The 57,525-nt window shown below is 52.5% G+C and carries 56 protein-coding genes (2 of these 56 running past the window's edge); 27 read left to right on the top strand and 29 right to left on the bottom strand.

All coding sequences use genetic code 11. From position 1 onward, the window contains the following. The 13 genes from AC56AD_RS02300 to AC56AD_RS02360 form a co-directional block, all read right to left on the bottom strand. Positions 1-2,242: the 5' portion of an alpha-amylase family glycosyl hydrolase gene (locus AC56AD_RS02300; RefSeq protein ID WP_012507289.1), read on the bottom strand. It extends 1,319 nt beyond the left edge of the window; 2,242 of the gene's 3,561 nt are visible here — the first part of the coding sequence; it begins with the start codon at positions 2,240-2,242; its stop codon lies off the left edge, out of view. A gap of 57 nt (positions 2,243-2,299) precedes the next feature. Further along, positions 2,300-2,695: a hypothetical protein gene (locus tag AC56AD_RS02305; RefSeq protein WP_012507290.1), complete on the bottom strand. Its 396-nt coding sequence runs from the start codon at positions 2,693-2,695 to the stop codon at positions 2,300-2,302. Beyond that, positions 2,682-3,080 carry a hypothetical protein gene (locus AC56AD_RS02310; protein ID WP_012507291.1) on the bottom strand — a complete coding sequence of 133 codons (399 nt, stop codon included), beginning with the start codon at positions 3,078-3,080 and terminating at the stop codon, positions 2,682-2,684. Before AC56AD_RS02310 ends, AC56AD_RS02305 begins: the two co-directional genes overlap by 14 nt. Before the next feature lie 23 nt (positions 3,081-3,103). After that, the gene (locus AC56AD_RS02315; protein WP_012507292.1) at positions 3,104-3,379 is read right to left on the bottom strand and encodes an ElaB/YgaM/YqjD family protein; all 276 of its coding nucleotides are present in this window, start codon (positions 3,377-3,379) and stop codon (positions 3,104-3,106) included. A 103-nt stretch (positions 3,380-3,482) separates the two neighbouring features. Then, a complete protein-coding gene (locus AC56AD_RS02320; protein WP_012507293.1) occupies positions 3,483-4,220 on the bottom strand; it encodes an SDR family NAD(P)-dependent oxidoreductase in 738 nt (245 codons plus the stop codon). An 82-nt stretch (positions 4,221-4,302) separates the two neighbouring features. Then, on the bottom strand, positions 4,303-5,358 hold the full coding sequence (modC, locus tag AC56AD_RS02325; protein ID WP_012507294.1) for a molybdenum ABC transporter ATP-binding protein: 1,056 nt from the start codon (positions 5,356-5,358) through the stop codon (positions 4,303-4,305). Then, positions 5,355-6,041 (bottom strand): molybdate ABC transporter permease subunit, encoded by a 687-nt coding sequence (gene modB / locus AC56AD_RS02330; protein ID WP_012507295.1) that lies wholly within the window; start codon positions 6,039-6,041, stop codon positions 5,355-5,357. The genes modC and modB overlap by 4 nt, the downstream gene beginning before the upstream one ends. 46 nt (positions 6,042-6,087) lie before the next feature. Beyond that, the gene (gene modA, locus AC56AD_RS02335) at positions 6,088-6,837 is read right to left on the bottom strand and encodes a molybdate ABC transporter substrate-binding protein (RefSeq protein ID WP_012507296.1); all 750 of its coding nucleotides are present in this window, start codon (positions 6,835-6,837) and stop codon (positions 6,088-6,090) included. A 13-nt stretch (positions 6,838-6,850) separates the two neighbouring features. Further along, positions 6,851-7,705 carry a ModD protein gene (gene modD / locus AC56AD_RS02340; RefSeq protein ID WP_012507297.1) on the bottom strand — a complete coding sequence of 285 codons (855 nt, stop codon included), beginning with the start codon at positions 7,703-7,705 and terminating at the stop codon, positions 6,851-6,853. A gap of 376 nt (positions 7,706-8,081) precedes the next feature. Further along, the gene (locus AC56AD_RS02345; RefSeq protein WP_012507298.1) at positions 8,082-8,798 is read right to left on the bottom strand and encodes an ABC transporter ATP-binding protein; all 717 of its coding nucleotides are present in this window, start codon (positions 8,796-8,798) and stop codon (positions 8,082-8,084) included. Beyond that, positions 8,792-10,696, bottom strand: coding sequence for a branched-chain amino acid ABC transporter ATP-binding protein/permease (locus AC56AD_RS02350; RefSeq protein WP_012507299.1), 1,905 nt, complete (start codon positions 10,694-10,696; stop codon positions 8,792-8,794). The genes AC56AD_RS02345 and AC56AD_RS02350 overlap by 7 nt, the downstream gene beginning before the upstream one ends. Before the next feature lie 10 nt (positions 10,697-10,706). Beyond that, complete coding sequence (locus AC56AD_RS02355; protein WP_012507300.1) at positions 10,707-11,591, bottom strand: branched-chain amino acid ABC transporter permease; 885 nt, start codon at positions 11,589-11,591, stop codon at positions 10,707-10,709. Between the two features lie 22 nt (positions 11,592-11,613). Further along, positions 11,614-12,837, bottom strand: coding sequence for an ABC transporter substrate-binding protein (locus AC56AD_RS02360; protein WP_012507301.1), 1,224 nt, complete (start codon positions 12,835-12,837; stop codon positions 11,614-11,616). Between the two features lie 276 nt (positions 12,838-13,113). On the opposite strand from AC56AD_RS02360, the gene AC56AD_RS02365 reads away from it, so the two are divergent. From AC56AD_RS02365 to AC56AD_RS02380, 4 genes are read left to right on the top strand one after another with little or no spacing between them, the layout of a single operon-like run. Beyond that, on the top strand, positions 13,114-13,839 hold the full coding sequence (locus tag AC56AD_RS02365; RefSeq protein ID WP_012507302.1) for an ABC transporter ATP-binding protein: 726 nt from the start codon (positions 13,114-13,116) through the stop codon (positions 13,837-13,839). A gap of 42 nt (positions 13,840-13,881) precedes the next feature. Further along, entirely contained in the window at positions 13,882-15,420 is a 1,539-nt protein-coding gene (locus tag AC56AD_RS02370; RefSeq protein ID WP_012507303.1) for a hypothetical protein, read from the top strand. A 14-nt stretch (positions 15,421-15,434) separates the two neighbouring features. After that, entirely contained in the window at positions 15,435-17,459 is a 2,025-nt protein-coding gene (ligA, locus tag AC56AD_RS02375; RefSeq protein ID WP_012507304.1) for an NAD-dependent DNA ligase LigA, read from the top strand. A 45-nt stretch (positions 17,460-17,504) separates the two neighbouring features. After that, positions 17,505-17,888 carry a VanZ family protein gene (locus AC56AD_RS02380; protein ID WP_481859539.1) on the top strand — a complete coding sequence of 128 codons (384 nt, stop codon included), beginning with the start codon at positions 17,505-17,507 and terminating at the stop codon, positions 17,886-17,888. A 40-nt stretch (positions 17,889-17,928) separates the two neighbouring features. On the opposite strand, the gene ubiE is transcribed toward AC56AD_RS02380, so the two are convergent. Next, positions 17,929-18,678: a bifunctional demethylmenaquinone methyltransferase/2-methoxy-6-polyprenyl-1,4-benzoquinol methylase UbiE gene (ubiE, locus tag AC56AD_RS02385; RefSeq protein WP_012507306.1), complete on the bottom strand. Its 750-nt coding sequence runs from the start codon at positions 18,676-18,678 to the stop codon at positions 17,929-17,931. Continuing rightward, entirely contained in the window at positions 18,662-19,075 is a 414-nt protein-coding gene (gene hisI / locus AC56AD_RS02390) for a phosphoribosyl-AMP cyclohydrolase (protein ID WP_012507307.1), read from the bottom strand. Before hisI ends, ubiE begins: the two co-directional genes overlap by 17 nt. A 171-nt stretch (positions 19,076-19,246) precedes the next feature. Between hisI and AC56AD_RS02395 the strand changes: the two genes are divergently transcribed. From AC56AD_RS02395 to AC56AD_RS02405, 3 genes are all read left to right on the top strand, one after another. Then, positions 19,247-20,329, top strand: a complete 1,083-nt coding sequence (locus AC56AD_RS02395; protein ID WP_012507308.1) for an efflux RND transporter periplasmic adaptor subunit — start codon at positions 19,247-19,249, stop codon at positions 20,327-20,329. 18 nt (positions 20,330-20,347) lie between these two features. Beyond that, the gene (locus tag AC56AD_RS02400; RefSeq protein ID WP_012507309.1) at positions 20,348-21,355 is read left to right on the top strand and encodes a ferrochelatase; all 1,008 of its coding nucleotides are present in this window, start codon (positions 20,348-20,350) and stop codon (positions 21,353-21,355) included. A gap of 76 nt (positions 21,356-21,431) precedes the next feature. After that, positions 21,432-22,295: a LabA-like NYN domain-containing protein gene (locus tag AC56AD_RS02405; RefSeq protein ID WP_012507310.1), complete on the top strand. Its 864-nt coding sequence runs from the start codon at positions 21,432-21,434 to the stop codon at positions 22,293-22,295. Between the two features lie 5 nt (positions 22,296-22,300). Here AC56AD_RS02405 and AC56AD_RS02410 read toward each other — a convergent pair whose 3' ends face one another. The 5 genes from AC56AD_RS02410 to AC56AD_RS02430 form a co-directional block, all read right to left on the bottom strand. Further along, positions 22,301-23,020, bottom strand: a complete 720-nt coding sequence (locus AC56AD_RS02410; protein WP_012507311.1) for an energy-coupling factor ABC transporter ATP-binding protein — start codon at positions 23,018-23,020, stop codon at positions 22,301-22,303. Between the two features lie 11 nt (positions 23,021-23,031). Continuing rightward, positions 23,032-23,799 (bottom strand): energy-coupling factor transporter transmembrane component T, encoded by a 768-nt coding sequence (locus AC56AD_RS02415; RefSeq protein WP_012507312.1) that lies wholly within the window; start codon positions 23,797-23,799, stop codon positions 23,032-23,034. Further along, positions 23,799-24,812: an energy-coupling factor ABC transporter permease gene (locus AC56AD_RS02420; protein WP_012507313.1), complete on the bottom strand. Its 1,014-nt coding sequence runs from the start codon at positions 24,810-24,812 to the stop codon at positions 23,799-23,801. The genes AC56AD_RS02415 and AC56AD_RS02420 overlap by 1 nt, the downstream gene beginning before the upstream one ends. Positions 24,813-24,991: 179 nt before the next feature. Continuing rightward, positions 24,992-26,425, bottom strand: coding sequence for an NADPH-dependent glutamate synthase (gltA, locus tag AC56AD_RS02425; RefSeq protein WP_012507314.1), 1,434 nt, complete (start codon positions 26,423-26,425; stop codon positions 24,992-24,994). Between the two features lie 103 nt (positions 26,426-26,528). Beyond that, complete coding sequence (locus tag AC56AD_RS02430) at positions 26,529-27,374, bottom strand: sulfide/dihydroorotate dehydrogenase-like FAD/NAD-binding protein (protein ID WP_012507315.1); 846 nt, start codon at positions 27,372-27,374, stop codon at positions 26,529-26,531. 151 nt (positions 27,375-27,525) lie between these two features. Between AC56AD_RS02430 and hisH the strand changes: the two genes are divergently transcribed. The 4 genes from hisH (at position 27,526) to AC56AD_RS02450 (ending at position 31,812) form a co-directional block, all read left to right on the top strand. Beyond that, complete coding sequence (gene hisH, locus AC56AD_RS02435) at positions 27,526-28,131, top strand: imidazole glycerol phosphate synthase subunit HisH (protein ID WP_012507316.1); 606 nt, start codon at positions 27,526-27,528, stop codon at positions 28,129-28,131. Between the two features lie 23 nt (positions 28,132-28,154). Further along, positions 28,155-28,925 (top strand): 1-(5-phosphoribosyl)-5-[(5-phosphoribosylamino)methylideneamino]imidazole-4-carboxamide isomerase, encoded by a 771-nt coding sequence (hisA, locus tag AC56AD_RS02440; protein ID WP_012507317.1) that lies wholly within the window; start codon positions 28,155-28,157, stop codon positions 28,923-28,925. Positions 28,926-28,995: 70 nt separating this feature from the next. Beyond that, entirely contained in the window at positions 28,996-29,739 is a 744-nt protein-coding gene (locus tag AC56AD_RS02445; protein ID WP_012507318.1) for a pseudouridine synthase, read from the top strand. 36 nt (positions 29,740-29,775) lie between these two features. Beyond that, positions 29,776-31,812: a ComEA family DNA-binding protein gene (locus AC56AD_RS02450; RefSeq protein ID WP_012507319.1), complete on the top strand. Its 2,037-nt coding sequence runs from the start codon at positions 29,776-29,778 to the stop codon at positions 31,810-31,812. Between the two features lie 20 nt (positions 31,813-31,832). Here the strand turns inward: AC56AD_RS02450 and AC56AD_RS02455 are convergent, their stop codons facing one another. Beyond that, positions 31,833-32,786, bottom strand: a complete 954-nt coding sequence (locus AC56AD_RS02455; RefSeq protein ID WP_012507320.1) for an L-threonylcarbamoyladenylate synthase — start codon at positions 32,784-32,786, stop codon at positions 31,833-31,835. A 23-nt stretch (positions 32,787-32,809) separates the two neighbouring features. After that, the gene (locus AC56AD_RS02460) at positions 32,810-33,445 is read right to left on the bottom strand and encodes a diacylglycerol/polyprenol kinase family protein (RefSeq protein ID WP_012507321.1); all 636 of its coding nucleotides are present in this window, start codon (positions 33,443-33,445) and stop codon (positions 32,810-32,812) included. A 170-nt stretch (positions 33,446-33,615) separates the two neighbouring features. On the opposite strand from AC56AD_RS02460, the gene AC56AD_RS02465 reads away from it, so the two are divergent. The 3 genes from AC56AD_RS02465 (at position 33,616) to AC56AD_RS02475 (ending at position 37,836) form a co-directional block, all read left to right on the top strand. Further along, positions 33,616-35,175, top strand: a complete 1,560-nt coding sequence (locus tag AC56AD_RS02465) for a Ppx/GppA phosphatase family protein (RefSeq protein WP_012507322.1) — start codon at positions 33,616-33,618, stop codon at positions 35,173-35,175. After that, positions 35,162-37,309 carry an aminodeoxychorismate synthase component I gene (gene pabB / locus AC56AD_RS02470; protein WP_223293958.1) on the top strand — a complete coding sequence of 716 codons (2,148 nt, stop codon included), beginning with the start codon at positions 35,162-35,164 and terminating at the stop codon, positions 37,307-37,309. The genes AC56AD_RS02465 and pabB overlap by 14 nt, the downstream gene beginning before the upstream one ends. A gap of 65 nt (positions 37,310-37,374) precedes the next feature. After that, positions 37,375-37,836, top strand: a complete 462-nt coding sequence (locus AC56AD_RS02475; RefSeq protein WP_012507324.1) for a hypothetical protein — start codon at positions 37,375-37,377, stop codon at positions 37,834-37,836. Here AC56AD_RS02475 and nth read toward each other — a convergent pair. Genes nth through AC56AD_RS02495 form a run of 4 tightly spaced genes read right to left on the bottom strand, consistent with a single transcriptional unit; the run spans position 37,833 to position 39,923 of the window. Next, positions 37,833-38,471, bottom strand: a complete 639-nt coding sequence (nth, locus tag AC56AD_RS02480; RefSeq protein WP_012507325.1) for an endonuclease III — start codon at positions 38,469-38,471, stop codon at positions 37,833-37,835. The two genes, AC56AD_RS02475 and nth, sit on opposite strands and share 4 nt — an antisense overlap. A gap of 6 nt (positions 38,472-38,477) precedes the next feature. Beyond that, positions 38,478-38,993: a transcription antitermination factor NusB gene (gene nusB, locus AC56AD_RS02485; RefSeq protein ID WP_012507326.1), complete on the bottom strand. Its 516-nt coding sequence runs from the start codon at positions 38,991-38,993 to the stop codon at positions 38,478-38,480. Positions 38,994-39,003: 10 nt separating this feature from the next. Next, positions 39,004-39,705 (bottom strand): HAD family hydrolase, encoded by a 702-nt coding sequence (locus AC56AD_RS02490; RefSeq protein WP_012507327.1) that lies wholly within the window; start codon positions 39,703-39,705, stop codon positions 39,004-39,006. A 35-nt stretch (positions 39,706-39,740) separates the two neighbouring features. Then, positions 39,741-39,923, bottom strand: a complete 183-nt coding sequence (locus AC56AD_RS02495) for a coiled-coil domain-containing protein (RefSeq protein WP_150085556.1) — start codon at positions 39,921-39,923, stop codon at positions 39,741-39,743. A gap of 565 nt (positions 39,924-40,488) precedes the next feature. On the opposite strand from AC56AD_RS02495, the gene AC56AD_RS02500 reads away from it, so the two are divergent. Next, positions 40,489-40,959, top strand: a complete 471-nt coding sequence (locus AC56AD_RS02500; RefSeq protein ID WP_482229205.1) for a transposase — start codon at positions 40,489-40,491, stop codon at positions 40,957-40,959. A gap of 340 nt (positions 40,960-41,299) precedes the next feature. Here the strand turns inward: AC56AD_RS02500 and folP are convergent, their stop codons facing one another. From folP to AC56AD_RS02515, 3 genes are read right to left on the bottom strand one after another with little or no spacing between them, the layout of a single operon-like run. Beyond that, positions 41,300-42,151, bottom strand: a complete 852-nt coding sequence (folP, locus tag AC56AD_RS02505; protein ID WP_223293960.1) for a dihydropteroate synthase — start codon at positions 42,149-42,151, stop codon at positions 41,300-41,302. A 29-nt stretch (positions 42,152-42,180) separates the two neighbouring features. Further along, positions 42,181-43,173 (bottom strand): site-2 protease family protein, encoded by a 993-nt coding sequence (locus tag AC56AD_RS02510; RefSeq protein WP_012507331.1) that lies wholly within the window; start codon positions 43,171-43,173, stop codon positions 42,181-42,183. Between the two features lie 6 nt (positions 43,174-43,179). Continuing rightward, the gene (locus AC56AD_RS02515) at positions 43,180-43,623 is read right to left on the bottom strand and encodes a heme-binding domain-containing protein (RefSeq protein WP_012507332.1); all 444 of its coding nucleotides are present in this window, start codon (positions 43,621-43,623) and stop codon (positions 43,180-43,182) included. 141 nt (positions 43,624-43,764) lie between these two features. Here AC56AD_RS02515 and AC56AD_RS02520 point away from each other — a divergent pair, with 141 nt between their 5' ends. From AC56AD_RS02520 to AC56AD_RS02575, 12 genes are all read left to right on the top strand, one after another. Continuing rightward, positions 43,765-45,594: a B12-binding domain-containing radical SAM protein gene (locus AC56AD_RS02520; RefSeq protein WP_012507333.1), complete on the top strand. Its 1,830-nt coding sequence runs from the start codon at positions 43,765-43,767 to the stop codon at positions 45,592-45,594. Positions 45,595-45,607: 13 nt separating this feature from the next. Continuing rightward, positions 45,608-47,407: a DNA helicase RecQ gene (gene recQ / locus AC56AD_RS02525; RefSeq protein ID WP_012507334.1), complete on the top strand. Its 1,800-nt coding sequence runs from the start codon at positions 45,608-45,610 to the stop codon at positions 47,405-47,407. Positions 47,408-47,500: 93 nt separating this feature from the next. Continuing rightward, positions 47,501-47,749 (top strand): type II toxin-antitoxin system MqsA family antitoxin, encoded by a 249-nt coding sequence (locus AC56AD_RS02530; protein WP_012507335.1) that lies wholly within the window; start codon positions 47,501-47,503, stop codon positions 47,747-47,749. Positions 47,750-47,916: 167 nt separating this feature from the next. Continuing rightward, a complete protein-coding gene (locus tag AC56AD_RS02535) occupies positions 47,917-48,171 on the top strand; it encodes a UPF0175 family protein (RefSeq protein ID WP_041526638.1) in 255 nt (84 codons plus the stop codon). Positions 48,172-48,226: 55 nt separating this feature from the next. Further along, entirely contained in the window at positions 48,227-48,334 is a 108-nt protein-coding gene (locus tag AC56AD_RS02540) for an HRDC domain-containing protein (protein ID WP_223293961.1), read from the top strand. Between the two features lie 431 nt (positions 48,335-48,765). Then, a complete protein-coding gene (locus AC56AD_RS02545) occupies positions 48,766-49,311 on the top strand; it encodes a polysaccharide biosynthesis/export family protein (protein ID WP_012507337.1) in 546 nt (181 codons plus the stop codon). 18 nt (positions 49,312-49,329) lie between these two features. Next, on the top strand, positions 49,330-51,789 hold the full coding sequence (locus AC56AD_RS02550) for a GumC family protein (RefSeq protein WP_012507338.1): 2,460 nt from the start codon (positions 49,330-49,332) through the stop codon (positions 51,787-51,789). A 30-nt stretch (positions 51,790-51,819) separates the two neighbouring features. Then, the gene (locus tag AC56AD_RS02555; protein ID WP_482812089.1) at positions 51,820-53,763 is read left to right on the top strand and encodes a polysaccharide biosynthesis protein; all 1,944 of its coding nucleotides are present in this window, start codon (positions 51,820-51,822) and stop codon (positions 53,761-53,763) included. 101 nt (positions 53,764-53,864) lie between these two features. Continuing rightward, positions 53,865-54,122 (top strand): nucleotidyltransferase family protein, encoded by a 258-nt coding sequence (locus AC56AD_RS02560; protein ID WP_012507340.1) that lies wholly within the window; start codon positions 53,865-53,867, stop codon positions 54,120-54,122. Beyond that, entirely contained in the window at positions 54,119-54,604 is a 486-nt protein-coding gene (locus AC56AD_RS02565) for a hypothetical protein (RefSeq protein WP_012507341.1), read from the top strand. Before AC56AD_RS02560 ends, AC56AD_RS02565 begins: the two co-directional genes overlap by 4 nt. A gap of 97 nt (positions 54,605-54,701) precedes the next feature. Further along, positions 54,702-56,522, top strand: a complete 1,821-nt coding sequence (locus AC56AD_RS02570; RefSeq protein WP_049759874.1) for an ABC transporter ATP-binding protein — start codon at positions 54,702-54,704, stop codon at positions 56,520-56,522. 41 nt (positions 56,523-56,563) lie between these two features. Beyond that, positions 56,564-57,525: the 5' portion of an NAD-dependent 4,6-dehydratase LegB gene (locus tag AC56AD_RS02575; RefSeq protein ID WP_012507343.1), read on the top strand. 37 nt of this gene lie beyond the right edge of the window; 962 of the gene's 999 nt are visible here — the first part of the coding sequence; it begins with the start codon at positions 56,564-56,566; the stop codon falls past the right edge of the window.

The following is a 57,525-nucleotide window of genomic DNA, read 5'->3' on the forward strand; positions in this document are numbered from 1 at the left end:
AGAGCGGACGCTTCTTCATGATCGGAAAGATCTCGCGATAATGACGCCCGACAAGATTTTCGTCCGGCTGCTCATCATAATAGGCCTTTGCATACTCCATGCCATATTTCTCGGTAAAACCCTCCACCTGTCCATGGCCAAACATAGGCAGTCCAGGCATGGTCAGCATCATCATGCAGACACCGAAATATTTATCCCCCCGGCCAAACTGCGCAATGGCCGTATCTTCATCAGGGTTATTCATGAAGTTGACATAGCGCTTGAGAATTTCAGCGTCAAATTCAAGGGTATTCTTGATCAGGTAGCGATAATTGGCATTATCCTCCTTTTTCAGCATGTGCATAAAAGCGCTGTTATAGACCCGGTGCATGCCAAGCGTGCGGACAAAATAGCCCTCAAGCATCCAGAACGCCTCTGCAAGCAGCAGCGTATCAGGCACTTTCTGGTGAATACGGTCAACCACCTCACGCCAGAACTCCTCAGGGATGGCGGCATCAAATTCCGACATGCTCATGGCATTTGCTGAACGCGATGGAACCCCCGCGCTGTGACCATGAAGCGGAAACCAGAGACGCTGGATATGCCGTTTCGCCAGCACCATTGCAGCATCGAAACGGATAATGGGGAACATCCTCGCAACCTGAAGAATCTGCTGAATCACCCCTTCACGAACCTCCGCACTCAAAAAATTCAACTGTGCAGTATCATTCCAGGGCATAATGGTACCATCATTGCCATGATAGATGTATCGCGTATCACCAGTGAGGTAATCAACCCGCTTGAAGGTCACTGCCGCATCAGAACGGTTCCAGTACCCATCTTCGAGGTAGATACCATAGCGCGAATCACTGCTGAGGTTCGGCCCATTATAGGAGTAGTTATAATAAGGAGCCGTGTGAGAGGAGAGAAACCAGTCCGGATTGTTTCGGACAAGTTCAGAATCCATTCCGGTGTGATTTGGCACCATATCACTTGCGAGGCGGATACCACGCTGTTTGGCTCTCTGAAAAAGGTTGTGATAACCCTCATAACCGCCAATGTCATCGGAAATCGTATAATTTTCAAGAGCATATGCCGACGCCTTGGCCTCAGGATTTCCCTGGAGCTGCTTGATTTTCTGGGAAGCAAAGCTGCGCTGCCAGAGTCCGATAAGCCATAATGCCGTAAAGCCGCGTTCAGCAATAAGGTCAAGCTCAGCATCGGGAATATCCTGCAGTCGGTGAACCGGGCGCCGATAGATCTTGCTGAGCTGATCGAGCCAGACATAGGTGCTTTTGGCAAGCATCACCACTTCAGGCATCCACGACGAATCAATAGAGTAGTTTGCCGGAGCATTGGCATCATCCAGAGAGCTGTATTCCGGGACATGAACCTCTTTCTCAAACACATGGCCATCATTTCGCAGAGCACGCTCCTGGGCAATCTTTTCGAAAAAGAGGTACTTATCCTCATCCTCAATAAAATCGATGGCGCCGCCAAGCAATCCCCAAAGAGGCGACTCATCGAGCAGATCACCCCAATTCAGGCGGATATAGCGAAGCTGTTCAAGAATGGAGGTCGGAGCATGTTTTATGGGGCGGGTGAGCAATTCAGCAAGATCGATATGGTCGGGCCCCACAGGCCCCATTGCCTGCATGGAGCTTCGCATGGTCATAATCACCTTCCGGTACGAACTCTCCCGTGTCAGCTTCTCATCGTTCAAAAGATCGGAAAACTGTTCCAAAGCGGGGTTCTGATTATTCAGCCAGACCAGGAAAGACTCCTCAAGCACATGCTTCCGATTCTCCTGCAGCCGAAGCCACTCCGAAGGCGTTTCCGTTCCGGCATAGACATTCTGCGCAGGAAAAGAGGCGACAAATCGTTTCAGGTACTCCTCCGACTCCTCCTCAGAAAGCATCTCCTTCAGCGTACCCGAGAGACGCTCCAGAAAGTCCGGTTGCCGTAAAGCGATCGCTTTCGTCATAATCGAGTGAAAGAGCGCATGCAGCAGTTTCATGCCGAGGAACTGCGCTGGCAGCACCGGCTTCGCATCGGCGCCCTTCAGCTTTTTCAGAAAATTGTTGATGACGGCAGTCTGTCGTTCCGATGTTATGATACTTTCCTGACCGGAAGATGGTAAAGAGAGGAACTCAGGATCAGTCAGATGAAAAAGTTCCCTGGCATTTCTGTTTACATAAAAGTGCTCTTTGTTCTGCAACGCTGGCGGGTTTTGTTTGATTGGTGAAGTATGGAATTTCTGCAAAAAAACGCTCCGACCCTTGTTGTGCGGTTTCGAATTGGCCGGGGCAAAAGCGTACGATTATTTGAATTTCTTGTCGATATAGCGCTGAAGATAGGTAAATCCCAGATCCTTCGCAGAGCGGAGCACCTCAAGCCCGAAGGTCGAGAGTGCACCCTTCCGTGGCGACGGCGCGTGCTCAACTGAAGGGGAGATAGTCACTGCTGCCGGGGCGGAAGCGGAAGAGGTCATACCGCTTCTCAGCGTTTTTCCAAGCTGTAATCCAGCAACAAAAAGCAGGGCTGTGGCAGGAAACGGATGTTTTCTGACCAGTTCAACCGGCGAAAGCTCAGCCCCGATCTCCTCTTTCAGTTGATGACCCCTTGCCTTGATCTGGGTCTCCTTTTCCGCAATAGTATTCTGCAGCTCTTCAATGCGTGCCTGAATGCCCGTTAACGGTTCATTAGTTGTAGTCATGGAGCGATAAAAGAATTTTCTGAATCAGGTTTCTCAGCAATAATGGCTTGAACCTGGTGAAGAATAAAAAGCAAGAGAGAAAAAGAAGGCTCACGATGAGATAGCCCAGAAAAGGATGACCCAGAAGCTCGCCGATCAGCAGCGCAACAGTTGTGAGCAGGTAGGTCATACCGACAACAAGGATTACAGCAACGACAGCCGCCGATGCAATCACAGAGAGCTTCTCGGTCAACTCAATTTTGAGCAGCTCAAACTTTGCATCAATAATAGCCCTCACGTCCTCATAGGTCGACACTGCCGTATCATCAAGGAGTTTGGCAATGCCGCTGCGTCTGCTTTTCGAAGAGGCAGAACCCTGCTCCTTTCCTGCTTTACGGTTCATCATGTTTTCTGACTGGTCAATAGCTGTTATCTCCTTTTCTTGAATAAAAGTCCGAACAAGGTGCCGGCACCCAGTGAAACGAGTATTGCAGGCATCGGATTTTTTTTGACATAATCCGTCGCCTTGTCAGCCTTTTTCAAAAGCCACTCATACGAATCGCTCTCCCTGAAGGAAGAAAAGGTGTCAGAAATGGTCTCACTGAGCTCCTTGAGCTGCTCCGGAATTTTTGTTTCGTGTTGCGGCTCCTCAACCGGATCGGCGGGTTTGCTGCGATGAATGGTTACCTCTACTTCCTGTTCCATAAGAGTATAAAAACTGGTTATGCGTATTTACGGTACAAAACTTGATTTCAAAACGCTCGCACGGCAATATAATAAAAAACAATGTGCTCTTTGCATGGCACACTTACTGCAGAAGCCGTCCACCCTCCACATTAAGAACCTGACCGGTGATATAGTCACTCTCCAGAAGAAAGGTGATACATTTAACAATATCAAGCGGGTCACCAAGACGCTGAAGCGGTATTTTTCTCACCATCTCCTCCTCGGAATCCATCTCCTTCTGTGGATTGAGTGTGATCGTTCCCGGAGCTATAGAGTTTACCAGAATAGTCGGTGCAAACTCCTTTGCGAAAATCCTGGTCAGGTGCTGTATACCGCACTTCGATACCGTATAGGGTGCAAAGTTTCGCCAGACCAGATCAGCAGAAATATCCGTCATCGTAATGATGCGCGAGACGAAGGGCTGTTTGCACATGATTGCAGCAGCCTCCTGCATGGTAAAAAAAGTTCCCTTCAGATTGGTATCGACCAGACTGTCCCATTGCTCCTCAGTAACATTGGGCAAGGGTGTCCTGAAAAAATTCGATGCGCTGGTAATAAGCAGGTCAAGCCGGTCAAACTGCTCCCTGAACGTCGCAAACGCACGCACAATATCGCCACTCTTCGACACATCACACCGAACCATCTGCGACAGAGGACTGATCCACCTGATTTTTTCAAGAACTTCGGTAGCCCTCGACTCCGAAGCATTCCAGGTAAAAAAAACCGTATATCCCTGTCCGGCCACAGCAAGCGCAATTTCACTGCCAAGCACACCCGAAGCGCCAGTCATGAAGCATACCTTTTTGCCCGAAAGAGTCATTTTTGTTTGCGTTTAATTTCTTCCTGTCCAACCTGAAAGTAAACAGGAACGAGGCATTAAAAGTTGAGAGGCAGTGCCCCGATTATGCGAGCTTTCTGAAAGAGGAGGCCTTGATTGCGGCAAAAAGAGGAGAATCGATCGTAATATCCAGTTCATCTGCGGCTGAACGGACAATTTCAGCAACAAGTTTTTCACCATTGACCGACAACACAATACCAACCCTTCCATCCGACTCAAACATCTCTGTAACCGTGCAATGCAAAAGATTTCGTGCGCTGATCGCTTCAGGATGTTTTTTGAAAAGGATGATCTCACGAGACGAAAGCTCAAAAAGGGATGCTCTGTCGGCCCCTCCACCCGAAATCAGGAGGCTGTTCCGGCCCCAGGAGTAAGCATACAAACCGTTCTGCAGAACCGGATCGGCAAGATGCAGAAGATTGAGATAGCCCTTCGGATTATCAGCCATGCTGTTTCGTGCAAGCTGGTCGGGAGTTGTTGTTTCATCCATTCGGCCATTCCTGATCACAAGAATTCGGTCGGTCATCAATTGCATCTCAAGGATCGAGTGCGAAATAAAGAGGTAAGGGATTCCGAACTCCTCACTCACACTCTTCAGATAGGGAATGATCTGAAATCGCAGCGTATCATCAAGAGCCGAGAGCGGTTCATCCATCAGCAGCAGGCGAGGATTTGCAAGCACCGCCCGGCCAAGAGCGACACGCTGTTTCTCACCGCCGGAAAGATTATGCACACCCCGCTGCATGAGCGGCTGCAGTTTCAATAAAGCAATCAGAGCCTCCGGTTTGATACGGCGGTTTTCAGCGTGGCAACGCCTGTAGCCGTAAAGCAGATTAGCTTTGACCGAGAGATGCGGAAAAAGCATCGCCTGCTGAAAAACAATCGCAATGCGCCGACGTTCAGGGGAGAGATCGATACCCTTCACCGAGCTGAACATGCACTCATCATTCAGATAGATCTCACCCCTGTCCGGCTGAAGAAGCCCTGAAATAAGATGCACAAGCGTCGACTTGCCGCTCCCGGACTGGCCGAAAATACCGATGCGATCCCCCGACACATCCGCCTTGAGCTGCAGGAGGAAGCTGCCCTGTTTTTTCTCAGCATCAATCCGCAGATTCAAAGCGCACTCCTCCGGTCAAGTTTTTTACCAAGCAGTTCATGAACAAGAAGCACAACGACCGAAATAATGATCGAGACCAGGCAGAGCGAGAGAGCCATAGTGACACTTGAGGGCGAACTGGCATAATCGTAGATAGCCAGCGGAATGGTTTGCGTCATACCGGGAATATTGCCGGCAACAATAATGGTAGCGCCAAATTCACCAAGGCTTCGGGCAAACATCAGCGACGAACCCGCCATGATTCCCCGCAGGGAGAGCGGGAGAATAATGGTAACAAGCGTGTCGTACCATGCGGCGCCAAGGCTTCGGGAGGCCTCGATAAGCTGCTGGTCGATAGACTCCATGCCAAGCCGTATTGAGCGAACCAGCAGGGGAAAGCCGACGGTTGCCGAAGCAAGAACGGCAGCTTTCCAGGTAAAAATAATCGGCATGCCCGATGCATCGAGTACTTTTCCGATCCAGCCATTTTTTCCAAGCAGCAGCAGCAGAAAAAAACCGATCACTACCGGAGGAAGCGTGAGCGGGAGGTTGACCAGCACTTCGAGCACCACTTTTCCCCTGAACTTCCTGAAGACCATCAGCCATGCAAGAGCAAAACCGAAAGGCAAAGCAAGCAGAGTCGCCGTAAGCGCCACCTTCAGAGAGAGCCAGATAGCAGAAATATCTTCAGGTGTCAGTGTCATAACATCATAACTATCTTAAGGGTATAGGCCGTTTTCCGGGTTCATCCTATTTAAGGACAAAGCCATATTTGCGCAGAACCGATTGAGCCTCAGCACCCTGCAGGAAGAGATAGAAAGCCTTTGCCTCCCCATTTTTTGCCGCCTTTACGGTCAACGCCATCGGGTAGGTCACTCTTGGATAGAGCTTTTGCGGCACCACAAAAAGCAATCCGGCTTTTTGCGCCAGCAGGGCATCAGTGCGGTAAACAAAGCTGCCATCAACTTCGCCGAGTTCCGCATACATCAGGCACTCCCTCACATCCTTGGCCATAACAAGCTTTCCGGCAAGCTGCATCTCAATGCCGGCATTTTTAAAGGCCGTCATGGCATACTCACCTGCAGGCACACTTTTCGGACTGCCAATGGCAATCTTGTCAAGCTTCAGCAGCTCCTTCATCGAACTCACCTTTTTGGTCGTTCTCCCGGCAAAAACCAGCGAGTTGTAAGCAAACATTTTTGCGTTAGCGCCATCCACAAGATTTTTTTCTTTCAGATAATCCATCCACTGATTGTTTGCGGCAATAAACAGGTCAACCGGAGCGCCGTTTTCAATCTGACCGGCAAGCGTTCCCGATGGGCCAAAATTTTTCAGAAACACCGTTGAAGGGTGCTTTGCCGTGTAACTCGCAGTCAACTCATTGATAACCTCTTTCATGCTTGCAGCAACAGAGAGGTTCAGCTCACCAGCCACGGCCGGGAGAGCAAGAGAGAGGAGCACAAAACAGAGAAGGGCGATGCGTTTCATGGATCGTATCATTATCATGACTGTTTTAAGGTTCTGAGGAGGTGATTGCAACAGCGATATCCGAAGGCTTACCGAAATAGACTGACGAGAGCACAAGCATATCAACCCCGGTTTCAGCATAAGCCGCAGCATTCTCCGCATTGATACCTCCCGCCGCCGAAATGGTGACACCGGGCGCCACCTCACGCAGTTGCTGAACCAGCCGGGAGAGCGCTTCAGGCTGCATCTTGTCAAGCTGTACCACATCAGCGCCCGCTGCAGCAATGGCAAGCGCCTCTTCCAGGTTGAAGGCCTCAACAATAATTTTTTGTTCAGGCGCTTTCAGCTTCAGCTCCGTCACCGTTTGAAGAAAAGGCTCAAGGCCGCCACAGAAGGCAGTATGCTGCCGGAAGATCAGCAGCGACTCCGACAAGCCAAGCCGATGCGGAAGTGCACCGCCGGCCATGATAGCCTTGATAGCAACCTTCTTTGTTCCCGGAAAGGACTTGCGGGTAGTGACGACGGTTATGGATGCATGAACCTCCTTGACCCGTGTAACAATTTTCCGTGTCCGGGTGGCAATGCCCGATGCATATTCCAGTATGTTCAGTGCCACTTTCCATCCTGCGTGCAGGCTCTCGGCAGAACCCGTGGCTGAAAGGAAGGTAACGCCCGCTTCAATCGTTGTCCCGCTCGGAAGCAGAGAGGTCACGGTTGCTCCGCACCGTTCAAGAAGACGGGCCGCCTCCTCCGTACAGCAGAGTGTTGTCAATTCCCGGCTGGTAAAGGTGATCTCCCCCTGCAGAGAGCCAATGCCGAGCAGGAAGGTTGTCAAATCACCATAAGGCATATCTTCCTCGATAAAACGTTCGATATCGGAGTCAGGAAGTTGATAGAGCATGATTGCGTTGTTTTATCGTTATAACATCACCACTATTCCGGTGCTGAAAAAAAAAGAGTTTTGCCGCGTGAAAAACCGGAATTGACTCCCTGCGGGAAACGTGCAGCGCTCTTGCTTTCGTTGTCCCTGTTTCTTCGCGCCCCTGCTTTTTCTTCGCTTATTGACTGAAAAATAATAAAAAATAAGACAAAAGAGGCAAAAAATCTTATTAATTTCGGTTATCGTGATTCCCGGAAGCTCTCTTTGCTACATTGGTGTTGTTTTTTTTGAGCGCCAGCCTGTTGCGCTCAATGCCCGGTCAGAGGAGCGTTATATGGAGTGGAATATAGCGGATTATCTCTTTTTTAAAAACCGGCGGCGGTTTTTTCTCCTGCCCTCAGCCGAGGTATGCCGCCATCACCGCAGGATCTTTTGCCAGCGCTGCACTGGAACCCTCCAGCACAACGCGACCCTGTTCAATGATATAGGCGCGGTCGGAGACGGCCAGGGCGCTCTTGGCAAACTGTTCAGAAAGAAGAATCGTCATACCGGAGGCGCGGAGCGAAGAGATGGCAAGAAAGACCTCCTTGACCAGCATGGGTGCAAGCCCCATCGAAGGCTCATCAAGAATCATAAGACGTGGGCGGGCCATAAGGAGGCGGCCAATGGCAAGCATCTGCTGCTCTCCGCCCGAAAGGCTCCCGGCCTGCTGTGAGCGCCGTTCTCCAAGACGGGGGAACATCTCATAGATCCGCTGCAGATCGCCTGAGGCTGCCCGGCGAAAAGGGCCGAAAGAGGGAAGGCGCGGATAGGCGCCAAGCAGCAGATTTTCCTCAACCGAGAGGGGAGCGAAGAGCCGTCTTCCTTCCGGGCAAAGAGAGAGTCCGCGTCTGGCTACCTGGCTGGCAGGGAGCCCCATAATCTCTTCTCCTCCAAAAAGTACCTTGCCTCCCCTCGGAGTGAGCAGTCCGCACACGGACTTCACCAGTGTGCTCTTGCCCGCGCCATTGGCTCCGACAAGTGCAACACACGATCTCTCGGCAACCTCTATTGAAATCCCCCGAACAGCATCATCGCCGCTGTATCCGGCGCGCAGGTTTTCCACTTTCAGCATGGCAGCAGCTCATTATTCCCTGTTTCAGTGTCATCACTCCCCAGATAGGCCTCAATTACTTTGGGGTCGCGTCGTACCTGATTTGGAGTGCCGAGTGCAATCAGACGCCCGCCATCCATCACAGCAACCCGGTCGCAAAGCTCAGCGACCACATCCTGATGGTGCTCAATAAGCAAAATAGGAACCCCGGCCTCTTTAATCGAGGCGATCAGCAGAACAAGCCTCGCAATGTCCGGTTTCGACATGCCCGCCGCAGGCTCATCAAGCATCAGAAGATGGGGGCGGGTAGCCAGCGCCCGTGCAATTTCAAGAAATCGTAAATCACCATACGCCATTTCGGAACAGCGCACTCTTGCCTTCTCTCCCAGACCGACAGCAAGCAACCAGCCCAGAGCCTCCCGCTCTCCCCCCTCCTTCAGGCAAACAAGCACCGACTCCAGTGCAGTCAGGCCGGAGAAAGACTGCAGGTTCTGAAAGGTTCGGGATGCGCCCGCCGCACATGCCGACATCAGACTGCCGGGAACAGGACTCCTGCCGGCAATGGTAACCGAACCACTATCAGGGGCATAGAGGCCGGAAATCAGATTCACCAACGTTGTTTTCCCCGATCCGTTAGGCCCGATCAGACCGAGCGTCTCACCCTCCCTGATTTCCAGTGAAACACTCTCCACAGCACGCACACCGCCGAATGATTTACAGAGGTCGGTCAGGCGCAGAGCGATCCCCTTCGCTCTTCTTGAAGAGCCGATCCCTCCCGCTGCCGGCGGCAAAGGAAGAGGAGCAAAACGTATCAGCCTCTGGAGTGTAGTCGTCATCGCTCCCGCAATTCCATTCGGAAACCCGACAACAACGGCAAAAAGGAACAACGCAAAAATCCCCTTGCGCCAATCCTCCACATTTTGCACAAAAAATGAGAGGGCGACCGCCAACGCCATGGCAGAGGCAGGAGCGACCTCGCGAAAAACAGGCGCCCGTCTCGACAGCAGCGCACGAAAGGTCGGAACAAAGGTCAGAATGCATCCTGCAGAGACGAGAACGGAAAAAAGCGTGCGGTTCGAGAGCAGATTGGGCAACATGGCCACAACTGCAGCCCCGAGGAAGGCTCCCCACTGGCTTCGCCTGCCCCCGAAAACAACGCCAAGCAGCAGTATAACCATCAGCTCATATCCGAAAGCCCCCGGCTGCAGATAGCCAAAATTCATCGTATGTAACCCTCCGGCCAAACCGGCAAGCGTACTTCCCCACGCGAATGCGAGTACCTTGTGCCTCAGGGCGCCAATACCAAGCGCATCAGTGGCGGTTGGCGAGTCACGTAACGCCTCAATAGCCAGCCCGAAACGCGACTTGAGCAGGCTCTGTGAAGCCTCCCAGGCAACGAACAGGGTCGCCAGACAGAGCCAGTAAAAACCGGTAGAGTCGAGGATCAGCCCGAAAAGCCGGGGCCTGGTAACGGATAAGCCAAGAGCGCCATTGGTAACCGACTCAAACTCATTAAGGACAATAACCGACAGGGTCGCGAAAGAGAGGGTGGAAAGCGCAAACTGCGGTCCTTCAAGCCGCAGGGCTGGCAGCGCCAGAGCAGCGCCGGGAATCAGGGCGGCAGCGATTCCAGCCACCAGCGCCAACGGCAGGGGAGCGCCAGCCTGTACGGCAAGAGCCGCGCCATAAGCGCCGAGCGCAAACAGCGCCGCCTGGGCAAGGTTGACCTGACCCAGATATCCCACCGTTGCGTCAAGACCGATAAGAAGAACGCCATAGACCGCCATCAGCGTAAGCAGGCCAAGAGCATACTGACCATGCCAGAAAGTCGGAAGCGCAGCCAGAGCAATGAACATGGCAGCACGTACGATTCGTTCTGCCGTTTTCTCCCTCACACCCACATCAAGAGCAGCGAACATGATTTCTCCCTCAGACTTTCCTGATTATTTTTTTACCAAAGAGACCCTGGGGACGAATTGCGAGTGCAAGGATCAGCAGCACAAGAGCAGGAGCCTCGCGCCATCCACTTCCGAGCAGAAAACCGGAAATATTTTCCGTAGCCCCGAACACAACTCCCGTAAGCAGAAGCCCGAAACCACTACTGAGACCGGCAACCACTGCTACCGAAAAGGCCTTCAGCGTTAACGCCGCCGCCATAGTTGGCCCGACGGTCGTTACAGGAGCAATGATGGTTCCGGCAAATGCCGCCGCCATTCCGGAGAGCGCCCATGAAAGGGAGATCGCCGATTGCGAGCGAATGCCGCAAAGCTCGGCAGCATCCTGATCAGCGCTGACAGCCTGCACAGCAATACCGATCATGGTGTACCGCTTCGCAAGCTCTATCAACGCCATGATGCCCAAAGCGCCACCGGCGATGGCCAGCTCAGGCCAGGTAACCGATATCCCGAAAAACTCCAGCACCCCGTCAGGCCAGGGTGCCGGAAAGGCTCTGTCATCACGTCCCCAGATATTCTCCGCAGCGGAAACACCAAACAGCCCCACAATGATGGTCAGCAGAATCCACCCCTCATTCTGCTGCTGCAGGGCCAGCCGCACCGCAGAACGCTCAACAAACCACCCGAGAGCAGCGCCCGCCACCATAGCGCCTGCTACGGAAGCCCAGTAGGGAAGAGCGGAATCAGAGAGAGTCAGGCCAACAAAAGCGCCAAGCATCACCAGTTCACCCTGTCCAAAGTTAACCGCCTTGCCCGCCGCATGAGTGAGCTGAAACCCATACGCCACCAATGCATAGGCCATGCCCATCAGCCCGCCGCCGACAGCCATTTGAGCCAGAGCCAGAAGATCCCCATTCATAGTCGCAGGTCAGCGTAGCTCATTACCTCTTTCCCTCCAGCACACTCCGGTCAGCCGGATTAGCCAGCACAACCCTGCTGTTCTGCACCTTGCCCATGACCGTGTTCGAGCGGCGGAAGGCCTCATGTGTCTCCACATTTGCCGGATTCCACTTCGACCATGGCTTTTTCCAGTCAGCGATGCTCCCCCTGACGGTCACCTTGAGATTTTCCAATGCACTCTTGATGCTCGACGGCTTCGTAGAACCCGCCTCATGAATAGCCTCAGCAAGCAGCAGGGCCGCGTCATAACCCTGTGCAGCCGAAACCGGAGAAGGAATCCTTGCGACGCCATAAGCCCTGCGGTAAGCCTGTATAAAAGGTTTCGCCCTTGCTATCGACTCATCCTCAATAAAGGTCTGTGGCATCAAAGCGCCATTGCCAGCAGCCCCGGCCGTATCAATAAAATTGCTCATGGAGAGTGGCCATCCCCCAATCAGAGGAACCCTGAAACCCAGTTTCTGCTTCCCTGAGGCAACGGCGGCAAGCTCAGGCCCGATACCCCAGATAAGGATTGCCTGTGCACCGGCGGCCTTCGCCTTGATGAGCTGCCCGGTCATATCCTTGTCACCGATGCCGAACTTCTCGATAGCCACCACTTTCAGCCTGCCACCCTGCCTGTTGACCTGGCGGATAAGGTCATCACGTCCCGAAACCCCGTAGTTTGTTGCATCGTGCAAAATTGCAACCTTCCGGCACCCCATCTTTACAGCCTGCTCTACAACCATCTGTGACTGAATGCCATCATGTGCGGCAAAGCGGAAAATAGGCAGCTCCCTGTTACCCGCACTGCTCCATTGCGTCATTGAGGCGCTTCCGGCGGCAGGAGTAATGATTTTGACGATTCCCTTCTCAACGTAATACTTGTCACCCATCACAGCAATACCGGTGTTGACCGTCCCGATGACGGCCGAGACATCGCTCATCGACGAAATCTCCTGGGCAATCAGGGCGCCACGATCATTTTTCCCCTCATCGTCGCGTTCAATCAGCTCCACGCGCATCATGGTTCCGCCGACATTGATACCGCCTTTCTGATTGATCTGGGAAAAAGCCAGCTTGGCGCCATCCCTCATAGAGGCGCCCATCGGGGCTGATCCGCCTGAAAAAGGACCTGTGATGGCAATCTTGACGACATTGGCAGCCAGAGCGGCAGAAGAAAAACATGTCGCAACGAGAAACGGGAGAATAGAGCGGAAAGCGTTCATATTCTATTTATTTCTTGAGGTTTATGAGATTATGTTTCGAAAAGGCAACATTCACGAAGCTCGGAAGCGGGGGCTCTTTTTTACTCACCTGGTTATACCGCAATATAAAGCTCTTTTCACGCATATACAATAATCGAACTCCTGATCGCATCAAAAAAATAGCTATCCCTCTTTCTGCCTTTTTTGTTATAATATCCCACAGTGCCACTTTTCAGGGATCTTTTTTTACTCAAGGCACTTACCCGGCGAAATCCAGAACAACGAAGGTGGCAACCGATGGCTGAAACGATTCTCAGGCTTGAAAAAATCCGCAAAGAGCTTGGCCTCTCCAAGGCTATTCGCCAGACTATCATTCCAAACCTTTCGCTGGAAATCATGGCAGGGGAGTTTGTCGCTATAACAGGACCGTCGGGTTCGGGCAAATCCACCCTTCTCTATATCATGGGAGGGCTCGACAAGCCAACCTCCGGCACGGTATGGCTCGACGGGGAGGCAATTACCGAAAAAAATGAAACCGAGATGAACCATATCAGAAATGAAAAAATTGGCTTTATCTATCAGTTTCACTTTTTGCTTCCCGAGTTCAATGCCGTTGAAAATGTCAGTATGCCGATGATGATCAATGGTCGTCGCACCAAAAAAGAGATCAGGGAGCGGGCCATGAAACTGCTCGACATGGTTGACATGCAGAACAAATATACCAACAAGCCAAGCCAGCTCTCCGGTGGCCAGCAGCAGCGGGTTGCCATTGCACGGGCGCTGGCCAACGAACCCAAAGTGCTGCTTGGCGATGAACCGACCGGAAATCTTGACTCCCGCTCGGCCAACAATGTCTATCAACTCTTTGACCGTCTGAACCGTGAGCTGAACCAGACCGTTATCGTCGTTACCCACGATGAAGAGTTTGCAAACCGTGCGGGACGACGAATTCATCTGGTAGACGGACAGATCGAGAGTGACCGGCCACTTCGAACGATGGCAGAACCACTCTCCGGCAGCTAAATTAAACGATCGGCACGAACCTATCTTTATCCATACCAATCCATGACCTTGCTACTCGATAACATCAGGCTGACCCACCCCCATCTCTTCCAGGCATTTTCACTGCTCCCGGATGCAGAGCAGCATCTGCAGCGTATCATGGAACTCGACCGTTACTGGGAGCGGTTAAAGCAACCTCTCCGGCAAGTGATCATGCCGGGCGATACCCTGCCAAAAGATGCCCTTATCAGCGGCGAATATGATCTGATTTATGCAGGAGGAACCCTCAGTCTGCTCCATGCAGCCGTGATGGCGGGGAAGTATGGACGTAAAGTGTTGATTTTTGACCGCCAGACACCGGCAAAATCGACCAGAGACTGGAATATTTCAAGGAACGAGCTGATGAATCTCTCCGCCATCGGGCTCTTTACCGAACGAGAAGTTGACTCGACCATTGGCCGCCGCTACAAAAACGGCTGGGTCGAGTTTTACCAGCCTGATGGCAAGCAGAAGCGGCTTGTTATGGAAAACGTGCTCGATTGCGCCGTTGATGCCGACCGGTTACTCAATCTGGCAAAAGAGAGAATCCTCGGCGCACCGGGCAACGCCCTTCTTGCCGAAACCAGCTTTGTCCGTTGTTATCAATTTGACGACCACATCATTGTGCAGGTAGAAGATCGCCAGGGCAACCCCTTCTTCTACAAGAGCAAGGTACTGGTCGATGTGATGGGCATCCTCTCGCCCATTGCCATGCAGCTCAACGAAGGCATTCCCCAGACCCACGTCTGCCCGACGGTAGGCACCATAGCGAGCGGTTTTGAAAATGCAGTGTTCGATATCGGTGAAATTCTTGCGAGCATCGGGCCTGCCGATACATCGGCTGAAAAAGGGCGGCAATTGATCTGGGAAGGCTTTCCTGCTGAAGGGAGAAACTATATCACCTACCTCTTCTTCTATGACGAGGCCGACTCCCCGAACGACAAATCCCTGCTCAGCCTCTTCGAGAGCTACTTCATCACGCTTCCGGACTACAAAAAGCCCGGCAAGGATTTTCAGATCCATCGTCCCGTCTACGGCATCATTCCAGCCTACTGTCATGACGGGTTTAACCGGAGCCGTGAGATTGCCGATAGCCACATCATTCTCTTCGGCGACGCCGCATCACTCGGCTCTCCGCTCACCTTCTGCGGCTTTGGATCAATGGTTCGCAACCTCCACCACCTCACAGCCGATCTTGACCGGGCGCTCACGGAAAACAACCTCGCCAAAAAGCACCTCGAAAAAATCAGCGCCTATGAACCAAACGTCGCCTCGATGGCCAACCTCATGAAATACATGTGCTTCAACAAGGCCACCGATGAACCCAACTTTGTCAACGACCTGATGAACGAGGTGATGATTGTGCTCGACGACCTGCCCCAGCGCTATCGTCAAGCCATGTTCCGCGACGAAATGAAGATTGAAGAACTTGCAGTGGTGATGCTCCGGCTCGCCTGGCGCTACCCGAAAGTACTGGCAGCAACCTGGGAGAAACTTGGCATTCAGGGCTCCCTCTCCTTTTTCAAAAATCTTGCCGGATGGGCATTTTCAGCACTCAGATAACCTTTTTTTCATCGATGACCGATATCATTCGTGCCGCAGAGGCGATTGCACAGCTTCGCCGGGAGATCGAGCGGCACACCCATCTCTACTATGTTGAGGCAAAGCCGGAGCTCTCCGATTTTGAATTTGACCAGCTTCTCGATCAACTCATCACCCTTGAGCGGCAATTCCCGCAACTGCTTACCCCCGACAGCCCCTCGCAGCGGGTGGGAGGAGCCATTACCAGGGAATTTCCTGCAGTGCAGCATCGTGAGCCGATGCTCAGCCTCTCAAACAGCTACTCCATCACCGAGGTGGAGGAGTTTTACAACCGCGTCCGAAAACTCCTCGCCCTCGAAGGGGTTGTGGAGCAGGAGATGGTTGCCGAGCTGAAATTTGACGGTGTTGCCATCAGCCTCATCTACCAAGACGGCATTCTCGTACGCGGCGCAACACGGGGTGACGGTCGGCAGGGTGATGATATCACGGCTAATCTGAAGACCGTTGCCACCATTCCCCTCCGACTGGAGGAGACTCTTGTCGCAGCTCTTCAGGGGGAGGAGAGAGCGATCGAGGTGCGCGGCGAAGTCTTCATGCGCAAGGAGGATTTTGAACGTCTCAACGAGAGCCGTCCCGATGAAGATCGATTTGCCAACCCCCGCAATGCCACGGCAGGCTCACTCAAACTGCAGGATTCCGGTGAAGTGGCCCGTCGCAGCATGAGTTTTGTTGCCTACTACCTGAAAGGGCTCAAGGATGAATCCACACCCCACATCCATCGTCTCGAACTGCTCGCCCGTCTCGGCTTCTTTACCGGCGACCACTACCGGCTCTGCAATACCCTCGAGGAGATCAACACCTATATTGCCGAATGGGCAGAAAAGCGCTGGCAGCTCCCCTACGAGACCGACGGAGTGGTGCTCAAACTCAACGATGTCCCTTTCCGCGAAAAACTTGGCGCAACCGCAAAAAGCCCACGCTGGGCCATAGCCTACAAATATCCGGCACAACAGGCCAGATCGGTGCTCCAAAACGTGCTCTTCCAGGTAGGACGGCTCGGCACCATCACCCCTGTTGCCGAACTTGAGCCCGTCCTGCTTGCCGGTTCAACCGTCTCCCGCTCCACCCTCCATAACTTCGACGAAATCGAGCGCCTTGGGCTCATGCTCCGCGACCGGGTCATCATCGAAAAATCAGGCGAGGTCATTCCCAAAGTGGTGCGCACCCTCTTCGAAGAGCGCCCCGCCGATGCCATGCCCATTCTGCCGCCTACCCATTGCCCCTCATGCGGCGCCCCGCTCGTCCGACCGGAGAACGAAGTCAGTTACTCCTGCCCGAACGAAGAGGAGTGCCCGGCCCAAATAAAAGGGCGGCTGCTGCACTTTGCATCGCGCAATGCCATGGATATCCAGACCCTCGGCGACGCCCTCGTCGAGCAGCTTGTAGCCAAAGGGCTTGTCAAAGATCCCGGCGACCTCTACTTTCTTCAGGAACCACAGCTCGAAAAGCTTGAACGCATGGGGCCAAAATCGGCACAAAACATCCTGCGCGCTTTGGAGAAAAGTCGGGAAAAAAGCTATGAACGACTCCTCTACGCTCTCGGTATCCGTCACGTCGGACGCGCCACCGCCCGTGAACTCTCGCAAGCCTGCCCCTCCATCGATCTTCTCCGGGAGGCCAGCGAGGAGCAGCTTGCCACCATCCCCGATATCGGCCCGGTTGTCGCCCGCAGCATCATCGACTACTTTGCAAAACCATCATGGCCACACCTCCTTGAAAAACTCCGCACGGCAGCGCTGCAACTCAGTGCATCGGAGCCCAAAGAGCAGGTCAACCGCAATTTCGAGGGAGTCACAGTACTCTTTACCGGCAGCCTTGAACGCTACGACCGCCAGAAAGCCTCGGAACTGGTGCTTGAACGCGGCGGCAGGGTAGTCGGCTCCGTCAGCAAAAAGACCGGCATGGTTGTTGCTGGCCAAGACCCCGGCAGCAAGCTGCAGAAAGCCAACAAGCTCGGAGTCAGGGTTGTGTCGGAAGATGAATTTGAAGCCATGCTGTAAACGGAGACAACAATCAACCAGAAACCTCTAATCAGAGATGCGCCGGTGAACCAGAAAGAGCAAAGGGTGATGATCGCCGTCCGTCTGATACTCCTTGTTACCATCGCAGTTATCAGTTGGCAGGCCACCATCCTGAACGGCATAGAGCCGCCACCCTTCACGAATGGCGACAAGGTACTTCATTTTCTCGCCTTTGGAACGCTTGCCTTTCTGGTGGATTTTGCCTTTCCGCGCAGCCGGTTTGGCGCCGTCAAAATTATTCTGCTCATCCTCTACGGGCTGGCCATCGAGGTTGTCCAGTCCTGGCTGCCCTACCGATCAGCCTCCGCCGCAGACCTGCTGACCGATATTGGCGGTATCTGCACCTATGCGCTCTCCATACCGCTCCTCAAACGCCTGCAACTCTATCGCGGGCACTGGCAACAGTAATTTTTACAACACCAGAAACCCTCACTCCAACCCCGGCCACCTATTTTTTCGCGACATAGAGAATGGAGGTTTCAAAGGTCATCGGGAAAAAATTGGCCTGTTTGAAACCGCTTTTTTTCAGGATGGCGGTGAACGCCTCAGCCTGCGGAAACTTTTCAACCGAGTGGGGCAGATAGTCGTAGGCAAAGGTGGACTTGCTGAACAATCCCGCAATTTTCGGCAGTACTTTTTTGAAATAGACCAGGTAAAGCTTTTTCATAAGCGCATTACGCGGTATCATCGGCTCAATAATGAGCGCATGGCCGCCCGGCTTCAGGACACGATAAAACTCCCGCATCCCCTCATTCAGGTTTTCAAAATTTCTCACACCAAATCCGGCGCTGACCACATCAAAGCTCGCATTGTCGAAAGGAAGCTTCTCCGCATAGCCCTCAATAAAGCTGATCTGGGGATATTTTTTCCTTGCAAGAACCAGCATTTCAGGCGAAAGGTCAAGAGCAGAGACCTTTGCGCCCTCTATTTTCGACATGGAGTTCGCCAGGTCACCCGTGCCGGTAGCCACATCAAGAATCCGTGGAGCGCGATTTGTTCCGAGTACCTCCTTCGCCCTCTTCGTAGCCATTGCCCGCCAATAGTTATCTATTCCAAGACTGAGCAGATGATTCAAAAAATCATAGGTCGGAGCAACCTCATCAAACATTCTTTTGATAGAGGCCCTCGATTTCGTCTGATTCAGAGATTGCGCACTCTCCCTGGCCTGACGCGCCGAAACTTCAGCTTTTTTTGCCATAAACATCTTCCGGGTTAAACATCAGCGTGTCACAGATCTCCATGGAGAGCGCCTCTGTGGCTTTACGGTAAAAACAGGAGTGATAGCCAACATGGCAGGCGCCGCCAGTCTGTGAAACTTTCAGGAGCAGGGTATCGCCATCACAGTCGATCAGGATATCATGAACCACCTGCATGTTGCCCGACGATTCCCCCTTCAGCCAAAGCTTGTTGCGGCTTCGGCTCCAGTAACAGGCTCTCTTCTTGTCCAGAGTCATCTGGAGGCTTTCAAGATTCATCCAGGCCATCATCAGCACCTTGCCCGTCTCCTGATCCTGTACAATCGCCGGCACCAGCCCCCGGTCATCAAATTTAACCGTTTCAAGAAAGCTTTTCCCCATATCTTGATTATCGCCCATTGATGGTGTAGATTAAGTGGTTTTTATACAAGCGCTCCTCCCCCCTGGGAGGGCCTTCAAAAAGAAACAGTTTTTAAAGATTGATAAAATTATGGAAAAACCAAGATCGGAATGGATAAAAAGATCAAAACAGGTAACTTCCCAAAGCTGAATTCATATTAAACCAGGCACATGCAATCCCTACAGAAATTTCTTCCCAAATATACCATAGCTCTTGCTCTCCTTTTTCTTGCCACGGTCATTTTTCTGATGACGAGGGGCAACACCGTCGATATTGAGGTCGATCAGGTGACCAATGCAGAGCTGGTTCAGGCAATCTATGCAACCGGCTTTGTTGAGGCCGAAGCAGTAGCCAACCTCAGCGCTGAAACATCGGGCACGGTACGCTCTGTCGGTGCACTCGAAGGGGAGCATGTAACCGCTGGTCAGAAAATTCTTCAATTCAGCAGCCCCCAGCCAGAGTTCGCCGTTCGTGAAGCAAAGGCTGCCCTGGCCGAACAGCAGGCTCAGACCCACGACAACAAGCTGCGGCGAACCAGAAAGGAGAACCTCTTCCGTGAAGGCGCAATATCGCGTCAGGAGCTGGATGAGGCCGAAAAAATGAGCATCCAGGGCGAAGAGCTGCTCCGGCAGAAAGCCCTTCAGTTGCAGATGCGTGAAGATGACCTGAAAAAACTGACAGTCAGCGCCCCTTTTGCCGGTATTCTCACCCTCCAGAGCGTCAAAGAGGGCGATTATGTCGCAGCCAACAGCCTTGTCGCCCGGGTTGTTGACCCATCGGCCTATGTGGTTACCGTCGAGGTTGACGAACTCGATATTCCCCGTATACGCTTCGGTCAGGCGACGACCGTTGCCTTTGATGCCTGGCCCGACAAGCGCTTCAAGGCCACCGTCTCCCGTATTGTACAGCAAACAGACCGGGTCACAAAGACCTCAAGGATCTATCTGAAGCTCGACCATCCAGCCACCGACATTCAGGCAGGTATGACCGCAACAGCAAACATCATCTACAATATCAGGCCGAATGCCCTTCTGGTCAGAAAAAGCTCGCTCTTTGAAGAAAACGCACAGAGCACTGTCTGGAAAATTGCAAACGGCAAACTCAAAAAACAGCCAGTTCGGACAGGAGCAAGCGACTTGACCTTTGTTGAAATCTTGCAGGGGCTCAAAAAAGGCGACAAGATTGCACTTGCACCCGCAAAAAATTTACGTGAAGGCATGGAGGTCAACACCATTTCCCCCAGGAAAAACTGACCTCATCATGGAGAGCAGATGAGACAACGAGAGAAAATCGCCGTTATTCTTGCGGCGCATGGTGAGGCTGAAACAACCCGATTCATCGAAAACTACCGGGTTGCCTCTCATACGCTTGCGCACGCGGCCCTTGTTATGCCCATTCCAAAGCCGCTACAGAGAGCGATAGCGCTTACCTCATCACTCAAAAAAAAGCTGCGGGCAACAGCCGATACGCAAGCATCGCCACAAAACAGCATCACCCGCGACCAGGCAGCCGCCCTGCAGCGCCAGCTCAATCACTCTCCCGCAGCAGCGCTCTTCGACTTCGAGGTCCATGCCGCTTTTTCGGCTTCGCCCCCTTATGTGGAGCATGTCATGGAACAGACACGCTCCAGTGACGCTCAGGTTATCGTCTCCATGGCGCCCATCGACAGCAGCCTCTCCTGTGGTCTGATCTGCTCCTGTCTGGCCAACTCCCGCAAAGCTGAGGAGCTCGGGAAGGTCAAGGTTCTCAGTCGCTTCTGGAACGATGAGCAGCTCTACTCCATTTATTGCGATCACCTGTTTGAGCAACGTTCCCTGCGCCAGGCTCCCGGTAGCGAAGCGCAAACCCTCCTTCTGCTTTTTCATGGTACGCTGGTTGCCGATACCAAAGGAAATACCCCACAGTTTCGTACCGGTCTTGATGAAACACGCCATTTCGCCCGGCGCCTCCAGCAACTCATTGAAGAGGATCCCCGAAATCCATATAGCCGGATTGAGACGGTCTACCTCAACCATAATGTTGGCGGAGAGTGGACAAAACCCTCCTTTGAAGAGAGCTGCGCGAAGCTTCGGCAAAACGGAGCCGGAAGCGTTGACCTTTTCGCCGGCGGTTATTTTGCTGACGGCAACGAAACCATCCACCGTGCAGCGGAGCTTGCCGCGACGGCATCGGTAAAAAATGTAACATCAATTCCCTGCATTAACAGCACCCCCGCCTTTACCGCCTGGCTGACAGCAAGAGTCATCGAGGCCGCACGGCAGCTCCGGGGTTTGAGATGAACCTGCACGACTGAATGGTTAAGGCCTCACGCGTGTTTATTGTTCGACTGACGTTTCAGTCAATACCTGACAAAAGATGAAGAAAAGAGAGATTATTATGGGCAGAGCGGCTGTTTTTATTGATGGAGCCAACCTTTTTTATACACAGCGCCATCTGGGATGGCAGATAGATTTTTCCCGTCTGATGGCCTTTTTTATCTCCGGTTACGCCACCGTAGAGGCAAATTATTACGTCCCGGCATCAGAACCCGTCTCCGAAGAAAATGCCGCATTTACCAGAGTGCTGATGGCCCACGGCTACCATATCACCTCAAAACCGGTCAAAAAGATCGTCAACAAGGAGACCGGAGTCATCGTCATGAAAGGCAATCTCGATGTAGAACTTGTTGTAGACGCTCTGAGCCGAGCCGATCAGTACGACACCTTTATTCTGTTCAGTGGCGACAGTGATTTTATACCCCTGCTGAGGGCCCTGAAAGAGAAGGGAAAAGAGGTTCTGGTCTACTCCACCCAGGGGCTGAGCGCCAGAGAGCTGCTCGCCGAACCCGGCATAGCCTATCATGACCTTGCACTCCTCAAGGAGCGTATTGAACAGCTCCGGTCGGGAGAGGGTATGCGCACCGATGGCTCAGCGTCGGGTAACGATCAGGAATTTTCGCTTCCCCTCCCCGACATTGGCGTGACCTTTACCGGCAGCGTGCTGAAAATCCAGCCCTACGGGATATTTCTCAGCAATCCCTACCACGTCAAATGCCTTCTTCCCCTGAGCTTTCTCGGCATCAGCAAATATATCAGCGATTTAACAGCAATCGTGCGTATGACCGATCTCTTTGACGTTGTTGTTTTCCACGTCAATACCACCCGCGCCATTGCTGAAATTACCGTCAAGCTTGCCGACAAAAAGATGGTCGAAGAGCTGACATCAAGACTGGAAGGGTAGGGGGGCTATCGCTGAAGGCGGAGCGGCAGTTCCAGATCGTTGGCCTCAAGCAGCTCCCTGTTCCCGAGAATCTCTTCTGTCGGCCCGTCAGCCGTAATGCGCCCCTGCTTCATGATGCAGACTCGCTGGCAGGTATCCTGGATAAAATCAAGGTCGTGTGATACCGTTATTCTTGTTATGCCAAGCCCGTTAACCAGGTTGATCAGTTTTCTGCGGTTTTTCGGGTCAAGATCGGCAGTGGGTTCATCCATCACCATCACCTCCGGTTTCATGACCAGAACCGCAGCAAAGGAGGCAAAGCGCTTTTGACCCTGCGAAAGCTGTGAAGGCGCTCTGTTGCGCAGCTCCCAGAGGTTCAGCTCACGGAGCCTCGCTTCAACCACCATTGCGACCTCGGCCGCATCCATCCCCAGATTCTCCGGCCCGAACGCAACATCATCATAAAGCCGTGCCGTAAAAAGCTGGTCATCCGGATTTTGAAAGAGCAGACCAACCATCCTGTGGATTCGGTCAAGATTCTTTTTGTTCAGGTCTACGCCGCCAATCGAAATGGAGCCCTTCTGGGGCAGAAAGTAGCCATTCAGGTGGTTGACCAGCGTCGATTTTCCAGCGCCATTTGCCCCCACAATACCCACGGAATCACCTTCGCCGACAGCAAGGCTGATATGGTCGATGGCCTTTGTGCCGTCAGGCCAGGAAAAGCAGAGTCCTTCAATAGCGATCATTCGGGGGGGAATTAAAAGATCAGGCGAAGAGCAAGGAAAAGCAGAGCCCAGAGTCCGATCGTTCTCCAGTCACTGCGGCTTATCTTTTCAGCAGGGCGGTTTACCAGTCGTCCCTGAAACCCCCTGGCGCTCATGCTGCGGTAGATCCTTTCTGCACGGGTTATCGTCCTTAACAGCAAGGAGCCAATGAGCGGAGCAGTACGGAAGAGCCCTTTTCCCTTTCTGCCGAACGAGCGGATATCCCTTGCCTTTTGAATCGATTGAGCCTCCTCCTGCAAAACAGAGCGGTAGCGGTCGAGCAACAGCAACTGCGTTACCAGTACATCAGGAAGATGAAGCGCCTCAAGGGCGCGGCAGATTCGGTAAAACGGAATGCTCTGGGTAACCGAAAGCAGGGCAGCCACAGAGATGATGGTTTTTGCAACAATAACCGTCCCGGAAATCATCCCTCCACTGATACGTAATCCCGAAATCAGCAAAACAGGGTTCCGGTCGAGCAACAAGTTCCCGGCAGCCATGAAGAGCACAAAAGGAGAGATCAGCAACAATCGTTTCACAATCAGTTTTACATCTGCCTGTGCCGCGCTCATCAGAAACAGCGGAAAGGCTCCGAAAGCAAGCACTTCCGCCATGTTGAATTTCGGAATCGAAAGCAGAGAGAAGAGAAAGAGAACCGTTACCAGAAGAGCCGATCGGTCACTTCCAAGGAAGGGGAGTGGCCGGGGTGGCGCTCCACGCCCTTCAGGAAGAGAGGCTGCAGATGGTAAGCGGGCGTACATCACCGCTGTTTTTCTCCCTTCTGTTTTCTGCCCAGCAAAAGACCGACGGTTCCGGCAGCAGCAAGAACCGAAAGGCTGCCCACAATACCCGACAAACTGCTACCCGCATCGACCGGTGACTCCGGGTTTGCAAGGAATTCCGGGGCAGATTTGAAGCCATAATCGGGAAGAAAGGCAACCTTCTGCTGAAAAGCTTCAAGCGCCTCATGCACAGCTCCGCCTGCCGGGCTGAACTCTTTGGAGCCCGATACCTTCGCAATCGACCACTCCAGGCCGTCAGGTTGCGAAGAGGCAAACCACGACCCCACCCCTCCGACGAAAAGAGCCAGAATGGCAAAGAGTGCAAAGGTAAAACGGGGATGAACAGCCGCTTTTGCCGGAACAAGCAGTCCCGGTTCTGTTCGGGCAACAAAAGCAAGCACGCCCCAGGTAACCAGACCCTCAACAACCCCGATGGCAAGATGGACTGGCAGCATGAAAAGAACAAAGGTGCCGAAGGGTAACTCGGTTATACCAGAAAAGAGTGTCTCCAGAACAACCGACAATGCACCCATCAGGAGAGCCGCAGTTGCAGCCGTCAAGCTGCCGACAGCAAGTTTCCCCGGAGTTGGAGCATTTCCGGCAATAACCCGATACAGAAAAGGAAAAGCAATAAATGAGGGAAAAAAGGCAAGGTTGAACACATTGCAGCCAAGCGCAAGCAGCCCCCCGTCAGCAAAAAAAAGGCACTGGATAATGAGTACCGAGGCAAGGGTGATAAATGCCCGGTATGGGCCGAGCAGGACAGCAAGGAGAAGCCCGCCGCCCAGGTGACCGCTGGAACCAGTGCCAGGAAGCGTGAAATTGATCATCTGCGCAGCAAAAACAAAAGCGCCGAGCACACCCATGAGCGCTGTTTTACTGTTATCACGCTCTTCGGTGATTTTTTTCGCCGAATAACCGATCAGCGCTCCGCTCACAATCCAGAATCCCCCCCCGACAACCGGCGAAAGAAGCGCATCCGCCATATGCATAATCACATCTCCATTTACGTAAGGGCGGGGTCATCCCGCCCTCTTCTCCTCCCACGCAAATCCGTATCCATCCCGTAGGCGCGGGGTCATCCCGCCCTCTTCTCCTCCCACGCAAATCCGTATCCATCCCGTAGGCGCGGGGTCATCCCGCCCCCATTATCCCATTCCTTCACCAGCCCCTACTCGCCGGCAGCCATCAATTTCTCATGAATTGCCGCAGCAGCAGTTCTTCCTGCACCCATGGCAAGAATAACCGTAGCGCCACCGGTAACAATATCGCCACCGGCATAGACACTCTCTTTCGAGGTTGCCATGGTATTGATATCCACAACAATCGTATCCCGCTTGCTGACCTCAATATCCGGCGTTGTCTGCTGGATGAGCGGATTTGAACCATTACCGATCGAAATAATCGCCATATCAACAGGGAGGATGAACTCTGAGCCCTTGATCGGCACAGGGCGTCGTCGTCCGGAATCGTCCGGTTCGCCCAGCTCCATGCGGAGGCACTTTGCGCCCGTAAGCCACTGCTCCTCATTGCCAACAAACTCCAGAGGGTTCATGAGCATAAGGAATTCAATCCCCTCCTCCTTTGCATGATGCACCTCCTCAAGCCGTGCAGGCATCTCAGCCTCAGAACGGCGGTAAACGATATAAGCGTGCTCCGCGCCGAGCCTTTTTGCCGTGCGAACCGCATCCATCGCCGTGTTGCCCCCACCGAAGACCGCGACATTTTTCCCCGTGCAGTTAAACACCGGAGTATCATTGTCAGGGAACTGATAAGACTTCATCAGGTTGACCCTCGTCAAAAACTCATTGGCGGAATAGACCCCGAGCAGATTTTCTCCGGGGATACCCATAAACCAGGGCAAACCGGCTCCCACCCCAATAAAAATCGCATCAAATCCCTCCTCTTCAAGCAGCTCATCAATGGTGACCGAACGGCCAGCAACCGAATTGGTGATAAAAACCACTCCCAGTTTTTTCATACCCTCAATTTCAGCCTGCACAATCTCTTTGGGAAGGCGGAATTCCGGAATGCCATACATCAGGACGCCGCCCAGCTCATGCAACGCCTCAAAAACCGTCACCGCATGGCCCAACTGCACCAGATCGTTGGCACAGCTCAAGCCAGCCGGTCCGCTGCCGATAACCGCAACTTTTTTTCCGGTTGCCGGTTGTACCGTCGGCAACTCCACGCTCCCGTTTTCACGCTCATAATCAGCCGCGAAACGTTCGAGGTTGCCGATAGCAACGGGAGTATATTTTTTGGCGAGCACGCATGTTTTCTCGCACTGATCCTCCTGCGGGCAGACTCTGCCACAGATCGCAGGCAAAACATTATCCTCCTTGATTTTTCGGGCCGCACCCAGAAAATTGCCATCAGCAATAAGCTTTATGAACTGATCAATCTTGATGTTGACCGGGCACCCCTTGATGCAGACCGGATCCTTACACTGAATACAACGCTGAGCCTCCCGCTGAGCCTGCTCAATCGTATAGCCAAGATTGACCTCCTGAAAGTTGTGACTCCGTATCACCGGATCCTGAGACGGCATCTGTTGACGCGGTATGGCAAGGCGTTCTTTGGTCGTGATATGTTGTGCGTCCATAGTAATTCGTTTTAAAATAAAAGAGGCTTAATGCAAAAAAACCATACCTGAAAAGATATGGAGAGCAAGAGTAGCGAGGTCGGGCTACCCCGTAAATGGATAGCTATTTCAGGGTATTGAGGTTGCACTTGTGAGCAAACAAATCAGCCGATTTCCGCTCCTCCGGCAGGTACATCTTGTTCCGGTCAGAAAGATTTTTAAAATCAACCAGATGCGCGTCAAATTCAGGCCCGTCAACACAGGCGAACTTGGTCTGGTTATCCACCGTAACCCTGCAGCCACCGCACATACCGGTACCATCAACCATAATCGGATTCAGGCTCACGACCGTCTTGATCCCGTAAGGACGGGTCACCTCAGCCACAGCTCTCATCATCGGAATCGGCCCGATAGCAAGCACATAATCGATAGTTTTTCCCGAGTCAAGAAGCTCCTGCAGCTTCTGGGTGACAAAGCCATGAAAGCCATACGAACCATCATCCGTCGTGATATAGGCCTCGTCACTCACCGCCCGCATCTCAGGCTCAAGAATCACCAGCTCCTTTGAACGGGCGCCATTGATGGTAATAACATAATTTCCAGCCTCCTTCAGGGCAACAGCCGTTGGATAGGCAATTGCAGTGCCAACACCACCACCGATACTGACCGCCGTGCCAAATTTCTCGATATGCGATGGTGTTCCAAGCGGGCCCACAATATCGTGGATGGAATCACCTTCAGCCTTGCAGTTCAGCTCTCTGGTCGATTTACCCATTCCCTGGACAATAAGGGAGATCGTCCCTTTTTCAGGATCAGAATCAGCAATGGTCAACGGAATCCGTTCACTGCTCTCGCCCACCCTGATCATCACAAATTGTCCGGCTTTTCTTTTTTTTGCAATACGGGGAGCTTCGATCTCAATTTTTTTGATATTTTCAGCTAAAAATATTGCAGAAACAATTTTATACATTGGCTCTTCGATTTCGTATGATAATGGAGGCTTTCGGACTCTTTTTCGGCAAGACGAAAAAGTCATCATAATAAGCATTTGATAATTAAAATAAAAGAGACTCCTGAAAAATAGCACTCCATCCTGCAATCATTAAACGTTATTGTCACACATGGTTTTTATTGCCGATTATGGCGCAGGGAATCTTCGTTCTGTTCTCAAGGCATTTGACTATATCGGAGTCAAAGCTATCGTCAGCAGTGATCCAGCCAAACTTGCCGGTTACAAAAAAGTGATTCTTCCCGGAGTCGGAGCTTTCGGCTCTGCCACTGAGTCACTCAACGCATCGGGCTTTACCGGAGCGCTTCTCGAACATGTCGATAAAGGGGGCCAGCTCCTTGGAATCTGCCTCGGGATGCAGTTGCTCCTTACCGACAGCGAAGAGATGGGCGCTCACAAAGGGCTCGATCTCATTCCAGGGCGCGTGCTGCGTTTCCGGAGCGAAACCGACAAAATTCCCCAGATCGGGTGGAACTCGGTCGATCAGCAGAAAGAGAGTACCCTCTTCCGGGGAATAGAGGATCACTCCTTCTTCTACTTTGTACACTCCTACTACTGTGATCCCCTCTGCACCGATGATGTTGCAGCAACAACATGGTTCGCAGGAAAAAACTTTTGTTCAGCCATTGAAAAAAATGGTATTTTCGCAGTTCAATTTCATCCGGAAAAGAGCTCCGACGCCGGTTTGCAGGTGCTGAAAAACTTTGCCGGCTGCTAACACCGCTTTCCAGTTATTCACTTATGTTGATTATTCCAGCCATAGACATCAAAGAGGGGAAGTGTGTACGACTGACCCGTGGCGACTTCAGCCAGAAAAAAATATACCTCGACAACCCCAACGACATGGCCATCATCTGGCGCAAGCAGAACGCCAAAATGCTCCATATCGTTGACCTCGATGCCGCCCTTACCGGCGAAATGGTCAATTTTGAAAAAATCAGGGAGATCGTCACCAATCTCGACATTCCCGTCCAGGTCGGCGGTGGTATCCGCTCCGCCGATGCAGTCAAGCGCTACCTCGACATCGGTGTCGGTCGCGTGGTCATCGGCTCGGCAGCCGTAACCAATCCAAAGCTGGTCGAAGAGCTGCTGCACACCTACACCTCCTCACAGATTGTTGTCGGCATCGATGCAGAGAACGGAATCCCGAAAATCAAAGGGTGGACCGAAAGCAGCATGATTCAGGACTACGATCTGGCGTTGCAGATGAAAGAGATGGGCATCGAGCGCATCATCTACACCGACATCTCCCGCGACGGCATGATGCAGGGCTTTGGTTACGAAAGCACCAGACGCTTCGCCGAAAGGGCAGGGATGAAAATTACCGCCTCCGGTGGAGTTACCAATGCCGAAGACCTGCATCGGCTCAATGAACTCCAACCCTTCGGCGTTGATTCCGTCATTATTGGCAAAGCCCTCTACGAATGCAATTTTCCCTGTCAGGAGCTTTGGTACAACTTTGAAGAGGAGATCAGCCTCGATCACAATTTCTCGACAGCCCGAAAAAAATAGCAGGGAGCCTGGCGCCTGAACGAGGGCCGCGAACAGGCAGGAAACGACAGCGATAACGATAGAGATCACTATGAAAAAGAGTAATAAAGATGATGAAGTCAGAATTAACCGATATCTCGCCTCGTGTGGCATAGCCTCACGCAGGGCTGCCGACCAGCTCGTGCTCGATGGCAGGGTTATGGTCAACGGCACCGTCATTACCACACCAGGCATCAAGGTAAGCCCCACTCGTGACGAGGTCATTGTAGACGGTGAAAAATTTGCCCAGCCTGAGCACCGCAAGGTCTACATTCTCTTCAACAAACCCAGAAACGTCATCACCACCAACAGCGACGAAAAAAATCGGGAGATGGTACTCGATTTTATTGATGTCGAAGAGCGGGTCTTTCCCGTTGGTCGCCTCGACCGGAAAACAACCGGCGTCATCCTGCTGACCAATGATGGAACACTGGCCCATAAATTGATGCACCCTTCATCAAATGTGAAAAAAGAGTATATTGCTGAGCTTTCTGAAAAATTCACGCCAAATCTTCTGCCGCAACTGACAGGAGGGATGCGTTTGAAAGATACCGGGGAAAAGGTCAGTCCCTGCCGCGCAAAAATACTGGAAGATGGCATGCAGGTACTGGTAAGCATTCATGAAGGAAAGAACCACCAGGTCAGAAGAATGTTTGAAACCCTCGGTTTTGAAGTAAAGCGGCTTGAGCGGGTTGCCTATGCAGGCCTGCTGGCCGGAGAACTACGGCGAGGCGAATGGCGATACCTGAGCCGCAATGAGGTTCAGGCACTCTACAAATTAACCGAAAGCCCATAAGCCATCTGCCGGTTTTGTCAACCAAGCAAAACCACTATGGTTATGAAGCAGCAACACTCCTTCTGCAAACGTCATGCCGGCAGGGAACTCATGACGTTTGTTTTTCTCCTCCTCCTTCTCATTGCCTCTTCCCCGGCACGCTGTGCCGACAGCAGCGACATCGAGGATCTCCTCAGCAATGCAGAATCAGAGATCAATATCGAGCAGTTGCTTGACCTTGTCGAGCAGTTGAAAAAAGAGAGGATTCTGCTCAATGAGGCCGACGCCGCCGACCTGCGTCAACTGCCCTGGCTCACGACCGCCGACGTCGAAACCATTCTCATCCATCGTCGCAACCAGGGGCCCATTCTCACCCTGCAGCAACTCGAAACCCTTATCGGCAAAGAAAAAACAGCCCTCATCGCCCCCTATATCCGTTTGACAAAAGAGCCCTCCTCCCGTCTTCCAGCCAAAACCGATGCCATAGAGGGCACGCTCTACAGCCGCCTCTTTTGGGAAACCACAGCCCGGAAAGGCATTCTGAACGGGAACTACGCCGGAGAGAACTACAAGCTCTATCACCGTCTGCAGGTTGCAGCCCCTCACCTCAAGGCGACCCTCCTGCAGGAAAAGGATATCGGCGAGCCCGACGTGGCCGACTTCACCTCACTCAGCATCAGCGCCAGCGATATCGGCATCATGAAACAGGGCCTGCTCGGCAACTACAGGGTAAACCTTGCCCAGGGGCTGCTCATCGGCCAGGGACGCTATTTTTCCAAAGGCTCCGACCCCACCGGCAGCATCCGGCTTCCATCACGCCAGCTTCTTCCCTACACCTCCAGCTCGGAATATGGCTTTCTCCAGGGAGCAGCAACAACCCTGAAGCTTGCACCCTTTGAAGTGACCCTCTTTTACTCCTCCAACCATCGTGACGCCCTCATCAGCGACGAGGGGGTCATTACCAGTTTCAGCTCATCAGGCTACCACCGGAGCGAACTCGAAATATCGAGAAAAGATAACGTCACCGAAACCATCTCCGGGGCAAACCTGCTTTACCATTACCAGTCGGGCTCCTTCAGCGGCAGGGCAGGGGGGAGTCTGCTCAACTACCGCTATCCACTGCCATTCGATGAACTCGACCCCTTTGCCGCCATAAGCAGACACTCTTCGGCAACGCTCTACAGCCTCGAAACCGATCTCTCCCTTGGCCATGCAAGCCTCTTTGCCGAAGCGGCCTTTTCCACTCGCCCGGATGACGCATCATGGACGGCAGGCACGGAGTATCAGATTCGCCAGGGGCTCAGCGCCGTTGCCGCGCTCCGCCGCTATGGCGCCCGCTACTACTCTCCCTTTGCAGGGGCCTTTGCCGAAAGGGGCAGCGGAGCCTCAAACGAAGAGGGATACTATGTCGGCCTCAACGCCAGGGTCAGCAAAAGCCTTGCACTTGCGGCCTACCACGACCGCTTCACCTTTCCCCTGCTTGACGATCACTGCCCCTACCCCTCAGATGGCAACGATTCAAGGCTCTTCATCACCTGGAAACAGTCGCCCCTGCTCACCTGGAACCTCCAATTCCAGCACAAATACCGCGAAGAGCAGTCCAATCAGGGCACATCAAGCCACCCCCTCTGGAGAGCACTTCCCCAGATAACCAATCGCTGCCGTCTCGACTGCGATGTCACCCCCTCCCGTGCCCTCCACCTGCGAAGCCGAGGCGAGGTGAAAAAAGTGGTCAAGGAGTACCTCGCTGGCGATCAGCGCTTTTATGGATGGCTTCTCTCCCAGCAGGCAGGATACAGCGCCGGTAAATTCAGCCTCAAAGGGCGTATAACCGTTTTCAACACAGAAGATTTCGATGCAGCCCTCTACGCCTATGAGGACGACCTTCCCCTCACCTCCTCACTCGGCATGTACGACGGGCGCGGTAAATCCCTCTTCCTTGTGGCAGCATGGCAGGCGCTTCCACAGATGAAGCTTGCCGCACGATACGAGAAAAGCTGGTACAGTGACCGGGAGGTATACAGCAGCGGCAACGACGAGCGGGCCACCAGCGCACCCGGTTCCTTTCATCTTGGCTGTTTTTTGACCTTCTGAGTGGAGTGTCGGCAGGGGGGTCACTCAAGAGCGGCAGCACGCAGCAGCCGATCCCTGATCGCCCTGCCAAGTCCCTCATTTGAGGGCAGTTCGCAGTAGATGACGCCGATCCCTTCCGCGTCGCAGAGCCGGAAAAAGCCGAAGAGCTCCCGGCCATACTCCTCAAGAGTGGAGCACACCTTGCAGAGTGTAACCCCTTCCGGCGGCGCCGAGAGGCCGATAGAGGCTGATGAAGGGGAGTCTGCAACAGGGCTCTTCTCGCCACTCCAGAGGATAATCGAGGCCTTCGGCGCATAATGGGGATACTTCAGGCCGGGGCATTTCGGGCTCTCCTCCGGCTTGTTCGTGACCGCATTGACCGTTATCTCTGGCACTACCTCCCGCAGTTGTTCCAGTGTGATCGCTCCGGCCCTGAGCAGCAGCGGCTTCGCCCCCGAACACTCCACAATGGTCGATTCAAGGCCGATCGTACTTGGCCTGCCCCGCAGCACGCACTCAATCCTCCCCTCAAGATCCTCCATCACCGCCTCCCAGCTTGTCGCGCTCGGCAGCCCCGAACGATTTGCCGAAGGAGCGGCAACCGGGCAGCCACAGAGACGCAGAAACTCCTGAGCCACCGGATTTGACGGGCAGCGCACCCCCACAGTTTCAAGACCGGCTGTAACGCTGAAGGGAACAGAGCTTTTTTTTTGCAGCACCAGCGTCAGGGGGCCGGGGAAAAAGTGCTCAATCAGCGCTCGTGCATCCGCATGAAGCGCCTCTGCCACCTCATCGAGTTGATCAATGCTGCCGAGGTGAACAATCAGTGGGTTATCCGACGGACGTCCCTTTGCCCGAAAAAGCTGGAGGATTGCCTCCGGATGGCAGATACCGGCGCCAAGGCCATAGACCGTCTCGGTTGGAAATGCCACAACCCCACCTGAGTTCAGGATAGCGGCTGCCTCTTCAGGTGAATCAGTAAGGATGGTCTGCATGATAGCGGCTTGAGGGAAAAATTCTACCGGAAAATGGAGAGAAGGGTAAAGAGCGTGGCTACCGAAGCGCTGGCAAGAGGAATTGAAAGGTTATCGTCAACCTTGAACTTTCCGATACGCACCAGGAAGGCCTCCGTCAGCGTTCCGGTTATTGCCATGATGATACCGATAACGGGATGCAGCCCCGGCACAAGGGAGACAACAACGAGCGCCGAGAGAAAAAAGGCAACGCTTCCCTCAACGCTCTTCTGTCCAAACCGGTGTTTACCGAACGATTTGCCGATAATGGCCGCAAGCGTATCCGAAACAGCAACCATGCTGAAGGCCGCAACCGCAATAACTTTCGGGAAAAAGAGCACCAGAAGGAGAGCCGCCATCATGATATAGGTCGCACCGTTCAGATGGCCCTTTGCCCGCTTGAGCTCATGCGCCCTGAGCATCGCTCCGAACGTCCGGTGATACCAGGCAGAAACCGGTGTGAAAAAATTTTTCAGCAGGTCAATCAGAAAAAAGCCGGAAAAAAGCGGCACAAGAATCAACAGAGCAAGATCGCGGCTGATAAACCAGTAAATAACCGGGATAGAGAGCGACGAGAGATGAATAGCCTTGCGTGCTACTTCATAACGGAGTTCCAGCCGGTCAATCTCTTCCATAAGCATAAAAAAGGTTCATCAGGGAAGCGGTATCAGGAGCGACCCGCTTACAGGCTGGAATATACAACGAAAACTCCATAAGCCAGAAAAGTTCAGCCCAACAGCTTCCTTTTCCTTTTCCCTTTCAAAACGTGTACCTTGCAGTGCATTCCAAAATCGCATTTTGAACTACAGGTATGAAGCATGAAAACTTAAGGGTCGCTGCCATTGATCTCGGCACCAACTCCTTCCATATGATTATTGTCGAAGAGAGCCCGCAGAAGGGGATCGTTGAGATAGACCGGGTCAAAGATATGATCTGCATCGGTCGCGGCAGCATTTCTACAAAAATGCTTGATGAAGAGGCCATGCAGTCCGGTATTGCGGCGTTGAAAAATTTTCTTGTTCTGGCCTCACATCATGGTGTGGCCTCCGAAAATGTTATTGCCTTCGCCACCAGCGCCATCCGCGAGGCAAAAAACAGTGGCGACTTTATCCGCCGGGTCAAAGAGGAGACCGGCCTCAAAATCAAGATTATCTCCGGCAAAGAGGAGGCTGAATTTATCTATTACGGCGTTCGCAATGCGGTGAAAATAGGCAACAGCTCCGACCTGCTCTTCGATATTGGCGGCGGATCGGTTGAATTTGTTCTTGTCAACCAGAAAGGGCTCCAACTGCTCGAAAGTCGTAAAATCGGTGTTGCCAGAATGTGCGAACGCTTTGTAGCCTCCGAACCGATCGCCTCTCATGATATCAAGATGCTGGAGCAGTACTTCACGGCAGAGATGGTCACCGCTGTTGAAAAGGCCTCACAACTGAAGGTGACCAGGGCAATCGCCTCCTCGGGAACAGCGCAGAATATCGCCCGCATGATACAGTCGATGAAGGGGAGCCAGAGTGAGACATCGCTCAACAACAGCACCTTTACCCGCACCGAGTTTCAGGCGCTCTATCAGGCAATTCTCCCTCTTGGCGCCGCCGAACGCAAAAAAATTACCGGTCTTGATGAAAAAAGAGTTGATCTTATTGTGCCAGGGCTCATCCTTGTCGATATGATCTTCCGGCTTTTCAACCTCACCGAGATCGTCATTTCCGATTCCGCCCTGCGGGAGGGAATGGTGCTCCACTACCTGAAGCATCGCCTCCAGTCAGGCACAAAACGGAGCAGTGACGATGACCTCGATATTCGCCGGGAGAGCGTTTATGAACTTGCCTTCCGCTGCGGCTGGACGCGCAACCACGCAGAGCACGTAGCCCGTCTCAGCCTCCAGCTTTTCGACAAGCTCGCCCTTCTGCACCATCTTGACGAGTCGTACCGTGAACTGCTCGAGTATGCATCGCTGCTGCACAACATTGGAGCATTCATTGCCATCTCCTCCCATCACAAACACAGCCAGTATATTATCCTCAACGGGGAACTTCGCGGCTTCTCGCCCCTTGAAACCGAGATCATCGCCCATGTGGCCCGCTATCACCGCAAATCCCCCCCGACGGAGCGCCATGCAGCATACAGCATGCTTCCCTCCGCCAGCAAGCGTGCGGTTGATCTCCTCTCCGGCATCCTGCGCCTTGCCAACGGTCTCGAACGCGGTCACCGTCAGAACGTTCAGAAAATCAACGTCCAGGTCACCGCAAATACCATTATCCTCCACCTCAAAACCCGTTTTGAGCCCGACATCGAGATATGGGCCGCCGATCTGCTGAAACCGTGGCTTGAGAAGCTCCTCAATAAAAGCATAATCCTTGAAGCACTCTGAAGTGAAGGGAGAGAGCCTTTTCGAACGACTCGCCGCCACCCTTGCAACCGAGGGCACCCTCTGGCTCGAATCCGCCTTCTGTAACGAGCCGGAGGGCGGAGCGCTCCTCTTCTCTGACCCGCTGGAGGTGGTGACCCTTCCCACACTCAACGATATCGAGCTTTTTTTCCGGAGGATCGAGGAACAGAGCGCCGCAGGTTTTCATCTTGCCGGCTGGCTCACCTATGAGGCCGGTTACGCCTTTGAAGAGAGGCTTCTTCACGGCCTCTCACCCGACGACCCTCATCTTCCCCCCTCGCCCCTTGGCTGGTTTGGAGTCTACCGGGAACCGGAGCGCTTTTCAGCCGCAGAGGTTCAGGAGCTTTTCGCCGAACCGGGCCCTCGCTCCGACCTCATCATCACCGACCTCTCCTTCAATCTCTCCGAAGAGGAATACGGCAGAAAAATTGAACGCATCAAAGAGCAGATAGCAGCAGGCAATCTCTATCAGGTGAACTTTACCGGACGCTACCGCTTCACCAGCAACAGCGAGCCAACGGCGCTCTTTGCCGCGCTGCGGGGTCGGCAACCCTCATCCTACACCGCCTGTATCAACAGCGGCGGGCGCACCATCCTCTCCTGCTCTCCCGAACTCTTTTTCAGGCGGCGCGGCTCACTCATCGAAACCATGCCGATGAAAGGAACCGCACCGAGAGGCCGCACCATCGAAGAGGACAACCGCCTCAGGGAGGGGCTTGCCGGATGCCAGAAAAACCGGGCCGAAAATCTCATGATCGTCGATCTCCTCCGTAACGACCTCGGTCGGATATGCAAGCCCGGCACAGTCGAAGCAGGGGATCTCTTCACCATCGAAACATGGCCGACACTCCACCAACTGCTCTCAACCATCCGGGGAGAGCTGCGGGAGGGAATCAAGCTCAGCGAACTCTTCCGGGCCCTCTATCCCTCAGGCTCCATTACCGGTGCGCCCAAAATAAGCGCCATGAAGCTCATACAGAGCCTTGAACCAACGTCAAGAGGGATCTATACCGGCACCATCGGCTATATCACCCCCGACAGCGAGATGGTTTTCAGTGTCGCAATCCGCACCATCGAGCTATCCGGAAAACAGGGCACCTACGGATCAGGAGGCGGCATCGTATGGGACTCCGATCCCCAGGATGAGTACCGCGAGTGCCAGCTCAAGGCCAAGATCCTTACCAACCCCGGCAGGAGCCGCAGCGCTGCAGCAACAGAGACCGGCATTGCGCCAGGCAGCGATAGAGCAGCACAGCAACCTGAAGAGCACCGCATTCAGCTCATTGCACCTGCATCAGCAGAGGACGTTGTTCTGGGCTGTAACTTCGGTCAAACGGACGCCCATCATCAGCCTCCGGGTGGGGTTTCCGGCAGCGAAGCAGGGCAACACTTCGGGCTTTTTGAAAGCCTGCTCTGGAACGGCAACTATCTCTGGCTCGACGAACACCTCCAGCGCCTTGCCGCATCAGCCGCCACGCTCGGCTTTCCATGCGACACCGCCGCTGCCACCCACCTGCTTCACCAGCTTGAAGAGGAGATGCGCCATCATGGCAGCCAGAACAGCAACCCGCAACCCGGCCAGCAGCAGGAACATCTCCGCACCGAAGAACAGTGCCGGGGTGCCGCACGCTGCAAGGTACGCCTCAGCCTCACAAGAGAGGGAAGCTGCAGCGCCAGTTACGAGCCCATAACGGTGCAAGGCTCCACCACACCGCTCCGTTTATGCATTGCCGCAGAGCCCACCCATTCATCCAACCCCCTGCTCCGGCACAAAACCACCAAAAGGGAGCTTTACGACCACTACTTCACCCTTGCCCGCCAGCAAGGCTACGACGAAATCCTCTTCCACAACGAACGCGGCGAGATCACCGAAGGCGCCATCAGCACCATCTTTATCCGCAAAGGCCAGCAACTCTGCACCCCGCCACTCCACTGCGGCCTGCTCAACGGCATTTTCCGCCATTACATCCTCGCCACCCGCCCCACCGCAACCGAAAAAATCATCACCATCAACGACCTCGCCACCGCCGACGCCATATTCATCGCAAATTCAGTCCGAGGCCTCAGACCCGCCACAATGTGTAAAAACCCGCCGACCATGGGACCTGATACATAACTGCAAAAAACTCCCTATATTCCCCTTATAACAAAAAAACATCAACCACATTTCTTTTACCCACCATGCGCGACCACACCCCTGACTTCAAGATGCATGAGCTTACCGCCCAAAACAAAACGCTCATTCGTCAGACTGTCCAGCAGCTTCTGGAGAAACTCGCCACTGACGGCAAGCTCACCTCCGATACCCTGCTCGAATTCTGGGTTGAAGTTCCTGCAATAAAACGCTCCAGAGGTACCTTCCCGGGCGGCTTTCTGATGCCCGACAGCTTTGTCTATATCAGCGACTATTTTCAGCCCGACGCGCCGGATTCCCTTATCCCTGGCGAGGCCTATGCCGACGGGGAAGTAACCCTCGACAAGGTCTGGGATGACCTGCTTGATGAACTCTACTACCAGGTCGAAATATTCACCTCACCCGTCTCCTCAGGAAAAGGGATAACGCTTGAATTATGGGCAGGCAATCGTCAGCGTCCGGAAGGCGAGTGGATCTACGCCGTCGATCGTAAAGTAGAACTTGGTTAGTTTTTTGCCGGATAGTCGCAGATGCCCGAAACGGTACAATGTGCACAGTCTGGCTTTTTTGCCTTGCAGGTGTAACGACCATGCAGCAGCAGATAGTGATGAAAGGGGATAACCCATGCTTCGGGAATAATCGTCATCAGCCCGGCTTCGGTCTCTTCCGGCTTTTCGGTATGAACCAGTCCGATCCGGTTCGAAACCCGGTGCACATGTGTATCGACCGGCATGACCGGCTGGTCAAAAGCGTTGCTCAGCACAACGTTCGCTGTTTTTCTGCCAACACCGGGCAGGCTTTCGAGTCCCTCCCTCGTACCTGGTACCACGCCCTGCCAGCGCTCAACCAAAATCCTGCTTACCGCAAGGATATTTTTAGCCTTGTTGTTGCAATAATTTATGGAGCGCACAAGGCTTCTGACCTCATCAAGCTCCATCCGGCTCATGGTTTCGGCATCCGGTGCACACCTGAAGAGCTCCCTCGTAATAACATTGACCTGCCTGTCGGTAGCCTGGGCCGCCATGATGGTCGCTATGAGCAACTGAAAAGGGCTCTCGTAGTTCAGTTCGCTTTTCGGGTTCGGGTATGCCGCCCCAAGCAGCTCATTGAGGAAAACGATTTTTTCTTCAGGGGTTTGTTTCATGCCCCCTCAGCTTGCGCTTTCCGGGTTTTCACCCTCGCCCTCAACTTTCTGAAGCTTGGTCACCGACTGGTCGATAAGTCCCCGGCCATTTTTGTGCACCTTCCCCTCATTTTTCAGATCGTTGAATATCGCATCAAGTATACCGTTGACAAATTTGCTGCTTTTGTCGGTACTGTTGAATTTTTTGGCGATTTCAATAGCCTCATTGATCGAAACCTTGGGAGGAATATCTTCACAGTAGAGAATTTCCGTCAGGGCCATCCGGATGATATTTTTGTCAATAATGGCAATCCGGCTCATATCCCAGTTAAAGGTGTGCTTTACAATATAGCGGTCAATCTCCTCCATGTGCTCCTTGATGTTTTTCAGCAGCATATTGAAAAACTTCATGGCATTGGGGTCAGCAAGAATCTCCTCGGTTAAAAGCCAGCCTGCTGCCGAGTCGATGTCGGTATCACGGATTTCAATGGTATAGAGCGCCTGTAAAATCTTTTCACGTATTTGCCGTCGGTAGGTCTTCATAAAAGAGCAATTAATTGATTGAGGATTGGAGTATCTCATCGAGAACAACAGCCGTCCTGCCAAGGTTTTCATACAAAACATGCGGATGGTGTTGCTTCAGATCCTCCATTGAATAGGTGCCGGTTGCTACGGCAATAGACTTTGCGTTCAGTACCCTGGCACATGCGATATCGTGTTCTGTATCGCCTATAATGATAATGTCGTGGTTAAAAAATTTTATTCCGCTGAGCTGGTATGCTTTTTCAACAGCAATCGCAGGCAGCTCGTTGCGAGAGGGAGCGTCATCGGCAAAGGCGCCGAAGGGGAAGTAGTGGTTTATTTCGGGAAGAAGAAGCTTGTGCCGACCCGATGCCTCGAAATTTCCGGTTAAAAGAGCAAGCATCACATCAGAGTGGCCGGAAAGCTCCTCAAGAAGCTCGCGGATCCCCTCCATCAGCAGAACGTCTGATGGCTTGGCGTGAGCACGGAACATTTCGATATAGGTCTTCTTGGCCAGTTCGAATTTCGCAGCAATGTCACCCTCAGAAAGGCCCGCGTTCCGCAACACCTCGTAAAAAATAGTACTGTCCATCTTGCCCGCAAAATTGTGTGTTCCGGCGCTGCCCGCAGTCCCGTACACCTCAGTCAGGGCATCAACAAGGACGCTTCGATTGATTTTATTCACCGAAAGCAATGTTCCGTCGATATCAAATAACACAAGTTTCTTCAGCATAGCATCTTTTCCGGAAGCCTTCAAATCCTTATATTTTAAAGTAGTACGGGTATCAGCCGTGATACCCCTTTCTCCTTCATGGTGACCCCGTACAGCGCCTGGCAGGAGGCCATCGTTTTTTTGTTGTGCGTAACAATAATGAATTGAGTGTTATTCTCAAATTTTTTCAGGAGATTTTCACGCTCACCTGTCAGCATCTCCAGTCTCTGCATTGCCATTGCGCTCAAATGAACCATCCCCATCCGCCCTCGCCATCAAAGCAAGGCCACAGTTCTGCGTCACCCACCTCTCCGGGAAGCGATGGTGAATCGATGGTAAATCGATTGTTCAACCCGCAAAAAACCCCCAACCAATCCCATTTCATCCACAATCCGCACCGGCATCCAATTGCGACATGCACCGGCATCAAATCCAACGCGCCCCGACATTGGGTAAAAAAATCCGTAGGGGCGGGGTTTCCCCGCCCTCTTCACCCCCCCCCCCCAACATCACCCGATTTCATCATGTATTCATACACAACGAAATGGTAAATATACACCCCGGATGATACGTGAATGCATTCCGGGGCCTCCGCCCCAACACCCCATTTTCGCAAAATAATTCGTCGTTCGACACCAATAATACGTATATTTTTCAATTCAATAATTCATCATATTCCGGATGTACGACCCAAAAATACATCACAGACATTCAATTCGGTTGCCAGGGTACGATTATTCCCAGGCATGCGTATGTTTTGTTACCATCTGCACCCAAAACCGCCAAATGAGGTTCGGTAACATTGTGGGTGGAAAAATGAAATTGAATGATACGGGGCGCATTGTCCAGGATATCTGGCATCAGATACCGGTACATTTTTTAGCCGTAACCACCGACGAATTTGTCGTTATGCCAAACCATATTCACGGAATAATAATCACCGGCTCATACGGCAACAGCCCGGAAACAGGTGCCAAAATATGCTCTGGCCCCAAAACCGAACGTGTGGTCTCCCTCTGCCCTGAAGCATTGCATTCGTCTAATGATGGCCAATGGGACAAAAACCGGGTGCCCACGGTTGGACAAATCATTGGATATTTTAAATATCAGTCAACAAAAAAAATCAATGAAATCCGGCATCACGGGATTCAAAGAATATGGCAACGTAATTATTATGAGCACATTGTTCGTGATGAATCTGATTTGAATCGAATCTGCAAATACATACAGAATAATCCATTAAAATGGGGGATGGATAAATTGCATGGTATATGAATCCACGTCCGTGGGCGGGGGTTATCATGGATCCATAACAATCCCCCCCATCAAACCAAACACGCGTAAGGGCGGGGTTCCCCCGCCCCCAAACAATTGCATCCCTCTCCCCAAAAATACACAATCCCTTCCCATCACATCAAACGCGCGTAAGGGCGGGGTTACCCCGCCCCCCACACAATTGCATCCCTCTCCCCAATAATCCCAATCCCTTCCCATCACATCAAACGCGCGTAAGGGCGGGGTTCCCCCGCCCCCCACACAATTGCATCCCTCCCTCCAAAAATCACAATCTCTTTCCATCACATCAAACGTGCGTAAGGGCGGGGAGACCCCGCCCCTACGGGAATTGCATTGCGTGGATGATGGCGGCGGATTGGGTGGCGGCCTGGACGTCATGGACGCGCAAAATGCTTGCCCCGCGCATCAATGCGATGGTTTGTGCTGCGATGGTGGCGGCCAATCTTTCGGATGGCGGGGGGATTGCTCCGTTCGGCGGGGAAATGGCATGTCCGAGGAAGGATTTTCTTGATAGACCAGCCAGAACAGGGTAGCCAAGGGAGAGCAGTGCATCGAGCTGATCGAGCAGCCGGAAATTCTCCGTAACGCTTTTTCCGAACCCAAAGCCCGGATCGATGACGATCCCCTCAATCCCGTGCTCTTCAGCCACCGCTATGGAGCGGGCGAGAAAGAGCCTCACCCTCTCCACAATATCCACTTCACCTGAATTTGTCACGGTGCTCCACTGCATCGACTCCGGTTTAACGGGCGTATGCATCAACACCACACCAGCCCGGTACTTCCGGCAAACAGCAGGAAGCTGGCCGTCGAAGGTGAAGCCTGAAATATCGTTGACCATATGCGCCCCCGCCTGCAATGCCGCTTCGGCAACCCCTGCCTTGTAGGTATCTATTGAAATCAGGATATCGCTTCTCTGGCGCAGAAGGGCAATCAGCGGCGCCGTACGAGCAATCTCCTCCTGCTCCGAAATTTTCGCAGCCCCCGGTCGCGACGACTCCCCGCCAATATCGATAATCGAAGCACCCTCCCTGATCATACCGAGCGCACACGCAAGCGCCCGCTCAAGGTCAACACCGCCAGGGCCCGCCTGCAACACCCCTCCATCATAAAAAGAATCCGGCGTCGTATTCAGAATTCCCATAATAACCGCCCCGCCAGAAAGATCCAGCATGCGCCCCCCGCAATTGATCATCCCCCCCATTACGTCACCCCGAACGGTACCGGTGTGAACGTTATAACAAAAATTGCAATCGCAACCCATCCGTAGACCACTCTTCCCGTCGAAAGGGAGTGGTCATGCACTGTTGGAGGATGGTTCAGACCGATGAAGCGCGACAGAATGAACGACCACAAAATCCAGCCCGACCACGACCAGCGCAGCATCACCGCCGGGATCAGCGCCAACGCTTCCGGCATGAGCCATGAGAGCAGCAGCTCCACAAAGGAGGGAAAGCCGAGAAGCATGATAAAGAGCAGAAAAGCCTTTGCAGCCAGAGCATGTCCCCTTCTGCCAAACATCGCATAGGTGATGTGCCCGCCATCAAGCTGACCAACTGGAAGCAGGTTCAGCGCCGTCACCAGCGAGCCAAGCCAGCCCGCAAAAAGAAAGGGATAGTGATAGATCTCCGTCATCGGCGGCAGCTCTTTCGGAGCAATCAAATACTCCAGCCCCATCCAGAGCAGATTTTTGCCCAGCACAAGGGTGCCCGACGGAACAGCCACTTCCAGGCCCCCGGATTGCAGATATTCCGGATGGATGCTGTAGATAAAGTCGGCAGGCGGAAGGTGCAGAAAACCATAAACCAGAAGCCCCACGCTCACGGCAAAGCCGCCAATCGGCCCTGCAATGCCGATATCAAAGAGGGAATTGGTGCCCGGAATTCTCTCCTTCACCTTGATCACCGCACCCATCGTCCCCAGACTGAGCAGAAAGGGGAGCGGCGGCATAGGGATATAATAGGGGAGTGTGGCCTGCACCCGGTGGCGCATTGCGGCAAAAAAGTGGCCGAACTCGTGGACGGTCAGGAAGAGCAACAGCGAAAGTGAATAGGGAATACCTGTGCCGAGTGAGCTGATAAAGAGTGGCAAAGAGCTGAAGCTTACCGGATGGCCACCCCAGAACGCTCCAGCCCAAAGTGTGGTGAGGAGCGTCAAGAAAAAGAGAGTCAGATGAAGAGGGTAGTTTTGTTTCATGAACCGCTACTTCTGCTCCGGTTTATCCTCGCCGAAGGTTGCCGCCAATCCCTTTGCCAGCTCCTCCTGCTCCACAACACTCAGCTTCGCCTCCGGGTGGGCAGGAAGGTAGAAAAACGGAGGCATTTTGCCCTTTCTCACCTCAGCCGCCGCCTCGTCGCCCTCATTTTCCTCACTCCGTCCCCACTCGGAAACATTGAACTTGCTCCTTCCCAAAGAGACATCAAGCTGTGCAAGCCACGATGCCGGAGCAACAGAAGCATACCACGGCCAGACCGTTTCATTCGAATGGCAGTTTTTGCAGGCACGGTCAAAAAGCTCAACGGTTCGCGGCGAATCCCACTTCGGCTCTCCACTTACCGGAGGATTGCTGTGATCGCGACCATAAGGAACCAGTTGGATAGCCGCCAAGGCAATAGCCGCCCCGGCCAGAATTTTTACAAGTTGCATCGGTAAAATCTCCCTCTTTTTCAATTCGTTTTTGAAACTTTGGTTTTCAGGGAATATAAGTGAATTTGTGAGCATCTCAATAATGCGTATCTTTCACCAGATCACAGTCGGTTATCAACGTTTCAACCAATCCAGGGCATTATGGCATATTTCAATCACCTCTGTTTCGTTGAGGCACCCCAAACCGTCATCGCACCTTTTCCCCGCTTCATAACCGATTGCATAGGCATCTGCTACCTCGCCGCAGCCGTGGAGCATGACGTCGAAAGTCTCGTCATGCCCGACAACTACTACAACGACGGGATTTTCGAGAGCCTCCGCACGCTGCTGAAAAAACAGCCGGTTGACCTTGTCGCCATCTCCTCCATGACCGGCGCCTTCAACCAGGCCGCACGACTTGCCAAAATAGCCAAAGAGGCTGGCGCCTTTGTTGTCATGGGCGGCTTTCACCCCACAGCGCTTCCCGAAGAGGTGCTGAAACTCTCCTGCGTGGATGTTGTCGTAATCGGAGAGGGTGAAGAGAGCTTCCGCGAACTCGTTCTCAAAGGCCCCTCCCGCGACATCAGGGGAATCGCCTACAGGGGCGGCGGCGGCATTATCTATACCGAACCGAGAACGACCATTGCCGATGTCGACTCCATTCGCTTTCCGCTGCGCACCCTTCGTCCGAACCGTTATGGCGAAAAGGGCGACGCCTACTCTATCGACACCATCTACACCTCCAGAGGCTGCCCCTGGAGCTGCTCCTTCTGCGCCAACGACCAGATGCACAAAGGATGGAGAGGGCGGAGCGCCGAAAATGTTGTTGAAGAGATTGCCCTGCTCCACGACCCCAAAAACAAAAAGCTGCTCAAAATCTGGGACGCCAACTTTCTCACCAACATCAAGCGGGCAGAAAGAATTTGCGACCTCATGATCGAGAGGGGATTGACCAACTTCAGGATTGTGACCGAAACCAGGGCAAAAGATCTTGTCCGTGCCGAACGAATACTCGGTAAACTCCGCCGCGTCGGACTCAGCAAGGTGGGCCTCGGCATCGAAAGTCCCAACGAGGCCACCCTTGCCCTCATGAACAAAAAGAACAGCCTCAACGACGTTGCCCGCGCCATCGCACTCTGCCGCGAGCACAGCATAGGAGCCGAGGGCTACTTCATCATCGGCCACTACACCGAAAACATGAAAGAGACCATGGTCTACCCCGAGTTTGCCCGTTCACTCGGCCTTCGCCAGGCGCTCTTCATGGTGATGACCCCCTACCCCGGCACCGCTATTTTCAACGAATACAAAAGCGAAGGAAAAATCCGCTCATACGACTGGGATCTCTACAACAACTACTGCCCGGTTATTGAGACCCGAACCATGAACGGCGACACCCTTGTTGCCATGCTGGCCTATTGCAACATCTCCTTCAACCGTTTCCGCTCCATCATGAAACGCAACAGCAAAAATGCCTTGCTGCTCAACTTCATGATCGACCTCTTCCAGCTCTGCTTTCTCCTGCGGGTCAACAAAAACATCTCAACCCCGCAGATTGCCGACCTGCTCTTCAACGCCCTGCAACTCCTGCTCGACAACGAAGGTGGAGAGATTGAGCAGCCTGCCGCCTCATCATGCAAACGGCTGCCGAAGCCCATGACACTCCGCATCCGCCACTCATCCGGGAAAAGCATCACCTACAGCCTGCACGAACGGGGCGCCAACCGGGTAATGAGCATGACCGCCCAGCAGGAGGGCAGAGAGGCCACCTCAACTCCCGATCTGGAGATCAGTCTCGACCGATTGGTTGAATCGGCCTGCTCCCTCTCCATGGACACCCTCATGAGCGCCCTCTACCGGAACGAATGGCTGCGGAACAACCCCGGCAGAATGACCGGCCAGATCATCGCCATCCTTGCCGACCCTGAAATCCTCCGCTTTGGCGGAAAACTGGCCACGCTCTACCTTCGCGCCTACCTCAAGAGCGCCCGATAATCCCATTCCCACCATGTTCGACACGCTCCGCAAGGTCTTTGGTTTTCATGAGTTCCGTCCCAACCAGGAGCGTGTTGTACGGGCAATTCTCGACAAGCGGGACGTTCTGGCCATCATGCCCACCGGTGGCGGCAAATCACTCTGCTACCAGCTTCCCGCCGTCATGATGGAAGGCACCTGCATGGTCATCAGCCCGCTCATCGCCCTCATGAAAGACCAGGTCGATGGCGCCCGCGCCAACGGTATCCGGGCCGCCTTTCTCAACAGCTCCCAGAACCCCGACGAACGTGACGAGGTGCTGCAGCGCCTGCTCTCCGGCAAGCTCGACCTCCTCTACCTCGCCCCGGAACGCTTCATCCTCAGCCACTTCCGCGAAATACTCGGCCAGGTGCAGCTCAGCATGGCCGTCATCGACGAAGCACACTGCATCTCCGAATGGGGGCACGACTTCCGCCCCGACTACCTCTCCCTCTCCGACCTCGTCACCCTTTTTGCTGGCATACCGGTTGCCGCCTTTACCGCAACCGCAACGACGAGGGTGCAGCAGGATATTCTCGACAAACTTGCCCTGCGCAACCCCCTTATCGTTCGGGCCTCCTTCGACCGCCCCAACCTCCTCTACGACGTCCGCTTCAAGGATAATGTAGAAGCTCAACTGCTCTCGCTTCTCAAAAGCAACCCCGGCAAGGCAGGCATCATCTACCGTACCAGCCGTAAAAGCGTCAGCGACACCGCCACCATGCTCCAGAAAAAGGGAATTCGAGCCCTCCCGTACCACGCCGGTCTCAGCGACGCAGAGCGCAAAGGCAACCAGGAGGCCTTCATCCGCGACGAAGCAGAGGTCATTGTAGCCACCATAGCTTTCGGCATGGGGATCGACAAATCCAACATCCGCTTTGTCATCCATGCCGACCTCCCCAAAAGCATCGAAAACTACTATCAGGAGACCGGCAGGGCAGGGCGTGACGGCGAGCCAGCTCAATGTACACTGCTCTTTGCGCAGGGCGACATCCCCAAAGTGCGCTTCTTCATCGACTCCATCATTGATGAAACGGAGCGGGAGCGGGCGCTTGGAGCCCTCTCAAAAGTGATCACCTTTGCCTCAACCTCCGTCTGCCGCCGCAGAACCCTTCTCGACTACTTTGGTGAAAGCTATCCGCACGACAACTGCAACTCCTGCGACATCTGCCTCGGCAGCAGGGAAGTGGTAGACGCCACCCTCGAGGCCCAGATGCTGCTCTCCGCCATTGTCCGAACCGAAGAGCGTTTCGGGGCAGGCCATATTGTCGATATCGTCACCGGAAGCCAGAACAAAAAAATCATCGACTTTGGCCACGACCGCCTGAAAACCTGGGGGGTCGGCAAAGCGCACGACAAAAAATACTGGCGCCAGCTCATCGACGAACTCCTTGCACAACAGGTGATCCAGAAAGCCGAAGGGCTCTATCCCACCCTCTTCCTTTTGCCAAAAGCCTCAAGGATCCTCAAACGCGAAGAGCAGCTCAACATTGTCCGGATACTCGAAAAGAAAAAGGAGCAACCACCAGCAAAAGAGAGCGCAGCGCCTTACGAAACCCGCCTCTTCGAATTCTTCCGCTCACTCCGCAAGCAGATTGCCGACGAACAGGGGATTCCACCCTACGTCGTCTTTTCCGACCGGACATTACGCGATATGGCCGCCCACCAGCCCCGTTCAGCCGAGGCGATGCTCAGCATATCAGGTATCGGTGAAGTCAAGCTCCAGCGCTACGGAGGGCAGTTTCTCCGCCTTATCGATCGCTACTGCAGCGACCATGCCGCCGCAAACGTGTGACGCTGAAGCAACTTTTTTTAATAATAGTTTATTATCAGTATGCAGGCCAGACTTGAAATATTTTGAATCTGATTTAAAAACCAGAAGAAGAAAATGAACACCAATATTACAATCTCTTGCTGCCCTTTATGTGGAGGAGAGAAAACGGAAGGAAAAACCACAATAACGGTCGACCTCGGTTACGGGCTGGTCGTTATCAGAGATGTTCCTGCAACAGTGTGTGCGCTTTGTGGAGCAGACTGGGTAGATGATGACGTTGCTGACAAGATTGAACGTATTGTTGAGGAAGCCCGCAAAAAACACAGCCAAATGGAAGTTATCAGCTTAAAGGCAAGTTGTTAACTTAATTTGCTACACTGCTAAAAGAACAGTCCGCCATGGCCTTATTTCATTGCTAAATCGTGCGATCGATGATTGCGACTATTTGGTAAGCGAACCAATAATTCGTACTTTTTTGATGAAGATGAGAAGTTAAACCGCAATAAAGGGCTTAACCAATGAAATCAAACATGCAGAGCACCATCCCCGTCACCTGCCCTCAGGAAATACTGCTCGGATTGCACATGGATGTACAGCAATTTGCTACACTGCTAAAAGAACAGTCCGCTATGGCCTTATTTAGAGAGGGGCGGTTTTCATCGGGCATGGCTGCGAGTTGGTTGGGTGTGCCACGTGCCCATTTTCTGATAAAAGCCATGCAGGAGGGCGCAACCCTTTTGGAAAACACGCAGGACGATTTCCGCAGAGAAACTGCCTTACTGTGAGGGTATTTTCTAACACAACCCCTGAATTGCCACTCCTGCGCTACCGATAATTTTCTTGTCCACCATATCAGGTATCGGTGAAGTAAAGCTCCAGCGCTATGGAGGGCAGTTTCTCCGCCTTATCGATCGCTACTGCAGCGACCATGCCGCCGCTCAAGTGTGACGCTGAAGCAACTTTTTTTTAACGGCGAGAGGCAGATTAGCAGAAAAGAGATTATATTTGTATACTCATTGCAGCATGTATTAACCTGTTATATATTCTATATATACAATATTTTGCTGCATGTATGCAACTGCTGTGCATCCTTGTTTGCTGTAAAGTAATTCCGGCGAAAGAACTGCGACAGTATGTTTATTTTGTTAGAGGTATTGATATCTTGTTGTTTTTTTTTACATGATTTGCATATAAAAAAAGAGGTTATACAGAGGGGGCGTATTGGCTGAATTTTTTGACGGATTGTTGTGTTTTTGTGCTCATATACGCAGAAGACTTTTTAAGGTCGATCTTCTTCATTTGTGACTGAAGGCAGCGTAGCTTTAGCTCTATATTTTTTATGTATTGCCGTTGGTATTTCAAAAAAACCAAATCTCTCTATGAGCATTTTTAAAATATTCACAGTTGTCGCGGTCTCGCTGAGCTGCCTGCTTCTCTCGACTGTGAAGGTTCAGGCGGCGGGTGAATCAGCGTCAGCGCTCTTTTCCGGCCCTCAGCAAACCAACTATAACCCGCTCTCAGGTCCAAATTATCCCCTGGTGCAGGATTCCTACTTTACCGACGACAACGGCAATATCCTGATGATTGTCAACGTCCTTGGCGAAGTTAACCGGCAAGGACAGCTTGTGGTTCGTGAAAATGTCGATTTTGCAACCATCCTCGCCCTTTCCGGCGGCCTGAAAAGTCAGGTAAACCTGAAAAAGGTGCTTGTTGCCCGCCAGGAGCCCGACAAGAACGGAGTTCAGGCCTATGTGGTCGATCTCAAAGAGTACTACAAGCATGGTGACCGTTCGGCATTCATTGCCCTGAAGCCCAATGACACCATCATCTTCCCCGAAAAAGGGTTCAATTTCCAGAAGTTCACGAGTCTCATTGGTGGTGTGGTCTATCCCTGGGTCTATATCTATCAAAATCTCACGAATTAAACAGCAGGAAACCTTCCTATGATGGTTGAAAAAGAGACAACCCTCTCCACTCAGAGCAACAATGAGCAAACCCAGGGGAGCGAGATCTCTCTTGGAGAGATCCTTAAGATTATCCTTCGCCGAAAATATGGTATTCTTCTCATTCTTATAGCCAGCCTTGTTATGGCGTGGATATACAATAAGGCGCAAACGCCTGAATACCATGCTGTGTCGGTCATGATGATCAATGAAAACAAGGCGCCGGGCGATCTGCTTGCAACGCTTCTCGGCCCGAGTGCAGGTGTTGACACAAAGTCGGCCAGAAAAGATGTTGAACTGCTCCAATCCCACCCTATTGCAGAACTCACCGTAAAGGAGCTCTATAAAACCACCCGCAAGGACTCCCTTGAATTTTTCGGAAAGAGGAAATATGTCTCCCCCATCGATTTTCTTTTCAGCGCTATTGACGTTTTTCATCCTCTTAATGCCGATCAGAAAGCGGAAGCGTGGCACTATTCCGATGCTCTTTTACGCTTTCATGCCATGCAGCTCAAAGACCGCATCAGGGTTATACCACTTCGCGACACCAATCTCCTGCAGGTCTCGGTTGCAAGCCCTTTCGCGGATGAAGCTGTTTTTTTGACCAATATCCTCTGCCAAACCTACAAAAATGCGGACATCATCCGTAATTCTGAGAAGTACACCCAGGCAAACAAGTTTATTGCTGAAATGATTCAGGATCAGCAGCAGAAGGTCGGAGAGGCTGATAATGCTCTTTCGCAGTATATGCAAGCCAACAAAATTTACGAGGTGAGCGGCAATACTGGCGCCATTCTTGCCAAAGTTGTTGATGCTGACGCACGATATAATGATATCAAGGCAGAATCACGTATAGCGAGTAATAGTCTTGCCTTTCTTGAAAAAAAGCTCTCGGATACCGACAGGGAGATCAGTTCACGTATAGCAAAAAATGTCAACAGCCAGCTTGGCGCAATCATGGATGAGTTGCGGACTCTTGAGAGTGACTATATTAAAATGGTTCGGGAAAAGGGGATTGATAATCCTGAGGTCAAGATAAAACGGCAACAGCTTGATGTGGTAAAAACACGCTATGAGCAGCTCAGCCGCAGCAAGATTGCCGGTGAAATCGGGTATGCTGGCAAGGCCCAGAAATTCAGTTTCGACATGGTTTCCGAAAAACTCCAGATCGAGCGGAAACTCAATGACCTCAACTTCAGCGCCAGTGAGTTCAGCCTCCTGAAGCAATATTACGAGAGCCAGCTCTCGATGCTGCCAATAAAACAGCAGGAATTTATCAAACTGCAGAGAGACAAGGAGGTTGTCGGCAAAACCTATCTCTATCTGAAAGAGAAGCTCGATGAAACCCGTATCATGCTCGGTTCCGAAGTTGGCGGCGTCTCCATTATCGGGTCGGCATTCAAGCCATTTTCTCCGGAAAAGCCCGTGCTGTCAAGAGATCTTCTTGCGGGATTTATTCTTGGCGGACTGCTCGCCGTCCTCTATACCTTCGGTGCAGAGATGGCTGATAATACGGTTAAGGATGATCTTTTTTTCCGTGATCTTGGCCTGACGGTGCTCTCCGTTATTCCTTTGGTGGGTCAGAAGGGACAAACCCCTTTTCTTGATAACAAAGAATCATTCATAAAGAGATTCCTTTACAGCAAAAGCCAGGCTTTTCGTGAAAAAGTGCTCTCTGAAGCAAGCGTAAAAGGGGCTCTTCCCATGCCGATGATAACCGACAGTCTAAGTTCAGCTTTTGCGGAAAGTTTCCGGACGCTTCGAACCGCTCTCGATTACAGTCGCGTCGATTTCTCCCGTATAGACAGCTCGCTCAAATTTATCCTTGTTTCGGGAACAGCCATGACTGAAGGGAAGTCGACCGTTTGTGCCAATCTTGGAATGGCATATGCTATCAGCGGCAAAAAGACGCTTATCATTGACTGTGATTTACGACGCGCGTCACAGCATAAAAAATTAAACGTTAAGAGAGAACCGGGTTTGACCGATTTTCTCTACAGTCAGCAGGCGAACATTGATGAGAGCTTTTTTCAGCCGACGCATATCGAGAACCTGTTTGTACTCAGTGCAGGTAAAAAAGTTCCAAACCCCAATGAAATTCTTGGGTCTCAAAAAATGATACGCCTCCTTAAAGAGCTTGACGGAAAGTTCGACAAGGTAGTCTTCGATTCGCCTCCGCTCTTCCTGAGTGATGCTGCACAGCTTGCCCATTCGGTTGACGGTGTTCTTCTTGCTGCCCGAATGCATTTTACCAATAAAGATCCGATCAGGAATTTTGCAGTCGACCATTTTCTCAGGCCACTTATTCTTGGCGTTGCCATGATCGAATCTCGTGATTCCCAGCGCTATGGGTACGGCTATGGCAAGTACGGCTATGGCAAGTACGGCTATGGCAAGTACGGCTATGGCAAGTACGGCTATGGCAAGTACGGCTATGGCCAATATGAAGAAGAGGCTTAAATCACAGTCTTGAAACGCCGGGTTTTCGCCATGGGCAGGAGGGCTCTTGCCTCTTCCCGCTATGTCAAGCTGCTGGTTGTTGTCGCATTCGACATCTTCGCAGCGCTGCTAACGGTCTGGATGGCATTCTCATTCACCCGTCAACTCCTGCATCAGCCGGAGGGGCTGGAGTGGCTGCTCTATCTGCTTGCGCCAGCTCTGATGCTCCCGATCTTTGCTCTTTCAGGCATCTACGGCACCATCCAGCGTTATAACAGCTTTGAAGGATTTATCACCGTTTTCAAAAGCGTTTTTTTCTACGGCGCCGCATTTGTATGCCTTTTGCTGCTCCTGCCTCTTCCGAAGATCTCCATTGTCGTCGGAATCCTTCAGCCGCTGCTGCTCCTGCTGATGACCGGGGGAAGCCGTGCAATGGTGCGCTATCTGAGTACAACAGTAACCACGACGCCTGAAAAAAGGTGTGAAGCGCCCAACAAGCTCCTGATCTACGGAGCAGGTTCCGCAGGGGTGGAGATTGTCAATAGCATCAACAGAAGCAATAAATTTACCCTTGCCGGTTTTATTGACGACAATCCGGATTTGCAGGGGCGAACCATCAACCGGATGAAGGTCTTCAGCCCTGCGGAGGCCGAAGAGCTGATCCAAAGCGAGGGAATCAACAACATCCTTCTCGCAATGCCATCGGCAACTCGTACCCGGCGCAACGAAATTGTTGAGCAATACCGAAAATACCCGGTGCGTATCCAGATGCTGCCGGGAGTTGAAGAGCTTGCCGAAGGAAAGGTCACCATCTCCGACATCAAGACCGTAGACATCGAAGATCTCCTTGGTCGTGATCCGGCGCCGCTCGATCACGCCCTCGTCAAACAGGTAATTACCGGCCGGGTTGTAATGGTCACCGGCGCCGGAGGCTCAATCGGCAGCGAACTCTGCCGCCAACTCCTTCAGGCCCAGCCATCAACACTGCTGCTGCTCGACAACGCCGAACACAACCTCTACACCATTCACAGCGACCTTACCCAGCGCCACGCACGCCTCTCATCCGCAACGCGGATAGTGCCGCTGCTCTGCGACGTGACCAATGCAATCCGTATAACAGAAATATTCCGCGTTTTTCAACCTGAAGTGATCTACCATGCCGCAGCCTACAAGCATGTGCCGATGGTCGAGCACAACCCCGCAGAAGGGATACGCAACAACGTTTTCGGAACCCATACGGTGGCAGAAGCTGCCCTGCAGCAGGGAGTAACAAGCGTCGTCCTCGTCAGTACCGACAAGGCAGTGCGCCCAACCAACGTGATGGGCGCAAGCAAACGGCTCTGCGAAATGATCCTGCAGGCACTTGCCGAGGAGCCCGGCCATACAACCTGCTTCTCCATGGTGCGCTTCGGCAATGTCCTCGGCTCAAGCGGTTCCGTTGTCCCTCTTTTCCGCAGTCAGATCAACAGCGGTGGCCCCCTCACCATCACCCACAAGGAGATTACCCGCTACTTCATGACCATCCCCGAAGCGGCACAGCTTGTCATTCAGGCAGGCGCCATGGCCTCACCAGGCGATCTTCATCTCCTCGAAATGGGCGACCCGGTCAAAATCATCGACCTTGCCCGAAAGATGGTAGAACTCTCCGGCCTCACCATTCGCGACCATGAAAACCCTGAAGGTGACATTGAAATACGGGTAACCGGCCTTCGCCCAGGCGAAAAACTCTACGAAGAGTTGCTGATCGGCAACCATTCAAGCCCTTCAGCCAACCCCCGCATTTTCAAAGCCAAGGAGCACTTCATACCCTGGAGTGAACTGCAGGAAGAACTTGAGCAACTGACCACAGCCATACACAGCAATGACATCAAGAGCATCAAAAAGATCCTGAAAAAGATAGTCCCCGAATACAGCCCAGGGATCACCACCTCAGACCTGCTCTCCATGGAAAAGCAAAGCAAAAACGGCAAAAACCACCACATACCAGCCCAGTAAGGGCGGGGTCTCCCCGTCCCTCTGTAAGGGCGGGGTTCCCCCGCCCCTCTTTAAGCACGTAACACGATCTTTTCATGCGCCTGAGCTCATATCAATCACAAATGATCTCCAAGCAGATACACCAATACTTTGGTGAAAGCGCAGATATTTGGCTCTTTGGCTCACGTATTGACGATCATAAAAAAGGCGGAGATGTTGACCTCTATGTCGAAGCGCCACCACACAACTTGCTGGATGAAATTCGTTGCAAAATAAAACTCGAAGAGAACATCGACATGCCTGTAGACCTTATTGTACGAGAGCAGGCAGATAGCTCACTCATCGGCAATATTGCCAAAAGTCAAGGGCAGAAGTTATGAGCGCAAACGTACAGTTGATCTGGAAGAAAATTGAACACTTGCGCCGAATGCGCAACTACCTCGACTACTCACATGAGCAGGTTCTGCGGCTCATACCAATAAGCGATTGGCATCAACTGACACCGGAAAATCATGAAACACTTGCCGCATTTCGGGTACGATTCAGTGAGTTTCAGGAGCATTTGGGCAAAGTAATGCGTGCCATAGCTCGTGAGGAAGAGCAGAGCACAGAACCATTCAGCTTTGTACTGTTATATATGGAAAAGCTCGGTATTCTGGATTCGGTTGAACAATGGAAAATGATTCGGGAATTGCGAAACGCAGTCAATCATGAGTATGAAGAAAATGAACAACGACTATCCGAATTTTTTCTTGCCCTGACCCAGGCGGCACCAGATCTCTATAAGTGCTACACCCGCATTATAGAATTTTGCACGTCGTCATATCCGGCAGCAGAGGACTTGTCAGCGGGTACGAGTTGAACAAGTTATGCACCAATCCGTGTTAACCCGTGGGCAAACTCTTCACTTTATCACAATTCGTGGATAATTTTTTTTCTACAATAATTATTTGTAATACGTGAAATCTTCGGACAAAACTTCTTCCATTCCTGAACTGTTAAAGCGCCTCTGGCACCACATCACCCCGCGTCGCCGAGGCCAATTCGGACTTTTACTCATCCTGATGGTCTGCGCATCCTTCGCCGAAATACTCAGCATAGGCGCTGTGCTTCCATTTCTTGCCGTCCTCACCGCCCCGGAAAGAATCTTCCAGCTCCCGGCAGCCCAGCCATTCATCCGGGCGATTGGAATGACGAGTGCAAGCCAGCTCCTCTTTCCGCTCACCATCACCTTCGGTATAGCAGCGCTTATCTCCGGAGCCATGCGTCTTCTGCTCCTCTGGGCAAGCACTCGCCTCTCCTTTGCAACAGGGGCCGACCTCAGCATCAGCATCTACCGCCGCACCCTCTATCAACCATACTCTGTTCATGTGGCACGCAACAGCAGCGAGGTGATCAGTGGTATCTCTGGTAAAGCCAACGGAGTCATCTATACGACTATTGTACCATCATTGACGCTCATCAGTTCGAGTATCATGCTTGTTACTATTCTCATTGCTCTCTTGGTGGTTGATCCCGTTATTGCGTTGTCTGCCTTTAGTGGTTTTGGTCTCATTTACGCTGTAATCATCAGGCTTACACGCAAGCAGCAGTTGATCAACAGCAAATGCGTGGCGAAGGAGTCTACTCAGGTGATCAAGTCTTTGCAGGAGGGCTTGGGTGGTATACGTGATGTCCTCATCGATGGTAGTCAGGCAGCTTACTGTCAAATCTATCGCAATGCTGACCAGCCATTGCGGAAAGCACAGGGAAACAACGCTTTTATTGGAACGAGTCCACGTTTTGGCATTGAAGCACTTGGCATGATGCTTATAGCGGTTTTGGCCTATGTGCTTGCTATGCAGCCTGATGGTATAGCCAAAGCAATTCCTGTTCTCGGTGCCTTGGCACTCGGTGCACAGCGCATGCTGCCAGTATTGCAAGGGGCTTATGGTTCATGGTCAAGCATACAGGGCGGGCAAATCTCGTTGCGGGATACACTTGATCTGCTTGATCAGCCGTTGCCGGATTATGTGGATCAGCCGGTCGCCAAACCTTTGCCGTTCAATATGCACATCGGCCTGCACAATCTCTCGTTTCGCTATACAGAACAAACCCCTTGGGTGCTGCAAAATCTTGATCTGACTATTCCTAAGGGCAGTCGTATTGGCTTTATCGGTATTACTGGCAGTGGCAAGAGTACACTGCTTGATATCGTCATGGGACTTCTTGCGCCGACTGATGGAACATTGGAAATTGATAGCCAGCCCATTGTAACGGGTAACAATCGTGCCTGGCAGGCCCATATCGCACACGTCCCTCAAGCGATCTATCTTGCTGACAGTACCATAGAAGAGAACATTGCCTTCGGTGTGCCAAAAGGGAAGATCGATCAGAGCCGGGTCAAGCAGGCAGCTCAAAAGGCTCAGATTGCCGATATCATCGAAAGCTGGCCTAAAAAGTACCAGACCTATGTCGGTGAGCGGGGGATCCGCCTCTCCGGCGGCCAGCGACAGCGCATCGGCATCGCCCGTGCACTATATAAGCAGGCCGACGTCATCATTTTTGACGAAGCCACCAGCGCCCTCGATAACGAAACCGAACAAGCCGTCATGCAAGCCATCGAAAGTCTCGGCGATGATCTCACCGTCCTGATAATCGCCCACCGCCTCACAACCCTGAAAAACTGCACCAAAATCGTAGAACTGGCTGATGGCGGAATCAAACAAACCGGCACCTACCAAGAGATCATATCCCCTGTAAGGTCGGGTTCATCCCGCCCCCTGTCACTCACAACGTAAGGGCTGGGTCGTCCCGCCCTCTTCAACAACTCCTGTACTCTATGCAATCAGTTCTCATCACCGGTGCAGATGGCTTTATTGGATCACATCTGACCGAAGCTCTTGTTCGTCAAGGCTACAATGTCCGGGCTTTCGTTTTCTACAACTCCTTCAACTCATGGGGTTGGCTTGATCAATGCGCTACAGATATAAAAGGGAAATTTGAGGTGTTTGCTGGCGATATTCGTGATCCGCATGGGGTGAAGGAGGCCATGAAAGGTTGCGATGTTGTACTGCATCTGGCAGCACTCATAGCTATACCCTACTCTTACCACTCACCCTACACCTATGTTGATACCAACATCAAGGGAACTCTCAATGTCTTGCAGGCTGCTCGGGAACTTGGTGTTAAGAAAATCGTACATACTTCCACGAGCGAAGTTTATGGTACTGCGCGTTTTGTGCCGATTACAGAAGAACATCCATTGCAAGGCCAGTCTCCTTACTCAGCTACCAAAATAGCAGCCGATCAGTTGGCTTATTCCTTTTTTGCCTCTTTTGGGTTGCCAGTGATTATTGCGAGACCGTTCAATACGTATGGTCCACGTCAGTCAGCGCGTGCAGTGATTCCTACTATCATTACTCAGATTGCAAATGGTAATCGTCAGATAAAACTTGGCGCAGTAAGGCCTACGCGCGATTTTAATTATGTGCAGGATACGGTTGCCGGATTTATTGCGGCGATGAAATCTAATCAAGGATTGGGTGAGGTCGTCAATTTTGGAAGTAACTTTGAGATATCCATTGGTGATACAGTACAGTTAATTGCAGAAGTGATGAATACCAAGATTGAAATTATTACGGATGAAGATCGTTTGCGTCCAGCGAATTCTGAGGTTGAGCGTTTATGGGCTGATAACTCAAAAGCCAGTCAACTTTTTGGTTGGGAGCCAAGCTATGGTGGGCGCGAGGGGTTCAAGCGCGGTCTTGCTGAAACCGCGGAGTGGTTCTTGAACCCTACGAA

The organism is Pelodictyon clathratiforme, from assembly GCF_982375515.1.

Coding starts and splice junctions, on each gene's coding strand:
- AC56AD_RS02400 (WP_012507309.1), top strand. CDS start 20,348: ATGAGACAACGAGAGAAAATCGCCGTTATTCTTGCGGCGCATGGTGAG.
- AC56AD_RS02545 (WP_012507337.1), top strand. CDS start 48,766: ATGAGCATTTTTAAAATATTCACAGTTGTCGCGGTCTCGCTGAGCTGC.
- AC56AD_RS02345 (WP_012507298.1), bottom strand. CDS start 8,798: ATGCTGAAAGTGGAAAACCTGCGCGCCGGATACAGCGGCGATGATGCT.
- AC56AD_RS02355 (WP_012507300.1), bottom strand. CDS start 11,591: ATGAATGGGGATCTTCTGGCTCTGGCTCAAATGGCTGTCGGCGGCGGG.
- AC56AD_RS02420 (WP_012507313.1), bottom strand. CDS start 24,812: ATGCATATGGCGGATGCGCTTCTTTCGCCGGTTGTCGGGGGGGGATTC.
- recQ (WP_012507334.1), top strand. CDS start 45,608: ATGTTCGACACGCTCCGCAAGGTCTTTGGTTTTCATGAGTTCCGTCCC.
- AC56AD_RS02360 (WP_012507301.1), bottom strand. CDS start 12,837: ATGAACGCTTTCCGCTCTATTCTCCCGTTTCTCGTTGCGACATGTTTT.
- AC56AD_RS02530 (WP_012507335.1), top strand. CDS start 47,501: ATGAACACCAATATTACAATCTCTTGCTGCCCTTTATGTGGAGGAGAG.
- AC56AD_RS02350 (WP_012507299.1), bottom strand. CDS start 10,696: ATGTTCGCTGCTCTTGATGTGGGTGTGAGGGAGAAAACGGCAGAACGA.
- AC56AD_RS02495 (WP_150085556.1), bottom strand. CDS start 39,923: ATGGCAATGCAGAGACTGGAGATGCTGACAGGTGAGCGTGAAAATCTC.
- modD (WP_012507297.1), bottom strand. CDS start 7,705: ATGCTCTATCAACTTCCTGACTCCGATATCGAACGTTTTATCGAGGAA.
- AC56AD_RS02475 (WP_012507324.1), top strand. CDS start 37,375: ATGCGCGACCACACCCCTGACTTCAAGATGCATGAGCTTACCGCCCAA.
- AC56AD_RS02320 (WP_012507293.1), bottom strand. CDS start 4,220: ATGACTCTTTCGGGCAAAAAGGTATGCTTCATGACTGGCGCTTCGGGT.
- AC56AD_RS02465 (WP_012507322.1), top strand. CDS start 33,616: ATGAAGCATGAAAACTTAAGGGTCGCTGCCATTGATCTCGGCACCAAC.
- AC56AD_RS02430 (WP_012507315.1), bottom strand. CDS start 27,374: ATGTATAAAATTGTTTCTGCAATATTTTTAGCTGAAAATATCAAAAAA.
- folP (WP_223293960.1), bottom strand. CDS start 42,151: ATGCTGGATCTTTCTGGCGGGGCGGTTATTATGGGAATTCTGAATACG.
- AC56AD_RS02370 (WP_012507303.1), top strand. CDS start 13,882: ATGACCTTGCTACTCGATAACATCAGGCTGACCCACCCCCATCTCTTC.
- AC56AD_RS02305 (WP_012507290.1), bottom strand. CDS start 2,695: ATGACTACAACTAATGAACCGTTAACGGGCATTCAGGCACGCATTGAA.
- AC56AD_RS02490 (WP_012507327.1), bottom strand. CDS start 39,705: ATGCTGAAGAAACTTGTGTTATTTGATATCGACGGAACATTGCTTTCG.
- AC56AD_RS02555 (WP_482812089.1), top strand. CDS start 51,820: ATGGGCAGGAGGGCTCTTGCCTCTTCCCGCTATGTCAAGCTGCTGGTT.
- modB (WP_012507295.1), bottom strand. CDS start 6,041: ATGACACTGACACCTGAAGATATTTCTGCTATCTGGCTCTCTCTGAAG.
- hisH (WP_012507316.1), top strand. CDS start 27,526: ATGGTTTTTATTGCCGATTATGGCGCAGGGAATCTTCGTTCTGTTCTC.
- AC56AD_RS02535 (WP_041526638.1), top strand. CDS start 47,917: ATGCAGAGCACCATCCCCGTCACCTGCCCTCAGGAAATACTGCTCGGA.
- ligA (WP_012507304.1), top strand. CDS start 15,435: ATGACCGATATCATTCGTGCCGCAGAGGCGATTGCACAGCTTCGCCGG.
- AC56AD_RS02565 (WP_012507341.1), top strand. CDS start 54,119: ATGAGCGCAAACGTACAGTTGATCTGGAAGAAAATTGAACACTTGCGC.
- AC56AD_RS02550 (WP_012507338.1), top strand. CDS start 49,330: ATGATGGTTGAAAAAGAGACAACCCTCTCCACTCAGAGCAACAATGAG.
- hisI (WP_012507307.1), bottom strand. CDS start 19,075: ATGGGCGATAATCAAGATATGGGGAAAAGCTTTCTTGAAACGGTTAAA.
- AC56AD_RS02445 (WP_012507318.1), top strand. CDS start 28,996: ATGAAAAAGAGTAATAAAGATGATGAAGTCAGAATTAACCGATATCTC.
- AC56AD_RS02365 (WP_012507302.1), top strand. CDS start 13,114: ATGGCTGAAACGATTCTCAGGCTTGAAAAAATCCGCAAAGAGCTTGGC.
- nth (WP_012507325.1), bottom strand. CDS start 38,471: ATGAAACAAACCCCTGAAGAAAAAATCGTTTTCCTCAATGAGCTGCTT.
- AC56AD_RS02455 (WP_012507320.1), bottom strand. CDS start 32,786: ATGCAGACCATCCTTACTGATTCACCTGAAGAGGCAGCCGCTATCCTG.
- AC56AD_RS02315 (WP_012507292.1), bottom strand. CDS start 3,379: ATGGAACAGGAAGTAGAGGTAACCATTCATCGCAGCAAACCCGCCGAT.
- AC56AD_RS02520 (WP_012507333.1), top strand. CDS start 43,765: ATGGCATATTTCAATCACCTCTGTTTCGTTGAGGCACCCCAAACCGTC.
- modA (WP_012507296.1), bottom strand. CDS start 6,837: ATGATACGATCCATGAAACGCATCGCCCTTCTCTGTTTTGTGCTCCTC.
- AC56AD_RS02415 (WP_012507312.1), bottom strand. CDS start 23,799: ATGTACGCCCGCTTACCATCTGCAGCCTCTCTTCCTGAAGGGCGTGGA.
- AC56AD_RS02310 (WP_012507291.1), bottom strand. CDS start 3,080: ATGATGAACCGTAAAGCAGGAAAGGAGCAGGGTTCTGCCTCTTCGAAA.
- AC56AD_RS02510 (WP_012507331.1), bottom strand. CDS start 43,173: ATGAAACAAAACTACCCTCTTCATCTGACTCTCTTTTTCTTGACGCTC.
- hisA (WP_012507317.1), top strand. CDS start 28,155: ATGTTGATTATTCCAGCCATAGACATCAAAGAGGGGAAGTGTGTACGA.
- AC56AD_RS02460 (WP_012507321.1), bottom strand. CDS start 33,445: ATGCTTATGGAAGAGATTGACCGGCTGGAACTCCGTTATGAAGTAGCA.
- AC56AD_RS02450 (WP_012507319.1), top strand. CDS start 29,776: ATGGTTATGAAGCAGCAACACTCCTTCTGCAAACGTCATGCCGGCAGG.
- gltA (WP_012507314.1), bottom strand. CDS start 26,425: ATGGACGCACAACATATCACGACCAAAGAACGCCTTGCCATACCGCGT.
- AC56AD_RS02395 (WP_012507308.1), top strand. CDS start 19,247: ATGCAATCCCTACAGAAATTTCTTCCCAAATATACCATAGCTCTTGCT.
- nusB (WP_012507326.1), bottom strand. CDS start 38,993: ATGAAGACCTACCGACGGCAAATACGTGAAAAGATTTTACAGGCGCTC.
- ubiE (WP_012507306.1), bottom strand. CDS start 18,678: ATGGCAAAAAAAGCTGAAGTTTCGGCGCGTCAGGCCAGGGAGAGTGCG.
- AC56AD_RS02560 (WP_012507340.1), top strand. CDS start 53,865: ATGATCTCCAAGCAGATACACCAATACTTTGGTGAAAGCGCAGATATT.
- AC56AD_RS02405 (WP_012507310.1), top strand. CDS start 21,432: ATGAAGAAAAGAGAGATTATTATGGGCAGAGCGGCTGTTTTTATTGAT.
- AC56AD_RS02410 (WP_012507311.1), bottom strand. CDS start 23,020: ATGATCGCTATTGAAGGACTCTGCTTTTCCTGGCCTGACGGCACAAAG.
- AC56AD_RS02515 (WP_012507332.1), bottom strand. CDS start 43,623: ATGCAACTTGTAAAAATTCTGGCCGGGGCGGCTATTGCCTTGGCGGCT.